Origin of the sequence: Mycoplasma enhydrae (assembly GCF_025779955.1) — a bacterium.
Lineage (GTDB): Bacteria > Bacillota_I > Bacilli_A > Mycoplasmatales > Metamycoplasmataceae > Metamycoplasma > Metamycoplasma enhydrae.
The window spans coordinates 1-57671 of the sequence record NZ_JAOXHI010000003.1 but is presented as its reverse complement, the minus strand read 5'-3'; the positions used below and the strand labels follow the sequence as shown (position 1 = coordinate 57671).

Genomic DNA, 57671 nt, shown 5'->3' with positions numbered 1-57671 from the left:
AAACGAAGAAGTAGTTTTACCTGAAGAATAATAAATATAAATAAAATAGTATAGGGAGTTTAAATGTCAGTAGATTTGAAAAAAATTAAAGAACTAAGAGAAATAACAAATTCTGGTTTCTTAGATGTAAAAAATGCTTTAGAAGCAACAAATAATGATATTGAAAAAGCAATTGAATGATTGCAAGAAAAAGGAATTATCAAAGCTGCTAAAAAAGCTGGAAGAATTGCAGCTGATGGTATTGTTAGAACAATTGTTAAAGATAACAAAACAGCTGTAATATTTGAACTAAATTCAGAAACAGACTTTGTTGCTAAAAATGAAATGTTTGTTGATTTAACTAAAAAAATCGCTAGTGCATTGCTTGAAAATAACTTTAGCAGTGTTGAAGATATTTTAGGTCTAAAAATCGATGGAGTTACAATCGAAGAACACACAAACCAATTAACAGCTAAAATTGGAGAAAAAATTTCATTAAGAAGAGCACAAAAATATGTTGCAAAGGATGGCGAGGTTGTAGCTGGTTATACTCATGCTAACAATAGAGTTGCTACAATAATTATTGCTAAAGGTTCAAATGCTGATGCTTTAAGAAATGTTTCAATGCATGTTGCAGCCTTAAATCCAGCTTATATAACAGAAAAATGTCTATCTAAAGAAGTGTTAGATGAAATCAATGCACAATTAGAATCGAGCCCTGCGCTAAAAAATAAACCTGAAAAAATTCAACAATCAATTAAGAGTGGTTTGTTAAGAAAAGAATTTAATGAAAGAGGAGTTTTATTATATCAACCGTTTGTAATGGAAGATACTAAAACTGTGGCTCAATACTTAAATGAATCTAATCTAGAAATTCTAGAAGTTCAAAGATATGAAGTTGGCGAGGGTATTGAAAAAAAGAATGTGGATTTTGCTTCTGAAGTTGCAGAACAAATGAATGTTAAATAATTTATAATTAAAATAACGAGAGAATCAAGTCTCTCGTTTTTAATATCTTTCTTTAATGCGTTGATAATTCTTTTTATTTTTATATAAATAAGATTCAATTATGTCTTTTTCATTAATATCAACTAACTGTCCTAAACCTAGATATACTTCAAAAGCCTCTTGAACACTTTTTTTATCTTTATTTTCTAATAAATTACAAAATAGTTTATATGTATGAGCCAATTGCAAATTAAAATTATCATATCTAATTTTAGGCTCTACTTTACTTGGAACTTCCATTTGATAAGCTAAACTAGTAATAAAATGAATTCCATCAGCAAATTCTTCAAGCAATTTTTTTCGATCAATATTTTTATCTTTTTTTCAGTATTTAAATGCTTTTACTTCATTAGCAAATTCACCCAATTCAACTAATAAAGCAATCACTTTTTTGGTGTCAAATAATTCCAAATCTTCTTTTTCTATATTATTAATAAAAGTCTTATCTAAAGTCTTTTGAGCCTCAAAAATCAAGTGCAATTCCATAATATCAAAATTATAGCACTTAATATATTTCATACAAATTATTAAAATTCAAAATATTTAGAATTGTTAGTTCAAATCTTCAACAATAGATTTTTCTATTTTTATTAGTTCAAATAAACAAATATTCTAGCATTGTATTATTCATTTCAAAAAGATTAATGTTTACAATCAGTTATAATTAAGATGTGTTAAACTAAAACATTTTATAAAAAAAGCACACACTAAAAACGAATTATCAAATTAATGTTAAAAAATAAAGATTAACTATTTTTTAAAGAATTGTGAGAATATCATGAAAAATTATAATTTTTTATTAAGCAGTTGCATTACTTCTAAAATATTATTAAACATTGATAAAAAAGCTAACAAAATTTCAAAATCAACTGTATTTTTGTTTATGTAAAGAATATTTTTCTTATTGTCAGCAATATCAATCTTAATACTTGGAGCAGTGAGTGCCAACTTTAAGTATTTAAATGTAATGTCAAGTGTTATTTATGTATATCCAATCATTTTGATAGTTTTCTATTCTATATACATATTGTGAGCATTCAGTTTTTTAAAAACTAAAATTGACAATTTTATAGAAAATCACCAGAATTTTGATTCGCCTATTTTGGGTCACTTAAAAAAACACGGTGAATTAAGAAATTATTTTATATTTAATCTAGTTGTAAATATTGTTATTAATGTATTTGTCATAACTTCTTATATATCATTAACTTATTATTATTCAACTAAAAATAATGAAACCCTAAACTATAATTCGTATTTATTTTTATTAGCATTTTTAGTTTTAAAAATCATTTTTTCAAATTCAACACTTCATATAATGTATGCTAAAAATACAAAAGTTGATTTGAGTTTAAAATATCAAAAAAGAAATAATTTAATTAATTTAATTTCAATTTATTTAACTTCATTAATTACATTAGGAATTTTAACATTTATTTCAATTTTATTTCCAATTAATCAATCATGAAATTTTGGATGAGGCTTTTTAGTATTTTTAATTGCTTTAATACCAATATGAATTTTAGGAATATTCGTTTTTAAATTAATATTATTTTTTATATTTTTACTAAAAGCAGATTGCAAAACTAGCTTAAAACTTAAAATGTTGTTTTTATTCTTATTTTTCAAAGAAGCTAATTAAATATCAAATTTACTCGAAGATTTTCTTCGAGTTTTTGATTTATTATTTTATAATTCTATTTGTTATTAATTTAAGTGCTCCAGTGGCGGAATGGTAGACGCAGTTGACTCAAAATCAACCGGTTAAGAACTGTGCTGGTTCAAGTCCAGTCTGGAGCACCATATAATTTATTTAAAATTGCCCAAACCTCTTTTTTATCAATTAGAGGTTTTTAATTTATAATTGTATTTATAAAATAGGTTTAAATTATGAATAATAGAAAAAATGAACTTAAGAAAATTAAAAGACATGATTTGCATTCAAATTGATATTTAATTTTGTCTTTATGTGCAATAACTGTAAGCTGATTTTTTATTATATATGTATCAGCTATATTTAATAATATTTATTCTGCAAATAGCCTTTTTAGAAAAACAAACGATTTTATTGTCAGCTTCATAGCGGGTTTAATTTCAGGAATACTAGCAATTTTGCTAGCTTTTATATTTCTAGATTTAATCAAAGTATCTCGAATTAAGGATTACTTTGCTTATTATTGTTATTTAAATTCTTTAAAAAATAAATCAAAATATACATTTTTTAAAAATTCAAAAATACCTTCAGAGTTATATAAAAGAAATCAAAAAGCTATGACTAAAAGCTATTTTGTTTCTTTGGTAGCTTCAATACTAGAATACACCGAAACTTCACCTCAGTATAAAAATCTAGTTAATGAAATTGATAGTGATTTTGCAATTCATTCATTTTTAGAGCCTAATTTTGAAAAACAAAAGAAACATGCTATCACAAGAATTGTAATTTTAGATATATTAATTCCTTTTATAATTGATACCATATTAATTCTTTTAGCTATAGCAGTCACAATTAAAAAAGGCACCAAACCTTCTGCTATTTTAAGAGTAATAATAGTGTTTATTTCAACTATTTTTTCATTATGTTTATCTATCACTATTTATGAATTTTATATACTTAATTCAGTTAAGAACTATTCAACTTTTAATGACTTTTATTTACTATCATTTAATAACTTTGAATATAAATATTTAAATTCATCTTTAGTTAAGCGATAATATGTCTTAAAATTAGCCTAGTAATACTTATTAATTTATTAATAAGTTTTATATACAAAAAACCGGGTTTTTGTAAAAATTGTAATACAATTAATATGTGAATAATTATACATACAATCAAAACTCAATTTTCACAACTTCACAATGTCAATTGGTCAGCTAATTGATATTGTATTTTTATTATTTTATTGAAGAAATATGGAAAGGTAAAAACATGAAAAAAATTAATAAGATTTTATTATCTTTAACTCCAGTATCTGCTATGGCTATTCCTTTAATGGCAGCAGCATGTGGTCGTAGATTTGATCAAAATTACGACGGCATAATTAAAATTGCTACTGGTTATGGAGAAAATAACCCTCAAGGTAAAGCAATGAAAGGTATTGTTCAAGCTTATAATGATTGACTAGAATCAGGAACTGAAGAAGATAAGAAAAAACGTAAAGAAGATGGATACTTAAAAGTTGAAGTTGAATTTTTACCAAATGGATACAACACAGGTCCATTACAAAGTAAACTAAATGCTAAAGAAAGAAATAAATTCTGAAACATTATAATTAATTATCCAACAGCAGCAGCAATCATTTCTAAAAGAGATATGAACTTATCAATTTCAGATGAAGATTACAATGCTTTAAAAATTTTAGATACTTTTAAAAACGCTAATGATGATATTGCCGGAAATGACAAAAAAGAAAAATGAGTTATTCCATTCTCACGTTCATCAGAAATGTCAGCAATTGACAAAGTTCTTTTAGGAAAATTAATAAAAGAACTTAAAGCAATTGATGGTGTTAACTATACACAAGACGCAGTTAAGACTAAAAAAATTGATGAATATGTTAAATATTATGAAGATCTAAGTAAAGCAGCAACTCCAAATGATGCAAAATATGTTGATACAGAATGAGAAATTTCTAAAACTGTTGAATTAGATAAAGCTAAAGAAGCTATTAAAAAATTGAACATTACTTTAGAAGATGAAATGTTTTCAAAATACGACAGTTTAGTTGATTTTGCAATTGCAGCCAAAAAGTTATATTCAGGTAAAGATAGTAACAATAAATACATTATTGGTTTAGATTCATTACCTTCAGCACTTAATGTTATGAATGCTGCTATTACTAAAGGTGACAAATCGAAACAATATATTCCTCCATCAGAAAAACACAAGAGATTTGGTGGATATGATTATGAATCATTCTTGAAAAAAAATACAGATCAAAATAAACACTTTGAATCAATGTTAGGCAAAGTTTTTGAAGGAATTAAAACAGGAGCTATTTGAATAGGTGGTGGTGGAGCATATGGTTCATCATCATTAACCAGACATAATATGGCTATTAGTATTGGTTCAACAGCTGGTTTTACTCATACTTTTGTTAAAGGTAATGACAAAACAATATACTTTTTAAAAACTAACAAGGCTAAAAGAGAATTAGGAACTCCTAATGAAATTAAAGAACCTACTAAACAACCAAATAAAGATAAGGGAGCTCTTTTTGAATTTGGTAAATACCTAAATCCTATTTTTGCATATGATTCAAACGTAAAAATGGGTCAATATGACAAAAAATTTATTGACAAAAAAGCCCAAGACCAATTTATTAAACACAAAGATAAATTTGGCGATTATCATTTATTAGATGCTGAATTTAATAAAAATGAATCTACACTAAAATATAAAGGTGAAGAGGATAAATTAACAGCAGATGAAATTTCAAAAATTATTGATTTAGGTGCAATATTTGAAAATGATTCAAGAAAATACATACTAATTTCAAAAGATCTATACACTTCTGAAAAAATTTCAAAAGAAAAATTAGTAAATAAAGAAGATGCTGACTGAATTAGTGCACCATTAAGAAAATCAGCTAGTGATAAAAAATCAGTATTCGTACAAGGTCCATCATTAGTTTTAATTCATGCTAACGAAAAAGAAGACAAAGCTACAAAATTATTAGTTAAATGACTATTTGAACATAAACATACAAAAGTTACAATTGACAAAAAAGACTATGCTAATATAAACTCAGTTGATGCATTCAATCAACATGGTAATTATATTTCTCCAACAGAAGCATACTTCAGTGATGCAAATAAAACTGTTATAGATAAACTTTCAGAAGCTGAAAAATTAGCATTCCAAAACTTTAAATTAGTTAAAGAAAGTCCAAGTGAATATCAAACAGCTGATGACGTTTCTTCAAACTTATCAGATCAACTTAGAGATTCAATTAGAGCAGCAGCTGTTAAAATTGTAGGTCAAGTATCTGCAAACAAAAATCCAAGTTTCGAAGATCTAATGGAAGAAATTAGAAAACAATTTAAATAGACACAATAAGCAAAAACGCACATAATGTGTTGTTTTTGTCGTGTTTTAGGAATTATTAATGAAGAAGAATGAAAAAAAATGATTGGGGTTATTTTCAATTGTTCCCATGATTGCAATGCCACTTGTGGCTATATCATGTGTTAATTGAAAAAAAATAGAAAAAGATCTAAAAATAAACGACACATATCCTATTAAAATTCAAGATATTGACAAAGTCGGAACAATGTTTGATCAACAAATTACATATTCTGAATTTGACAAAGTTGCCGGTACTGAAAAAGAAGTAACGAAAACATTGTGAGAATATTTTTCTTTTATTGAAGGTGAAGTTCTAAAGGTTTCAGATGGTGATACACTTTCAATTAAGGTTACAAAAGGTAATCCTAATGGTAAACCTAAAAAAGATGAAGTTATTAAGGTAAGAATACCATTAATAGACACTTTGGAAGAAAACACAAAAGATGTTAAGGAACGTGAAAAAAATCTAGCCCATTTAGATAGTAATTATGCCAGATCGATATTACCTAATGGTACAAAAGTTAGATTAATCTCCGAAGATGGCTGAGTTAATTTATCATATGATCGTCACGTAGGATATCTATTTTTTGGTGAAAATTTCCAAAAAAACTTTAGTATTGATATGCTATCAAATGGTTGAACACTACCCAGATTTAACGATAGTGCTCTAAAAGACTTTATTGGTGATTTTAACAAAAAAGATAAGAAAAACATAATTAGTTACTTATTACCTTTTGCAGCTCATGCTTTTAATAAAGGATATTTGGAAAACAAAGGTTTTTATAATAAAAACGGTGTTGATATTGAATTAGAAGGCAAAAAAGTTAATATTAAAATTAATAACCCTATAGAACTTGCAAAAGAATATGTTTCACATGGTGAAACTTTAATAAATACTGCTTATAAGATTATGTATCCTTCACAAATACCAAAACAATATTTTGATCCCCAAAATAATATTTATGAATTTTTAAGAAATAATCAAAACAAAAAATAAAATAAGGATTTTTTAAAATGAACAAAGCAAAAAATGAATTAACACAAAGTGATATTCATAGCTTTTCAAAAGAACGTTACCAAGCTAAAAAATCAATACCAGCTATTGAAGTTGAAGATTTAGTTATTGACTTTGGTGAATCTTTAGCTGTTGATAATGCTTCTTTTGTCATTAAAAAAGGGGAATTAGTTACCTTGCTTGGACCATCTGGTTCTGGTAAGACTACTACCCTTAATGCAATTTCAGGATTACTAAGACCTACAAGTGGAAAAATATTTTTTTCAGGCGTAGATGTAACAAAATTCTCTCCTCAACAAAGAGAATTGGGTCTAGTTTTCCAAAACTATGCATTATACCCTCATATGACAGTGTATGAAAATATTGCATTTCCTTTAAGAAATGATAGACACTGAAAAGAAGAAACTATTGAAAAAACAAAGTTATCACAACAAAAAATATTTGAAATAATTTTTGAATACTTTGGAATTGAAAAAGCCAAAATTGAAGATACAAGAACAAAGTTGTATCACAATATTGACAATCCAAAGGAAACTAGAAGTTATCTAACTCATTTAACAACAAAATTCAATAATATTATTGAAAAAGAAGTTAATGACTTAAACTTTTTAGTTACAAAAAAAACAGGTTTGCTTTCTTCTTTAACTAAAAAAGTTTTAATTGACATTAAAGAAGCAAAACAAAAGTTTAAAGACCAAAAAAGTAATTTAGATAAAGAATGTGCTATTGAAAAACAAAATGCATATCCTAAGACCAATGCAGCTTTATCAAAAGAAGAATCTGCAATTAGAGCTCAAAAATATGCAGAAATTCAAAAATTGTTTAATGAAAAAAAACTTGCCAAAAAACAAGAATATAAGCAAACAATTAAAAATATTACAAATGACTATGAACTTAAGTACAAAGATACTAAGCTTAGTTATTCAAAGAAAATTTTAGAAGCTAAAAAACTACTAAAGGATAAAAAAGTGATACAAAAACAAGATCCTTTAGTTGCTGAAATGCTTCAAATTAAAAACCGTTTAAAGAAAATATCAGCGGAAACCGCTTTAATTTACAAAACGTCAGTCCGTGAAATTTTAGACCAAATTTTTGAATCACAAGGTATTCAAAAAACTAAAAATATAAGCCACGATATTAATGTTTTATTAGCAAAATTACCTAAAAAATTACAAGATGAAATCAGAGTAATCGGTAAAGACGTCCTTACAATAAACGAAGCTATTGTTCGTGACGTTTTAGATGTTGCTCAAAGAGTTGAAATTACTAAAAATTTAGGTAAAAGACCTACACAATTATCTGGAGGGCAACAACAACGTGTGGCTATAGCCAGAGCAATTGTTAAAAAGCCTAAAATTCTATTGTTAGATGAACCGTTATCTAACTTAGATGCTAAATTACGTATTTCTACAAGAAAATGAATACGTTCAATTCAACAAGAACTTGGAATTACTACAGTTTTTGTTACTCACGACCAAGAAGAGGCTATGTCAATTAGTGACAAAATTATTTGTATGTCTACTGCCCAAGTACAACAAATAGGTGCACCAATGGACTTATATCTAAAACCAAAGAATGAGTTTGTAGCCAAATTCTTAGGTATGCCAGAAATGAGAATATTTGAAACAGATGTTAAAGATGGATATGTTTATTATAATGGAAGCAAATTAACCAAAGCTCCTGAAACATATACAAAACCTAGAGTGGATTTAGGATTTCGTGGTGAATCTTTAGTTGAAGATAAAAACGGAGTTTTTGTTGGAGACATTAGATTAGTTGAATATTTAGGAAAAGAAATTCAAGCACAAATCTATATTAAAGAGATAGATAGAATTGCAAACGTTTTCTTAGGTGAAAAAACTTACTACGAACTAGGTGAAATTGTTAAACTATCAATTAAAAGAGAAGAATTATACCATATGTTTGATGTAGACACTAAGGATAGAATTTAATGAAAACATATTTTTGAAAAAAATATCGTATTAAAAAATCAGGTGAAGCTCTAAGTATTTTAAATACTCGAACACCTGCATGAAAACCATTTTTATTGTTATTGCCATCATTAATAGCACTAATATTTATGGTTGTAATTCCTTTCTTATTTGCAATTATGGGTTCTTTTAGAGCTCAAGGGGATAGCTATCGTGATTATACTTGATCAATTGATAACTATTATCGTCCAGGAGTAACGGGAGTTGGTATTTTTAATGACCCTAAGTTTATCAATTCTGTTGTAAACTCAATTATTTATGCTATTTTAGCGCTACCAGTAGGATTACTTTTTTCAATATTAATTAGTTCTGCTATTGCTACAATAGTTAAAAAATACGCACGTAGTTTTTGACAAACAGTATTCTTCTTACCTTATATGACAGGAGCAGTTGCTGTTTCATTAACATTTAGTGCCATTTTCGGTAAATCAACAGAGGGTGCAATACTTCCATGACTATATGATACAGGTTCAAGATGAAAACCACTTATTGTTATATTTATTAGAGGGGTTTGAGGAGGGTTAGCATTCCAAGTATTAATTTTAACTACAGCAATGCTATCAGTTAATCCAACCTTATATAAATCATCAGCAATTGATGGTGCTTCACCATTAAAACAATTTTTCAAAATTACTTTACCATCTATTCGTAGAACAATTTCATTCCTATTTACTATTGGAATAATCAATGGTATAAAGGTCTTTCCACTGGCATTATATAATAATGATGCTAATACAGCTATAGCTCAAGAAGGTGGATCACTATTAATCTATATTTTTAACAACGTTAAAGCAGGTCAAACCGAAAGATCTATGGCAGCTTCAGTATTCTTATTCATATTAGGAGTATCAATTTCATTTTCACTAAAGAAAGCAGTTTCATTAAGTTACAAAGTATATGGACACATAGGAGAAAAAAATGTTACTAATAAAATTAAAGAACAGGCAATGGCGAGAGAAATTATCTTTAAGATCTAAACAAGAATTAATGTCGAAACCCTATTCGACAACTAATGTATTAGGAAAATTTCTTGAATGAGGTTTTAAGATATCAATACTTACTTTCTTTAGTATTCTTATCATTCTTCCTTTCTATTTTATGATTGAACAATCTTTAGTGGACAGACGATTTTATACAGAAGAAGCTAGCTCTAAAATAGCATGGTGACCTTTCGATTGAAAATCTTATGAAGATAACGGAAAAGAATTTAAATTTGGTCTTAAAACGAGCTTCCATTTTGAAAATATTAAAGATGCTTTCCAAAAAGGATATTGACAAGCTTTAATATTTACTGCATCATATACAACTATTTCAGTAATGGTTCGTTTATTCTTTGCAATAACTTTAGGATATGCGCTGGCAATGAGAAAATGAAGGGGCAAAAATGCATTCTTTGGTTTCTTACTATCATTGATGGTAATTCCTGAAATTACACTTATTACAATGCAATATACATTTGTTTCCAAAGCCAACTGGTTAAATACTAATAGCCCAGTAATTATAGTTGCCCTAATCATTCCATTTGCAACTTCTATATTTAATGCTTATATGTACAAAAATGCATTTGAAGCTATACCAAACTCTGTTAAAGAATCATCGATGCTTGATGGAGCTAGTGGATTTAAGTACTTCTTTAATATAGCATTACCAATGGTTAAAGCAACAACATGAACTGTAGTTATTCTAACTGCTTTATCATCATGAAACTCATATACATGACCTGCAGTATTATGAACCTCTACACCAGGAGAAACTGCTGGTTATTGATCACCAATTAACTTGTGACTATTTACAACAGGTAGAATTCAACAAAAAACTGAAGATAGTAGCGAAGTGCAAAAAATTGTCTTATCAATTAGAATGGCAGCCACTGTATTGGCAATATTGCCAATGATGCTAATATACCTACTATTAAGAAAAAGAATAATGGCAGCAATTTCAAGACAAGGAAATGCTACAAAAGGATAAAAAATGAATAACAAAGATTTTAAATTATTAATAACTAAAAATAAACATAAAAGAATTGCAAAACGAGTTTTGAGTATAATTGGAATTTCTTCAGTAGTTTTAATGGGTTTAATTATGTTAGGGTTCATTATTTATGGATTATTCGTAGGTGTATATTCTGTATTTGCAGAAAACATATTTAACTTTTAAGACAATTAAATTTTGAAATTTATAAGAAAAGACAGGTTTAGGTGACCTGCCTTTTTAATTTAGTCTTTTTTTAAGAGTTTTAATATAAAATATTAAATTATGAAATTTTTTAAATTTAAAACAACTGAAATGAGAATTGCTGAGCACACCTTACGAAAAATAAACCAATTAGAAGACAGCATTAAGGTTCTAAGTGACGAAGAACTACAGGCTAAAACAATAGAATTTAAAGAAAGACTAAAGATGGGCGAAACTAGAGAAGATATTCGCCCTGAGGTTTTTGCTGTATCTCGTGAAGCTACCAAAAGAATTTTAGGTAAAAGACCATATGATGTTCAAATGATCGGTGGAATTATTTTAGATTTAGGTTCAGTAGCAGAAATGAAAACTGGAGAGGGTAAAACAATTACCTCAATTGCTCCTGTTTATTTAAATGCCCTAGATGGTTCAAGCGTTATTGTTTCAACAGTTAATGAATACTTAGCTCAACGTGATGCTGAAGAAATGGGACAAGTATTTAATTTTTTAGGCTTAACTGTAGGTATTAATAAAGCTCAAATGCCAGCAATGTTAAAACGTCAAGCTTATGCTTGTGATGTTGTATATTCAATTCATTCAGAACTTGGATTTGATTACTTGCGTGATAATATGGCAATGTCAAAAGAAGAAAAAGTTCAAAGAGGACTTGATTTTATTCTTTTAGATGAAGTGGATTCTATTTTAATTGATGAAGCTAAAACTCCTTTAATTATCTCAGGTGGTGAGCAAGAAGAAAGTTCAATGTATAACATTGCCGATTTATTTGTTCGTACTTTAAATTTTGAAGATTATTTTATTGATGAAGAAACTAAATCAGTATATTTAACTGATAAAGGAATTGAAAAAGCTAACAAATACTTTAATTTTAATAACTTGTATGATTTAGAAAACTCTGAATTAGTTCATCGTATTCAAAATGCTTTAAGAGCTCATAAAGTTATGAAACTAGATGTTGAATATATTGTTCGTAATGATAAAATTGAACTAGTTGATTCATTTACTGGTCGTATCATGGAAGGAAGAGCATATTCAGAAGGTCTTCAACAAGCTATCCAAGCTAAAGAAAGAGTTGAAATTGAATCTGAAACCAAAACTTTGGCAACAATAACATATCAAAACTTTTTTAGATTATTTAAAAAAATTAGTGGTATGACAGGTACAGCCAAAACCGAGGAAAAAGAATTTATTGATATTTATAATATGCGTGTTAATGTTGTCCCAACTAATAAACCAATAGTTAGAAAAGATGACAAAGATGAAATATATGTAGATATGCACTCAAAATGGCAAGCGGTAGTTAAAGAAGTAAAAAGAGCATATCAAAGAAAACAACCTATTTTAATTGGTACAGCCCAAGTTGAAGATTCTGAAGTTTTACATGAATATTTGTTAGAAGAAGGAATCCCTCATACAGTTTTAAATGCTAAACAAGATGCTTCTGAAGCTGATATTATTTCACATGCTGGAGAATTAGGCGCTGTTACTATAGCTACCAACATGGCTGGACGGGGAACTGATATTAAACCAAGTAAAGAAGCTTTAGAGGTTGGAGGACTTTATGTTCTTGGAACTGAAAAAGCCGAATCACGTCGAATTGATAATCAACTAAAAGGACGTTCAGGACGTCAAGGAGATATAGGTTATACTAAGTTCTTTCTTTCATTAGATGACCAATTAATCCTAAGGTTCTCAGTTCAAGATAAATGAAAAGAAATTTTTAAAGAATATGGTTCACATCCTATTCCCGGAGAATCGATTCGGTCAGCATTTTTAAGAGCTCAAAAGAAAATAGAGGGCTTTAACTATGATAGCCGTAAAAGCGTTTTAAATTTTGATGACGTTATAAGACAACAACGTGATTTAATTTATGAACAAAGAGATCTTATTTTAGAAAGAGATGATTTAGGCTTAATTATCAGAAAAATGTTTCAAGTTGCTGTTAGACAAATTGTTAATAACCCATATTTTGTTCAAAAAAACGATACCATGGATTTTGAAAATTTTACAAGGTATTTAAATGAAAACTTTATGGTTTTAACAAAACACACTTTTAGTGTTGATGAAATTAAAAAAATGGACCGTGAAGAGTTAATAAGCTACATAATTTCAATATGATATAAAGAATATGACATTTTAAGAGAAAACATCATTGAAAAATATGGACTTTCAGCATTAGCTAATTCTGAAAGAAATATTATTCTTAATGTCTTTGATTCAGGTTGACAAGACCATATTAATATTATGGATAAATTGCGTCGTAGTACACACTTGGTCCAATATGCTCAAAAAAACCCATATCAAATTTATACTAAACTTGGTTCTAAGAAATTTAAAGAACTAACAGATAGAATTGCTTTAGAATGTAGTATTAATTTATTAAATAATTATGATGCTCTTCCTTCTTCAAATAGTCAAATTGATTTAGACTGATTAGAAACTTCAAATTCTGAAAATTCAAATGGTCTTGAAAAAGTTAATAGTTTTATAAACTATTTATTAGAATCAGAAGCGAGACATTTATTATCTGAAGGTTTAAGTGAACAAGAAGTGATTGAAAAAATTAATACTAAAAAAGATGAAATTTTTCAAGAATTAAAATTAAAATTAGAACAACTTTCAGCTACATCTAATCCTAAAAAAGAAGAATAAAAATAAACTCACTTAATGTGCTAGATTCTAAAATAAATCTTGTTGCAAAAGTGAGTTTTTATTTTTTGTAATTTCAATAATGATTAATGTAATGATTAATAGCTTTTTCAAGAATTTCACGATTGTTGTCATGAATAATTCGATTAACTAAAGCTTCTTCAACATTAACTCATTCGACAACATCAATTTCTTCGATTTGATTTTTTAAATCAAAGCTTTTTGGTTTAGCTAGGAAAAAAACGACTTTTTTACTTGTTCCCTTAAATGGCGAGTATTGAGAAGTTTCTCTAAAACCATCAAGAATTTCTACATCAATATTAGTTTCTTCTTTTGTTTCTCGAATTGCAGTTTCTATTTCAGTTTCATCTTTTTCAACATGTCCTTTAGGAAAACTTCAATGACCTGCTTTTTGTTGAACTAAAAGTACATATAATTTAGATTCAATATTTTTAAGCACAATTAGACCACACGATTTTTCATATCTCATTTTATGTAACCTCCTTTAAATCAAAAGACTTAGTTTTTCTTTTTTAAAACAATATTAATAGTTAATATTACTAATGAAGCTGCTATAGTAATTGAATTAAAAAAGTAAAATAAGTTTTTTGAAATATCAAAATAATTTCTAACTTGTTGAGCACGTTCGCTATCTTTTTTATCAATAGCACTAATTAAACTTTGCCTAAATGAATTTAAGGTCAACACTAAAGCAATAAAAGTAATAATACATACCAAAATAACTATAATTAAAGCAAAATTAATTCTAAAAAGTTTTGCTTTTTGATAATGTTGTCTATCTTTGAAAACACTAAAAAAACTATAAATATCAAAAGCAAAAATTATGCATGTCAAAACCAAAACAGTTACAATTCCAAAAAATACTGAATTGGTTAAATCAATTTTCATGAAATATATAGCAATAACTAAAAAAACACTAATAATAAAAGCAATAATGCTAAAAGTAAAGTGATTGTAAAAATTTCTACGCTGTTCTTTGCTAAATACCTTGTCTATTTTATTCATACATAAATTATTATAAACTTAATTAGAATTTAGGCACTTTATTTGTATTTTATTTTAATGCTATGCCTAAAAAAATAAGTTTTAATTTTGCCATAGTTTAATTTGGTAAAATATAAATATTATTTAGGAGGTCTAATGTCATTAACTAATAAATATCAGGCTCTATATCGTCAATATCGCCCTAAGAACTTTGATGAAGTCTATGGACAGGAACATATTGTTAATACACTAAAAAATATTCTTAAGGAAAATAAGTTAACGCACGCCTATTTATTCTGCGGTCCGCATGGAAATGGTAAAACATCGACTGCTAAAATTTTTGCTAACGCAATAAATTGTGTTGATCGTGTAAATGAAAATCCTTGTGGAAAATGTATTGAGTTTATTGATAGAAATATGGATATTATTGAAATAGATGCAGCTTCAAACACGGGAATTGAAGATATTAGACAACTTAAAGAAAAAATTAAACATTTACCTACAAATAGTAAATATAAAATTTACATTATCGATGAAATTCATATGTTATCTAAAGGCGCATTTAATGCCTTATTAAAAACTTTAGAAGAGCCTCCTAAACATGTAATATTTATTTTAGCAACTACAGATCCGCAAAAAATACCACTAACTATATTAAGTCGTGTTCAAAGATTTAATTTCAAAAAAATTGATCGTGAAATATTACACAAACAGCTAGAATATATTTTTAATAAGGAAAACATTAAAGCCTCTTCTGGAGCGATTAAATTGTTAGTTGACTTAGGTAATGGAAGTTTTAGAGATACTCTAAGTATTGCTGACCAAGTGGCTATTTATTGCGCTAACGAAGAAATAATTCAGCAAGCAATAGAAAATCTATATGGCATAGTTGATTTTAATAATATATGAACTATGATTAAGTTAATTTATGAAAACGAATATAAATTATTAGTTGAAAAATTTAGTTATTTAATTGAAAACGGAGCAAGTGTTGAAAAGATTGCTTTACAAATATTTAAGACTTTAAAAGATTATGTGGTTTTCAAAAAAACTAATGATGAAAAACTATTAGAATATGCTTCCAAAGAGTCGTTTTTAAGCTTTGATATTAAAGATGATATTTTGTTTAAATATATTGAATATATTACTGAAGCAATTAAAGAAATTAATTATAGTGATTTGCCAAAACAAGTAATGGAAATATACCTTCTAAAAATGGCATCTTATCAATCTAAAACTTCAAGTCATGATTTAAATATTAATTATAAAAATAATTCTTCAAGTTTGGGCAATCAAGGTACTCCTAATGAAAATGATTTTAAAATTGTTAATGAAGCAATTTTAAATGAACAAGAGGAAGAAGAACAAACTAAAGATACTAAAAACAATGCTAAAGACTTTAATTCAGTTTTTAATTTAGCTAGCATATCAAATTCATATAATACTCAAAGTGAAATAACGTTTAATAATAAACCAAAAATGGATGACCTCGGTATTAATGAAGAAAATTTGGACAAAATACTAGAAAAAACTTCTGAAATATTGGTGGCAGATACCACTAAAGAATATGAAAATGACGATATTCTAAATGAAATAATAACAAGTGAATTTTCTAATGATATTTCTGAATCAAAAAATGATGTAGAAATTTTAACACCTGAAATTGCTCAAAATGATGTTGATAATTTAGCTTTTATTTATCAATATGTTAAGAAAAAAATGTACAACTACAACAATGATAAAGTAGCTAAGTTTGATGAAATTAACTACAATATGCTGGAAACAAAAATATCACCAGAATTAAGTCATTTAAAAGAACTTTTATCGGGATTTAAAATTTTTCTTTCTTTAGATCAATTGATTGTACTAAAATCACCTGATATTATTAAAGTTCATCAATTGAATTTAAAAAGAAAAGATTCACAATTAATGGAGGCTTTATATAGTATTTTCAATCGTTATGTAAATGTTATTGCTGTAACATATGAGCAATTGGAAAAAGCTATTGAAAATTGTAAGTTAAATTGAAAAAATAAAATCAATGAACAACAACCACTATTAGATTTACCTAATTTAGACAAATATAAAAATAAATCAACACCTTCTATTGAATATGCTAAAAAATTATTTGGTGATGCTGTAAAAGAACCAAAAGAATAATGGAGAAATAATAATGAATATAAACGAAATGTTAAAAAATGCCAAAAGAATTCAAGGTGAAATGGAAAAAGATGAACAAGAAGTTTCAAAAACAATTTTCACTGTTGAAAAACAAGGTATAACAGTTACTATGAATGGTGAAAGAAAAATCACTAAGATAGAAATTAATGAAGCTTTAATCGATCCTGAAGATCCTGAATTAGTTCAAGACTTAGTTATGATTGCTGTTAATGAAGCGATTGATAAGGTTCAAGAAGCATATGATAAAATTGCTGAAAAATACTCAAATACAGGAATGCCATTTTAATGGATAAAAAAATTGATGAAATTGTAGGTTTATTAAAAAAAATTCCCGGAATTTCAATTCGCCAGGCTAATAAAATCATAAATTTTTTCTTAGATAATGACGTTGATGAATCAAAAGAATTATTTAACAAAATAATTGAATTAGCTTCTCAAACTACTAAATGTATCCAATGCTTAGCTTATACAAATAAGGAATTATGTGATATTTGCTCTGATAAAAGCCGGCAAAAAAAGTTATATGTTGTTTCAACAAATAACGATATTAATAAATTTGAGCAATTAGATATCCCTAAGGGAAAATACTTTATTTTTAATGAATTAGTAGATTTAAAAAATGTTAGTGAAAAATTTGAACTTAAACTTAAAAAATTATTTGAACTATCGAAACAATTTGACGAAATTATTCTAGCTCTTAATTCTGACTTTAATGGTCAAATAACAATGCGTTATATTGAAAAGAAATTAAGAGACGAGCTAAAATATTACAATGTTTATCAACTATCAATTGGAATACCATTCGGAATGTCAATCGATGCAGTTGATTTAATAACACTAAAACAATCAATCTTAAATAAAAAGAAAATAAACTAAATGAATAATAAAAGGAATGAGGAAGATATGAACAAAGCAAAATTTATAGCAATTGAAGGAATGGATGGTTCTGGTAAATCAACTATTATTGACATGTTAAAAAATGAATTAATTAACAAAAACTTAATAGATAATTTCGTTTTTACACGTGAACCAGGCTCTGCTTTTTCAAAAGAAGCTGAAAAAATCAGGCAATTAATCTTAGATAATGAAAACTCTTTTAGTTCAATGGTGGATGCTTTGTTATTTGCTACAAGCAGAAGACTTAATTTAGAAAAAGGAATTTTGCTAGCTTTAAAAGATAATAAACATGTCATATCAGATAGATATACAACTTCCTCATATGTTTATCAAGGAATTTTAGGTGATGTTGGTCTTGAAAATGTAGAAATAATTAATAAAATTGCTACAAGTTCAACTGAACCTGATTTAATTATTTTCTTTGACTTAGAGCCAGCGCTTTCAGTTGAAAGAATTACTAAAATGCGTGAAGGTATGGATAGATTAGAAACATCAGATATATCATATTATGTTTCTTTAAGAAAAGCGTATCAAAAAGTTATTGCTAAAAATCCTGAAAGATACCGTATTGTAGATGCTAATTGTTCAATAATCGAATTATTCCAAAAAATTATTAATATTTTAAAAGAAGAAAAAGTATTGTAATTATGGTTTCAAAAAATTTTGAAAGAATAATTAATAATTCAATTAGTAAAAATAAGCTTAGTCAGGTGTTTTTATTATCATCAAAAGAGATGGATTCTTTTGATGAATATATTCTTTATTTTATTAATAAAATAAATGGTGAAAATATTACTTCTCTAAAAGATATAAAATTTGGTGAACTATATTTTATTATTGGTCAAAACAAAACATCATTAACCAAAGATTCAGTTTTAGGTGCAATAAATGATGTTTCTGAAACTAGTAATTTAAATCCTAATAAAAGAAAATTTTTAATAATTAACAATGTTGAAAATGGTAGTTTGCAATCATTAAACGGCTTACTAAAATTTTTAGAAAACCCTCCTCAAAACACCATTGTTTTAATGACATGTAATTACATATCACAAGTACTTAAAACAATTAAATCGAGAGCTTTAATAATTGAAATTTATAATACAATTTTAAGTGAAATTGATTCACATAAACCCTATAATAGCTTTTTTAGTCAAACAAATAGTGAATACAATGAAGAATCAATTAGTTTATTTGATAAATTAGCTAACTCAATATCTGAATCTTATAAAAATCCTCAAACTTTTTTAAATTTAATTGTTCAAACACTAGACTATAGCAATAAAGAAGTTTTTTTAAACTTTATGAATTTAGTTTTTAATGATATTTATCGTATTAAAAAAGGTCTAAAAAAAATGACAATTTTAAAAAACCACAAAATTTCTCAAACGGATTTTGATTATGTTCCGATATATAAAATAATTAAGCTGATAGAAAATGTGAAAAAAAATTTAAATAAATCAGCTAATTTTAATTTACAAAAAAGCTATTTATTAGTGGAACTGGAGAAATACTATGGCTAATAAACTGTCAATAGTTGGAACTCCTATTGGAAACTTAGAAGATATAAGTTTTCGAGCCATTAGAGTTTTAAAGGAGGCTGATATGATCTTGTGTGAGGACACTAGATTAAGCCAAAGACTATTAAACCATTATGATATTAAAAATAAAAAGCTGATTTCATATCATAAATTTAATGAACGCCAAATTACTTCTAAAATAATTGATTTAGTTAAAGATCGCAATGTAGCTTTAATATCTGATGCTGGAATGCCTTGCATTTCTGACCCAGGATTTAATTTGATATCTGAAGCAAAAAAACATCATATATTTATTGATGTAATTGGCGGTCCGACTGCTATGATTCATGCTTTTATCAAATCAAATTTAGGCTCCAGTTTTAGCTTTTTAGGTTTTTTAAAAGATAAATCTGGAGAGAGACAAAATCAATTGAAAAAATTGTCAGAAGGAGTTTATGTTTCGTACATTTCACCTTACAAATTACTGGCAACATTAGATGATTTTAATGAAGTATTTGGCTCAGAAGCACAGTTATATTTATGCAAAGAATTAACCAAAATTCATGAACAAGATTTTGAAGGTACAGCAGCTGAAATTAAAAATATGCTAAATGACCAAAATCTTAAGGGTGAATTTGTATTGGTATTCTTAATCAAAAAACCAAAAACCAAAAAAGTTAATAAATATGAATCTCTAAAAAATAAACAAAAAACATCAGATTTAGAATAAATTATCTTATTAAAGATAACTATTTGATCTGATGTTTTTTAATTAAAAGATAATTTACTTGATTTTAAAATTCATTATTGAGTAAATTAATTATTTTCTTTAGCAATAAACGCATCTAAACGGCTAGCTTTTCTTGCACCATTATTTTGGTGTAATACACCCTTAGAAACGGCTTTATCAATTTCGTGGTGTGCTTTAGCAACTAATTCAGCAGTCTTTTCATTTTTAGATTGTGCAGCTAATTTAGCTTTTTTGATAGCAGTTCTAACTGTTGATTTAATAGCTGAGTTGCGTTCATTTGCCTTTTTATTAGATAATATTGCTTTTTGTTTTGATTTAATATTTGCCATTTTTTGCCTTTCTTGCTAAAAATAAATTAGCATACATAATTTTACACATTTTTTTTGCTTTTTAAACACTTTTTGCTTATTATTACTATTTTTTTGTAAATAACTTTAATTTATATAAAATTAATAATTATGAAAAGCGTTTCTGAAATCATAAAAAGGACAGTTGATGGAAAAGAGTATGAAATTCAAGTGTTTTATACTAAAGCTAAAAATGTTTATTTAACTTATGACAATGGAATTTTTAGTCTTAGAGGTGCTTTTTATAATTTGTCAGGACCCTTGTTTGAAACTTTTTTAATTAAATCGATGAAAAAGCAGATTAAAAAAGAAGGTTTTAAAAAAACCTATGGTTCAAAGCAAAAATTAGGAATCGATTTTGATAATCAAACATTTTATTATTTCGGTCAAAAAGTCAACTTTAGCATTAATGATTATTCAATATCTATTTTTTCAAGTGAGAACGAACTAATTGATTACATCAAAAAACCCAAAAATAAAAACACCGTTTTAGAAATAACCTCTTTAATTAATAATCATACTGATAAAAAACTAAAAATGATTTTTGAAAAGTACGCTAATGAAGCTAGTTTATTGATTTTGAAAACTTATGAAAAACTGACATTTATCGTAAGAAATAAAAAAAATACTTGAGCAACAATTAATACTTCTAATAATAAAATTAACATTAATTCTGATTTAAAATATTTTTCTGAAGATTTAATTAAATATGTTGCATACCATGAAATTGCACACAAATTAGAGCACAATCATGGTCCAAAATTTTGAAACATTGTAAAAAAATTCATTTCAGATTACAAAATTAAAATTTTTAAGCTAAATAACTATATTATTGATAAGTAAAGGAATTCTAAATTATGGACAAACAACTAATTATTATAATTTGCGTGTGTGTTATTGTAGCTGCTCTTGTAATAACTGTTGCCACTTTACTCATCCTTAAAAAAATTAAACAAAAGAAAAAAGCCAAACTTAACCCCGATTCTTCAGATCAAGTTGATTTAATTTCTGAATTATCCAAAATTTCAAATTTAGTTTCTAATAATAAATATTTATCCAAATCAAATTATTCTAATGCTTCTAAAACATTTGAATCTGGTCTAATTATGGTTAATAGTTTTGGCTTATTTGTAATTAATGAATTTAATTATGAAGGCAAAATGATTGAAGGAAGTTTTGGCAATCGTGAATGATATATCACAAGACCAAGAGCAAAATACTATATTTATAATCCACTGTGAAAACTAAACAAAAACATTAAAGATTTGATACCTATTTTGCCTAATAATTTGCCAATAGTCGGTATTCTTGTTTTTAATCAAATTAATAATTTTGAAATTCACAACTCACCTTCACATTTAACATACACAACACTTGATAATTTCTATGAAACTTTTTATCAAATCAAAAAGAATTTGAAGCCTATATTAAGTACTGAAAACGTTGATAAAATAATTGATTTATTGAAGTATAGAAGTTCATAATTTATTGTTTAATATATTGAAAAAACATTGAAGCGACATTGAAAAACACTGAAAAAATGAATAAAAATTCAAAAAAAAGCCCCAAAAATGCTAAAACGGAAGTTTTTAGCGTTTTTTTTAATAAATTAAGCAATTAATATTCTAAAATTATTGTTATGTATGTATCGCGTTGATAAACATATAGATTAATTATTTAGGAGAATAAAATGGCAAAAAGCACATTAGAAAAATACTATATCTCTGAAAAATTTGATAAAAATAGAAATATTACTTTCAACTTTAAAAAAGCTAATCAAAAAATTTCAGGAAGCTTCCCAGATTTTAAAGATGCAGTTTCTGAATTTATCAGAGTAAGTGAAAAAACCAAAAACGAAACTCGTGTTTGATTCCACAGAGATGGAGCATACCGAGGAAGTGTTAATATTGAAAAAGCTCAAATTATCTTAGCAACACTATCTAAAGAAAAAGTAGCTAATGAAAATGTTATTGAATATCTAGAAAAACAAGAATTGGTTGATAAACCAACTGTTAAAAAAAGAACAGTGACAACAATTGTAGAAGAAACAATTGAACAACCAGTAGTAGCTCAAACAAAAACAACTCCAGTTCCAGTGGCAGTTTCAGAAACTAAACCAGCATCTTGCGACCAAGCACATGCTAAAAGAAGACAACAAAAAACATTTTGAACAATGTTTACAATTTTGGCAGTATTAATTGTAATTAACATTATTTTAATTGCTCTACGTATTGCTAAAGTTTACTAAAAATATATTTTGATCTCTAGTTCTTTAATAGAAAGGAGATCTTTTTTAATTGAATCAAAAATCAGATGTAGATAGTTACACCTGATTTTTTCTATTTAAGATTACATTTTAAATCATAGATTTTTTTCAAAAATTCATCTTTTGTATAAGTTGTTGTTTTTTCACTGCCGTATTCTCTGACTGCAAATGAATTATTATCTATTTCTTGTTGACCAATTACAATAATAAATTTTGTTTTTTGAATTTGTGCTTCTCTTATTTTTTTATTAATTCTTTCATGTCTTAAATCAACATTTACATTTATATCTAAATCAATAAACTCTTCATATAATTTCTGACAATACTCATTTTGATTATCGCTTATTGGTAATATTGTAACTTGTCTAGGACTTAGTCAGTATGGTAATACACCTTTAGTTTGCTCTAGCAAAGTGGCTATAAATCTTTCATAAGTACCAATTAGACCTCTATGAATTAATACAGGTCTTTGTAATTGTTCTTTATCATCAACGTATTTCATATCAAACTTTTGTGGCAATAAAAAGTCTAATTGTAATGTTGACATTGTGATTATTCTATTAAGCACTGTTTTAACTTGGAAATCCACCTTAGGACCATAGAAAGCTGCTTCTCCGATAAATTCCTTGTATTCAATTTTAAGCTCTTTTAAAACCTCACGTAAGTCATTTTCAGCCTTATTTCACATCTTATCATCTTTAAAAAACTTAGTTTCATCTTTAGGGTCTCTTAAAGATAAAGAAACGTGGTCGATTTCAATTGAAAAATCTTTTAAAGCTTGAAGTATCATTTTGTATAAATGCTTAAATTCATCTTTAATTTGGTCAGTTCTAACAAATACGTGTCCTTCAGTTAAATCCATTGATCTAACACGTTCTAGTCCGCTTAAAGCACCTGATTTTTCATAACGATATAATCTTGATTGTTCTGAATATCTAATTGGTAAATCACGATATGATCTTCTTGTAGAATTAAATAAAATTATATGATGTGGACAAGTCATAGGTCTTGCCACTAACATCTCATTATCCATTTTAATCGGCTTGAACATTGTATCTTGATAATGGTCTCAGTGACCACTCATTTCATATAATTTCTTTTCACCAAAATGCGGAGTTAAAACTTCATTGAAACCAAACTTTTTATCAAGCTTAAGTACATAATTTCTAATAGAATTATGTATTTTCATACCATCTTCTAATCAAATTGGCAAACCTTGTCCACTTAAATTATTAAAAGTGAATATATTTAATTCTTTACCAATTTTTCGATGATCTCTTTCTTTTCTTTCTTGCAAAATCTCCAAGTATTTTTCTAAGTCTTCTTTTGATTCTCAAGAAGTACCATAGATACGAGTTAACATTTTGTTATTTGAATCGCCTCTTCAATAAGCGCCAGCTGTTGATAATAATTTGAAGTGTTTAATTTCTTTTGTGTTTTCGACATGTCCACCAGCACACAGGTCAGTAAATAAAATTTCATTTGTTTTAGGATGAATAAACTGAAAAAAAGTTATTTGTTTTTTTTCTTTACTAAATTCATCGAATAATTCTTTTTTATAAGGTTGGTTATCAAAATTAAAATGTTCGATTCCTACTTGTTTAGTATCATATCCTTGCTCTGCCATTTTTTTCATTAATTTTTCAATTCTTGGCAAGTCTGATTCTAAAATAGGTTGTTCAAATTCAAAATCATAATAAAAACCTTCTTCAATAGAGGGGCCTATTGCTAGTTTAGTATTTGGATATAATTTTAAAATAGCAGCAGCCAGTAAATGGCTGGTTGAATGATTTAATTTACTATTTGCTTTCATTATTTAAACCTAAACCTTTCATTAATTTAATTAGATTTTTATTTGCTATTTTAGAAGCATTTTTAGCACCCTTTATAGCTTCTTCATTTACTTTTAGTATAGTTTGTTTATATTTTTCTTGAATATTTTCTAAAAAGGATTTAACTTCTAAACCTACAGCTTGTTTGAATTCTCCATAGTTATTATTTTCAAACAATTTAACTGATTCTTCTAAAGATATATCTTTTAGAGCTGAATATATTGTTAACAAGTTCTTAATACCCGGTTTATCATCTGATAAATAAATTTTGCCTTCAGAATCAGTCACAGCTTTTAATATTTTTTTGTAAGCTTTATTTGGATCATCCAATAAATAAATTGAAGCTTTTTCATTAATATCTGATTTTGACATTTTTTTAGTAGGTTCAATCAAAGACATTATTTTTGCCCCTACTTCAGGAATAAAAGGTTCAGGAACTTTAAAATCTAATTTAAATTTATTATTTAATCTTTGAGCGAGATTTCTTGTTAATTCAACATGTTGTTTTTGGTCAATTCCCACAGGAACTAAATCAGCATCATATAGCAATATATCACCTACCATTAATGTAGGATACATTAATAAACCTGTAGGGATTGTTTCCATACCATTAGATGATTTTACCTTAGAAGATTTATCTTTAAATTGGGTCATTCTTGAAAGTTCACCTATTGTGGTTTGGCTTAAAATTAATCAGTTCATTAATCCATGTTCAAGTACATCAGATTGGAAAAATAGGGTTGTTTTAGATGTATCTATACCACATGCCATAAATAAAGCATAAATATTCTTGCGATTTTCAGCTAAAACATTCGGGTCTATTGGCAATGTTAGAGCATGTAAGTCGGCAATAAAAATATAACTGTCATATTGTTCTTGTAGTTTAACCATGTTTTTAATTGCACCAATGTAATTAGCCAATGTAAGTTTTCCTGTTGCTGTAATTCCGCTCAATAGTCTTTTTTTATTGTTCATCTATTCTCCTTGCTTGTGTTTTAAGATACACTAAAAATAAAGTCACTATTAATTTTATTACTTTTTGGTCTAAAAATTAATATTAATAAATATTAATATCATTTTTTACCAGTATTATCGTATCAGTTTTAAAAAATTAAAATTACTCTAATTTTTTGATAAAAACAACAAAATAAAACCTTGATTTTTAAATAAAGTTGTTTTTGTGCCTTTAATTATAAATTAAAATATAATTTTATAAAGACTTAAAGTGAATTGGGGGTTTAATAGTGAATGGAAAAAATAAATTTTTATACTATTTTTTAATAATAATTACTTTTGGTTTCATACTAATTTATTGAAAGAAAAAATATAGACAAAACAAGCAAAAAGACTACTTATCAAAGAGCACAAAAATAAGTTTTGATTTAGAAGATATGATTAGAAGTTTAGGAGGAAAAGAAAATATAAAATCCACTTCTTCTACTCAAAAAATTCTTAAAATCTTTTTTGATGATAAACAGAAAGTAAATGCTTTAGAACTGAAAAAATTAGATGGTGTAAGTGGCATTGCGCTACAAAGCCAAAGCATATCTTTAGTATTGGGTAACACTGCCAAATATGTAGAAGAGCTTATTAATAATGAGGTAAAATAATGGATTCAAACAACACAAAATATCAAAGTTTAATGGCTAACCTATTAAACATTGATACATATGACTCTTCACTTTTTAGCACAATTGACAATGAAAGATATTTCGATATTTATAAAAATTTTGGTGAAAGTACTTTTGAAGAAATATACAACAAATTTAATTTTAACTGCGTTTTAGCTGAAGCTGCTAATCGTGCCATTGCTGAAAAAGTTAATGAAGCTAAAAACAAAACTGAAATTATTAATATTTTTAAAGATTACAATAAAAGACTTGATGACCATATTTTTAAAATGTTAACCTCTAATTTAGAAAAGGCTAGAAGTTTAATTATTGCTCAACAAGAAACAGAGTTTCAAAAATCAATTGTAAAATGAAAGAAAATTTTAAATAAGGCTCAAAACATAAATATTGAAACTAATATCTGACCATTGCATATTGGCTTTTTTTACATATCAATTAAAACTGAAAATAAAACTATTTATGCTCCTTTATTTTTTAAAGAAATAATGGTTGAAATTAAAAACTCTTTAGTTTATATAAGCTCGAATTCAGATATAAGAGTTAATAGTAAATTAGTAACATTTTTAAACCAAGAAGGTTTTTCACTTGATGTTGATTCTTTTGATTTTTCAGGATTATCTATAAGAGAAGTTTTTGAAAAATTGAAAGAAATATGGTCTCCTTTATTTTCATTACCAGATAACCTAAGACAAGGAATTAAAAATTTAAATGTTGAAAGTATTAAAAACACTTCAATTATGTTCCATTCAGGAATTGTTTTAGGATTCTTTAATGTATCATCTGGTTATTTATGAAACCAAATGAAAAAAATTATTGAAAATGACGAGTTTGACAAAATACTACAGCCAAATGTAAATAAAAATGTCTATCGTCAAAAAGTGCAAAAAGTAATTTTTGATGATAATTTTAAGTTATTTAAAATTCAAGAAACCAATTATTCACAAGATGTTGCTACAGTTTCTTCATTATATCAAGACACTATTATTTGAGGTCCTCCTGGAACGGGTAAATCTCAAACAATTTCCAATTTAATAACCAATATTATAGCTAGAGGCTATACAGCTCTAGTAGTAAGTCAAAAGAAAGCAGCTCTTGATGTTTTGAAAAACAGAATGAAGAAATTATCAATATTTTGTTTGTTTGCTTTAAATGATAAACACCTAAGACTAGAAACATTTTATGAACCTTTAAAAGAATTTATATATTTAATTGAAAATTATCAAAAAACTGAACGAGAAGAAGGATTTTCAGTTTTTTCAGATGAAGATAAAAATTATGTAGATAATGTTAATTTAATAAAACGAACTCCTAATTTAAATAATATTATTAATTTTTATGCCTCAATAATGAATGGTAACTTTAGTGAAAAAACTTATGATAGTTTAAAACAACTAGATACAAGTTTAAAATACAATTTTTCAAATGTTATAGGTGACCGTAAAGAAATTATTAAACAGTTATATGAACTAAATTTAAAAAAGAAACATTGAATTTTTAGCATTGTGCCTGGAAATATTAAAAGAATGGCTGATGTTTTGTTACAAGATGAATCTTTATTTACTATTGATATCAACCAAGCCTTAAAATATGTAAATTTAGTTACATATGAAGAAATAATGAATTTCTCAGAACAATACAAAAAAATATTGATTTCTAAAACAGTTAAATTAAATGATGATAAAAGATTAACAAAAATTCTTTTGGAAAAAACCTTTGAAAAAATTAACAATTTTAGTGAAGAACAAAAAAGACAGTACACAGCTTTTGCAATGGCAATTAGAATAGGTAGCCTAAAACCTTACAAATTCTTCCATAAACATAAAGAAATGATTAAGTTATTGTTTCCAATTATAGTAACAACCCCTGAACTTGATTTATCAATGTGACAAAAAGAAGAATTTGACTATGCTATATTAGATGAATCATCTCAAGTTTTCTTAGAAAAAGGAATTCCAATTTTATATTTAGCTAAAAGAAAAATTTTGGCAGGAGATAATCAGCAAATGCAACCTACCAGATGGTTTTCAGCATCATATAGCTTTGATGAAGAAGATGATTTTGGTAACATAAAATCATTATTAGATTATGCAATGGTTCTAGGTGTTTATTCTGTTTTATTAGACAAAAATTACCGTTCTAAAAAAGCCACATTAATGACTTTCTCTTCTAAGCATTTCTATGAATCTAAGTTAGATGTTATTGACAATTATGAATTATCTTTAGAAAATGATAAAGCAATAGAAGTTATTCAAGTTGATGGTAAATGAGATAATAGTATGAACGAGCAAGAAGGAAAAACTGTTATCGAATTAGTAAGACAAAATCTATCGAAATACAAGAAAATCATTATTCTGTTATTCAACTCTAAACAACAAGATTATTTAATGAATAATATATTCGGAATAGAACCTGTTTTAGAAGAAGCTTTAATGAATGAACAAATAATAATCAAAAACATTGAAAATGTTCAAGGAGATGAAGCAGATTTAGTTATTATGTCAGTGGTTTATGACAAAAATACTTCATTGCAAAATACATACGTTGCTAGAAATGGTGGTAAAAACGCTTTAAACGTCGCCATTTCAAGAGCGCGTGAAAAAGTAATGGTAGTTAAATCTATATATGCAGAAGATATTGAGATTTCTGAAAAATCTACAGCTGATATGATTATGTTTAGAGACTGGCTAAAATTCTTAGACTTATCTTTAGAACAACAAAAAAATTATCTTGATGAAACTAATGATTTTTTGGCTACAAGAATTCAAGCAATACCTGAAGATTTAAAATTCAAAGTAGACGTAATAGATGATTTAAAGAAATTAATTGTTAATAAACCGGATTTCAGGTTTGAACTAAATTATTCTGTTGGTACTAAAACAATTGACATTGTGTTAATTAATAAAATCAACAAAAAAATGGTTCAGGGCTTTATTTTGGATAATTTTGCTTACAAAAATGATTATCAAAAATATTTAGTATTTATGGATAGTATAAAATTCTTAGAATCAAAAGAATATCCAATTATTTATGTGTCTGAAATTGAATGACCTATTAATAAAGATAAAATCTTTAATTATCTAAGAATGATTATTGAAGAAGAAACTCGTTCGAATGAACAAATTAAAAATCCAATTGACCCACCTTTGTTTGTAACAAAAACGTTAACTATTAATGATGTTGCTTATAAATCAGATGAACCGGTTTCTGATATTAAAATAGAAGATGTAATTTCTGAAAAAGAATCAAATATAGATTCTAGTTCTGAAAGCGATGAAAATAATGATGATTCTGAAGAAATTGATGACTATGCAGTTGATTATTCTCAAGATAAAGCTGAGCTAAGTAAAGAAATAGATTCGTTTGAGGATGAAAATTTAGGTGAAAACCCTGCTGGTGAAGTGGATGAAATGGATGTATTATCAGATGAATTTAAAACAGAAGAGATATCATTTAATAATAATTTTGAAGAACTAAACTCAAATATCTCTGATTCAAATTCAGTGGAATTAGAAGATGATGAAAACGATGATAGTCATAGTAATTTATCTAAAGATATTTTAGAAGAAGAACAGTTAGAATCTAATGAAGAAACTAGTGAATATGAGTATTTTAATTTAGATGGATTGAATAATACTAATGAGAGTACAAAAGAAATTGTCCCTTCAAATTTAGACATGGAAAAAACTACTGAATTAGATTTTAATGAAATTCTTAAAGAAAATAATCTTGAAGAATTACCAACAACTTCTGTATCAGGAGATACTAAAAATATTAAAATTGAAGTTCTTTCAGATATTGATGAAGAAGACACACAAAACATTGATATTTCAGATATTAGTAATGACACAAAAACCACTGAATTTGAGGTGAAAGTAGAGAAATAATGTCTAAAAAAAATAATGAAGATTTCGATTGAGAAGATTCAATAGATAAAGAAATAAGTGACGAAGATAAACTAAAACATAAAGAAGTTGCTAAAAAAGTAGTTAAAGCAGCAAAGATTAAGAAGATTGCTTTTTGAAGCGCAACCGCTGTAGCACTGTCGGCAGTATTAATTACTACTATAGTTGTTATTACAATGAAACCACGTTTCTTACTAACATATTGATATAACAGTGTTCCTCAAGTTATTTATGAAGAATATGACGATTCAAAATATGGAATTATCATTAAAAAAGAAAATATTCAGCTAGATGGAAATCCAGAACAAATAATGACACAACTAACAAATGAAAATGATGATTTAAAAAAATCTAAGGTTTTAAAAGATTACATAAAATTCAGTGATGACAAGCACAATTATTCAGTTCAAGCAAACAATTTTATAATTGATTCAATAACTAAAAAAAGATTATATGTTGATTTGGCATTTAGAAAAAATAGAAGTCAAAAAGTAGAATTTGTTATTAAAAACTTTCCAATCAACACTAAATATGAAACGGTTAAATTTAATGAATCAGCCTTAAAATCTAAAAAACAAGAATTTAGTAAAAAATTTTTAGAAGATATTAAAAGTAAAATTGTATTTAATTTATTTTTACCTATTGATATAACCAAAAATCCGCCAAAAGATAAAGTTATTGAATACAAAAGTCAACTTAAAAATTTTATTGATGAATTTAATCAAAAACAAAAAACTGGTAACTATGATCCAATTAGTTTATCGTGAACCTTAACTAAAGATATACCAATTAATAAGGGAACAAAAAGTATAAAATTACTACCTAATATTGATACTAATAGTAATTTCTTTTTTCCATTAATGCTCATGTCCGAAATAATTTTAGAAAACTTTGATACTGAAAAATGAATTGACAATTCAAAGTTAAAATTCAAAGCTAGATTATTAACTCTTTCTTTAAACACTGAAAGACTAGGTAAATATCGAGCTGAGTATGGAATTTATATAGAGCCATCAGACCAAGAATTTGAATTCTCAGTACCTCTAAAATTTAAAGTATCCAAAAATTAATAACTAATTTAAATAATATAAAAGCCCGAAATTGTCTAATTTCAAGGCTTTTTTTATAATAAAACTAGGTTTTTATCTTTCTTTCAAGGCTCTTTTTTATTTATTCTATCAATAAATAGTGTTCCACCTAAATGGTCATATTCATGTTGAAAAACAATTGCGGGATATCCAGAAAGTTCATATCTTTTTATTTTCTTTTCAAAATAGGAATAAGCTTCAGCAATAACTCTTGAATATCTTGGAACATAACCTTCTTGGTTGGGGTGTTTTTCATTAACACTTAAACAACCCTCACCTTCTGATAAAGCAATTTTATGATTGGAATGACCTAACATTTTAGCATTGATTAAAACATCACTAAATATTACATTGTTTTCATTATCTGTAATTAAAATATAAAATATTTTTTTTAATATTCCATATTGCACAGCAGCTACACCTACAGCAGGTCTAAATTTGGTATTATCTTTTTGACTATCAGAAACATGATAAATCATTTTTTCAATCAAATCAATGTTTTCTTGTGATAATGGTATTTCAATATCAAGTGATTTTTCACGCAAGACTTTCTCAGGTAATTCTACTAATTTCACATCTTCAAATTTAAACATAATAAAATTATAGTTCTAAACTTAAAATATTGACAATTTTAGATTTTTCTATAATTTAAAACTAATTACTATTGTCAATTTAATTATCAATAATAAATTTATAGTTTATAATAATTAAATAATTTAAGTATGCATTAACATACAAATGGAGAGAATTTTTAAAAATGGACGAATCGCTCAGTATACATGACCCAAAAGTTTGACAAAGTATAATTTATTCTATATTGTTATTATTTTTGCTTGTTTGCTCAGGTATATTTTCTGCTTGTGAAACAGCATATACTACTTTATCTAAGGCAAAAATTGAAACCTTAGTTGATAAAAAAGTACGTGGTGCAAAAGCAATACTAAAACAACATCAATTTTTTAACCGTACGCTAGGCACAATTTTAATTGCAAATAATTTAGTTAATATTGCCGCTTCCACCTTGTTGGTTTATTTATTAACTACTGCTTTAGGCGCTGAAAAAGCAGGAATTTCATCAATTATTTCTACACTAGTGATGACACCTATTATCGTTTTCTTTGCCGAAATAATACCAAAAATAGCTGCTAAAGCCAGACCTGAAAAAACCGTTAGAAGTTTTTATTGATTTATTGAAATGTTATATTGAATTTTCATCCCAATTACATATCCAATTTCTAAAATTGGTAAAAAAATATATATAACCAACACCGAAGAAGACGTTAAAAGTTTACTAAACATAGCTCAAGATGAAGGTGTTTTGGAAACTAATGAATCAATAATGGCTCAAAATGTTTTGGATCTAGATTCAACTAAAGTTTCACAACACTTTATTAAGCTTAAAAATGTAGATTATATAAATTATAAGTCAACAATGCAAGATGCACTTGACATGTTTAAAGCAACTAATTATTCAAGAATACCTGTTGAAAAAGATGGCGATTTAGTGGGTATATTATTACTGAAAGATATATTCTTTTTAAAACGTGGCAATATTATGAATTACATTAAAACTGTTCCCAATATTTCAGCTAACTCATTATTATCTGTCGCTCTTGAAAAAATGCGTCAGGCTCGAGCTCAAATGGCGTTTGTTACAGAAAATAATAATGATGATAAAGCCATAGGAATTATCACAATCGAAGACATTTTAGAAGAAGTTGTTGGTGAAATATATGATGAATATGATGATGATGAACAAATTTATGAAATCAGTTTAGAAAGATCTGAAGCTAAAGGTACAGTTCTAATGAAAGCACTGTGAAAACAATTAGAACTAGAAGATCATTTAGAAAACTTTAGCTTATCTGATAAAGAAAAGAATTTAAGTTTATCTGAATGACTAGAACAAAAACTAGAACACCCCTTACGTAAAAATTCAAAATATGTTTTAAATGATGTTATTACTTTTAAAGTATTATCTAAAAAATCCAAAGAAAAAAAATATGATTACATTGAAATAAACTGAAGCAATTAAACCGAAATATAACTCTTTAAACCTAAAGGGTTATTTTTTAAAATAAAAATAGAACTTAACTAAAAGTTCTATAAATTAATTAATATCCCATTGCTTCTTCATATTCTTCTAGAGTACCATAGAATAAATAACTTTCTTTTGGTTTGATTTCTAATAATACATTAGCACATTCTTTAATCATAGCACGGTTGTAAGTTGTAAATATACATGAGCTCTTATATGACTTAACACCTTCAATTAAACTATCAATTGATTCTGAATCTAAATGGTCTAAAGGCTGATCAAAAATTAAAAAGTTACTTTCTTCTAGCATTAATTTAGACATCATTAATCTAACTTTTTCTCCACCACTAGTTACTTTAACATTTTTAAATACACTGTCATTAGAAAATAACATTCTACCTAAAAATGCTCTCATTCTTGCATCACTATTATCTTTAGTTTCTTGTGTTGTATTATTTAGTGGTCATTTGCTTAATCAATCAATAATCGATTCTGATTCTTCAAAATACTCCGAATTATTTGATGGAAAATAATTAGGTTTAATTGTTGAGCCTCATTCAATAGTTCCTGAAGTAGGTTTTCTTTTTAGCATTAAAATTTCCAAAAGTCTTGTTTTGGCAATGTCATCATTTCCAACAACAACCATTTTATCTCCGGCTTTTAAACTAAAACTTACATTTTCAAATAATGTATCTCCAGCATCATTAACATAAGTTAAATTCTTAACATTTAATATTTGTTTTCCTGGTGCACGGTTTAGATCAAATTTAATATATGGATATTTTCTTGAAGATGGTTTGATTTCATCAATAACAATCTTTTCAAGTAATTTTTTTCTACTTGTAGCCTGTCTTGACTTAGATGCATTGGCAGAAAATCGAGCTATAAATTCTTTTAATTTTTGTGCTTGTTCTTCTTTTTTTAGATTTGATTTTTGTTGCATCTCAATTAGCAATTGACTTGTTTGTTTTCAAAAAGAATAATTACCTACAAATAGTTTTGCTTCAGAAAAATCAATATCAACAATATGAGTGCAAATGGCATCTAAAAAATCACTATCATGACTTACTACAATAACTATATTAGAATAATCCATTAAGAAATTTTCTAGCCATTTAATAGTTTTTAAATCAAGTCTGTTTGTTGGTTCATCCATTATTAAAATATCAGGGTTGCCAAACAAAGCCTTAGCTAACAAAACTTTAACTTTTTCATTAGCTTTAAGTTCTGACATTTTTAGATTTCATTTACTTGATTCAATGCCTAAATTTGATAAAAGAGTTTGGGCATCGTTTTCGGCATTTCATCCACCCATTTCACCATATTGTTGTTCTAAAACACTAGCTTTTTCGTAATCTTCCATTGTAGCTTCAGGATTTTCATAAATCTTATTTTTTTCTAAATTAATTTTATATAGTTCTTTGTTACCCATAATAACAACATCAGTAACATTAAAATCATTGTATTCATCATGATTTTGGCTTAAAACACTCATTCTGGCATTTTTTTCTTTAACTATTTGTCCTTCTGAAGCTTCAATCTCTCCACTTAGAATTTTTAAAAAAGTTGATTTACCAACACCATTAGCCCCTATAATACCATAAACATTACCTGGTAAAAATTTCAAGTTTACATTACTAAAAAGTTTTTTATCGGGAAAAATTTTGCTTATTCCACATACATCTAACATCTAAAAACCTCCATATTATTAACATAGTTATTAATTATACTAGAACAATTTATATTTAATCTAATACACCGCAATTAAATTCTAAAAATAAAATAATAGCCTAAAAAATTGGTTTATAATTATATGTGCTTAAAATGAGCATCCTTAGCTCAGCAGGTAGAGCAAGGGACTCTTAATCCCTGGGTCGTGGGTTCGAGCCCCACAGGATGTACCATATAAAAAAGACAAGCTTGTGCAACTTGTCTTTTTTCTTTAATTATTTAAGTTCAATACTTAGTTCATCCTTTTCGACATTTACATGTATTGAAGAATAATTTTTAGTTTCATTTTTAATAATTAAATCAGCAATTCTATTTTCAATATTATTTTGAATAAATCTTTTTATAACTCTAGCTCCAAAGCTTTCATCATATGATTTTCGAGCTATATATTTATATACACCTAGGTTTGTAATTAATTCTAGATTGTGATTTAAAATCAATCTTTGATTTAGTTTTTCAATTTCAATAGCGGCAATTTGTTCAATTGTTAACATATCCAAGGGACTAAAAGGTATGATTTCATCTATTCGGTTTACAAATTCTGGTTTAAGACGCTTTAGAAGAATTGTTTTAATTTCTTCATTTGATAATTCTTTTTTCATCATTTCCTCTGAACCTATATTTGAAGTCATTATTATGATTGTGTTTTTAAAATTAATTTTTCTTCCTTTGCTATCACTTAGAGTTCCATTGTCCATAATTTGTAATAAAACATTTAAAATATCTATATGAGCTTTTTCGATTTCATCAAATAAAACAATAGAATAAGGCTTTTGTCTAACTTTTTCAGTTAATTGCCCACCATTATCATCATAACCAATATATCCTGGAGGCGAACCAATTAATTTTGAAACACTATGTTTTTCCATATACTCAGACATATCGAGTCTAATTATATGATTTTCATCATCAAAAAGATTGGCAGCTAGCGCTCTAGCTAGTTCAGTTTTACCAACTCCTGTAGGTCCTAAAAACAGAAACGAACCAATTGGTCTATTAGGATCATTAATGTTTGCTTTTGCTCTTTTTATTGCTTCAGAAATTAAAGAAATCGCATGATTTTGTCCTCTAACACGCTTTTGTAAATTCTTGCTTAAATTTAGCAGTTTATTTCTTTGATTTTCTAAAAGTTTTGTCACAGGAATTCCTGTTCATTTACTTACTATTTGAGCCACTTCTTCACTATCAATAGTTTCTTTAATTAAACGGTTATCTAATTTCTTTAATTTATCTTCAAGTTCTTTTTTAGTTTGCTCTAGTTCAGGAATTAATCCATACATAATTTTCGAAGCTAAAACATAATTTCCTTCAGATTGTAAGACCGATAATTGCCGTTTGTTTTCTTCAATACTATCTTTTAATGATGACAATTTTGCAATTAATTCTTTTTCATCATTTCATTGTTTTTGAAGTGTTTGTTGCTTAGTTTTTAGTTCACTAAGTCTTTCGTTAATTTCTTTAATTCGATTCGCATTTTTTGTTGTATTTTTTTGATTAATATCTTCTAAGGCAACTTTTTCAATTTCTAAATTTGCAATTTCATAATTTAGTTTTTCAATAGGTGCTGGAATGTAATTCATTTCAGTTTTAATATTAGAAGCTGCTTCATCAATTAAATCAATTGCCTTATCAGGTAAAAATCGATCAGGAATATATCTAGCTGAAAGATTAGCAGCAGCCACAATAGCTTCATCTTCAATTTTAACTTCATGGAAAGTTTCGAATCTGTCTTTAATTCCTCTTAGAATGGTTATTGTGTCATTTATTGAAGGTTCTGCAATATAGATTTTTTGCATTCTTCTTTCTAAAGCAGAATCTTTTTCAATATATTTCCGATATTCATTTAATGTTGTAGCACCGATTAAATGTAGCTGACCTCTAGCCATCATAGGCTTTAGCATATTAGCAGCATCCATATTGCTGTCACCAGAAACTCCTGCTCCTATTAGCATATGAATTTCATCTATAAATAAGATAATTTCTCCATCAGAGTCTTGAATTCTTTTAAGAATAGATTTCATTCTTTCTTCAAATTGCCCACGATAGCTACTTCCTGCCACAATTGCGGATAAATCTAGTTCATAAATTTTTTTAGATTTTAAATTTTCAGGAACTTGATTTTCAATTATTTTTCTTGCTAATCCTTCAACAATAGCTGTTTTACCTACACCTGGTTCTCCTACTAAGACAGGATTATTCTTAGTTTTTCGCGATAAAATTCGCACTAAAGAACGAATTTCTTCATCTCGATTAATTACCGGTTCCAATTTTCCTTTGCTAGCTAATTCTGTCAAATCTCTACCATATTTTAGTAATGGATCTTTTTGATCATCTTCAGCTGGTGTTCATGATGCATGCATAATTATCCTCCTTGAATAAACTAATTATATCACTTTATTAGCACTTAGACTAAAAGAGTGCTAATTTTTTTTGAAAATAGAGTAATTTAGAATCTTGGACAGCAACATATTTATGAATTTCTAAAATAGTATCTTTATTAAAAGATATATAATATTAAATAGGTTATTTTATTTAGTAACCATTTGAGCATGAAAAATATAAATGAAAAAAAATTTTGAATAACTTATGCCACTTTAAATGTAGCAATATTTCTGATATTTATTGCTTTAACTCCTTTTAATTATTCTTTGTTATTCGGATTTATGGTTGGCATAGTTAGTTTTTTATTATTCTTAGGGTCATTGAAATTAATTGAAAAGTTAATTGCTGATATTGCTAAGGAAAAAAATAAAACAAAATCTAAAAAAGTAATTGGAATATTAATATTTTTTGTTTTATTTATTCTTAATATTTCGCTTTTTGCATTATTCATTTGACTAAATGTTTATTTCCATGATTCATTAGGTTGAAAACAATCAAAAGCTTTTTTTCCATTTAATGTTATTACAATGACAACACCATATGTATTACTTTCTGTTTATGTAATTATATGAGCAATTGCGAATTGGATAAATTCAAAAATAAGACAAAGAAAGGAGAATAATGGACAAATTACTGAGACTTAATTGATTTGGTGATTCTGAAATTAATTCAAACCAAATTTTTTCAATGATTGTGTTAGTTTTTATTACACTTGCATTATCAATTTTGATTTACATTGGTGTAAAAAGACAAAAAGCGAATGTGGCTCCAAATACTGCTATTGTTTTAGTTGAAGTTGTAGTTGCAGGTAGTGATGAATTTTTTAGCGAGAAACATGAATCAAAATTTGATAAAGCAAATCCATATTTAATATCATTATTTGTTTTTATTTTCTTTGGCAATATTTTATCTTTAATAGGGCTTGCTCCTATTGGAACAAGTTTATCGGCAATTTTAGCTGCAACAGTAGTTACATGATTAGGTACAGCCGGAGTTGGAATAGCATATAACAAAATTAAATATATACTTAAATTAATAAATCCATTAGAATTTGCTTCCAATTATTCACCCCTTATATCAATGACATTTCGTTTATATGGAAATATTATGGGAGGAGTAGTTTTAGTTTCATTAACAACATTATTTTTAAATAATATTTGATCTAAAATTATTGGAATTGATCCTAGTTCAGCAGCATCAACATTTAATCCACTTGGAGTGTTATTGTTGCCAGCATTTAACTTATATTTTGACATATTTGGTGTCGCAATTCAGGCATTTGTATTTGTGTTATTAACGGTATCATACTGGTCCCAGGCAGCAGAGGTTGATATTAAAGAAAAACACAAGAAAAAAATTCGAGCTTGAAAGAAAAAAGTTGTTGAAAACAAACAACTCAATCTTGAAAGCAATACTGTTTAAAATAAAATAAATTACTATATATAAAAAATTTTTGTAGGAGAAAATTATGATTGATAAATTAGATAAATTGAACGAAATTGTTCAAAAATTTAACCCTAATAATGCAGGTAGTTCTTCAAGTGTAAATTACCCATTTGCTTATGGTTTAACAATGCTAGGAGCTGGTCTAGCTATTTGTGGTTCTGGTGTAGTTTCTTTAGGACAAGGTATAGCTGTGGCTAAGGCTTGTGAAGCTGTAGGAAGAAATCCTGAAGCTTTATCTAAAGTTCGTACATTATTAATATTTGGTTTAGCAATAGTTGAATCGGCTTCAATTTATTGTTTAATTATTGCACTACTATTAATTTTTGTTTAGTAAATTATGTACCAAAATACTTTTATTAAATTAAAAAGCGGTAGTGTATCTGATGAAATTCAAAAAACTTTCTCAGGCTTGTCATTTAATTGACCATTATTTGTATTTTCATTAATTGTTTTAATGTTGGTTACTGTTATTATTACTTTTTTAGTTTACAAACCCATTAAAAAGATGATTAAAAAGCGTCAACAATTAATTCAAGAAAATATTGATGCTTCAATTAAAGCAAAAGACGATGCTTTAAGAGTTCAAGAAGAACATGATAAAAAAATTATTGAAGCCACAAACCAGGCAACTATGATTATAAATAACGCTAAAGTTGAAAGTGAAAGAATTATTAATAGTGGTTCGGCATTAGCAAAGAAAAAAACAGAAATAATGCTAGATCAAGCAGAAGTTTTAATTAACAAAAAGCATGAAGAATTTAGCAAACAACAGAAAAAAATTATTATGGATAATGCAGTTGAATTAGCTAAAAAAATCATTGGTCGTGAAATTAAGGATGCTGACAACATTAAAATGATTAAAGAAGTATTGGATAAATAGTCATGTTTGATTTAAAACAAACAATTAACAATTGATCTTTTGCTCTATTTGATTTAGTTAGAAATTCTAAAGATCTAGAAAAAATTACTGATGACTGCGAAAAAATAATTCAGGTTTTAAAACAAAACAAAGAGTATTTAATGATTTTAAATTCTTATGATATGTCAGATGAAAAAAAATACTCGATGATTGATGAGGCTTTTGGATTATTTCATCCTTATATTTTAAATACAATAAAATTAGCAACTAAAAAACACGTTGTTAAATATTTAGGTTCAATTTTTCATAGATTTATAGAGTTATCTAATGAAAAATTAAAAATAAGATATGGAAAAGTTTTTAGTTCAAAAAAGATTTCGACTGAAGAAATGAAGAAATTGGAACTAAAAATTTCTAAGGACTTAAATTCTAAAATAATTTTAGTCAATGAAATTGACCCTTCTTTAATAGGAGGTATCAAAATAAAAGTTGATGAATATTTAATTGATAATACCGTTTTAGGTAGATTAGAAAAAATCAAAAGAACAATATAGAAAGGAGCTCTAATGGCAATTAAACCTAGTGATCTATCAGCTATTATTAAAAACCAAATTAAAGATTTTAATGAAGCTATTAGTTATGAAGAAGTTGGGCGAGTTATTACTGTTGGTGATGGTATTGCAATGGTTAGTGGGCTTAACAGCGTTGAATATGGCGAATTAGTTTTATTTGACTGTGGCATTGTTGGTATGGCACTAAATTTAGAAGAAGAACTAGTCGGAATTGTTGTTATGGGTGATGATAGAAATATTGTCGAAAATTCCCATGTTAAAAGAACACACAAGGTAATATCAGTAAAAGCTGGGGACAGCCTTTTAGGCCGTGTAGTTAATGCTTTAGCTCAACCAATTGATGGCAAGGGTAAAATAGAGGGAGAAATTGATAGCCCAATTTTCAAAATAGCTCCTGGAGTTATGACAAGAAAACAAGTATCAGAGCCCTTACATACTGGAATTTTAGCAATTGATGCCTTAATTCCAATTGGTCGTGGTCAACGTGAATTGATTATTGGTGATAGACAAACTGGAAAAACGGCAATAGCAATAGATGCGATTTTGAATCAAAAAAACAAAAATGTGTATTGTATATATGTTGCTATTGGTCAAAAAAATTCAACAATCAGTCAAATTGTTGACCAATTACAAAAACATAATGCTTTAAAATATACAACTATAGTTTCAGCCTCAGCTTCTGAAAGTGCTCCATTACAATATATTGCTCCGTATACAGGCATTACGATAGCAGAAGAATGAATGTCTAAAGGAAAAGATGTTTTAATAGTCTATGATGACTTATCTAAACATGCTGTGGCTTATCGTACTCTTTCTTTATTATTAAGAAGACCTCCAGGTCGTGAAGCATATCCAGGAGATGTATTTTACTTACATTCACAATTACTAGAAAGATCAGCAAGATTAGACCAAAATCATGGTGGTGGTTCAATTACAGCCTTACCTATTATTGAAACTCAAGCAGAAGATATTTCAGCTTATATTCCTACAAATGTTATTTCAATTACTGATGGTCAAATATTTACCAAAGAATCGTTATTTAATTCAGGCCAAAGACCTGCAATCGATGTTGGTTATTCAGTTAGTCGTGTTGGTTCAGCTGCGCAAACAAAATTAACTAAAAAAGTTGTATCAAGTTTAAAACTTGAACTAGCACAATACAACGAAATGCAAGCTTTTGCCCAATTTGGTTCAGATTTAGACCAAAATACAAGAACAATTTTAGAACACGGTTCAAAAGTATATGAGCTTTTAAAACAATCACAATATTCACCATATTCTCCTTCAGAACAAATTATTTTACTGTTCTGTGCTAAATATCGTTTAATTAATGTAATTCCTAAAGATAAAATAATTAAATATCGTCAAGAATTATTAACTTATTTTTCAGTTAATGTTTCAGCATCTAAAGTGCTAAGAAAATTAAATGAAGCTTCTGATTGAACTGATAAATTAATTGAAGATATTTACAACAAAATTTTGCAATTTAATGAATTATTTATTAAAACAATTCCTTTATATAATAAAGACCTATATCAACCTGTTCCGGAATTAGCATGGAAAACCTCCAAAAAATAAAACAAAGAATTAATTCAGTTAATTCTACAAAAAAAATCACTAAGGCAATGGAATTGGTTGCAACAGCAAAATTTTCTAAAATAAGAAACAAAACAAATAAAGTTAAGTCATATTATGAAAATATCGAAAAAATTTTTATTAATTTAATAAAAAATACTGATCAAGATATAGATAAATTATTAAATAAGCACGCCTGAACTTTTGCTGCTAAAAGAAACTTATATATTGTTTTTGGTAGCGATTTAGGTCTTTGCGGTTCTTTTAATTCTGAAATGTATAAAAAAATATGTGAAGTAGTTAGTGGTGATGACATTTTAATTGTCATTGGTTCAAAATTGCTGAGCTTAATTGAAAAAAACAAAAAATATCATATTATTCAAACATTAACACAAATTGGAGATAATCCAACTATTGATGTTGCTCAAGTGGTTTCAAATAAGATTTATGATGTTTTAGAAATATCACTTTTAAAGTCTGTAAAACTAATTTATACATATTATGAAAATCCCTTAAAAGCAGATCCTATAGTCAAAGAAATTTTTCCAATTTCTTCAGAAACTATCCAAAAATTCGATAATAAAGAAAATGAATATATTAAAAAAGAAACAATATTTGAACCTAACCCAGAAATAATCCTACAAAACTCATTTAAGATATTTTTTGAAGCTTCTATCTTTAATGCTTTAACTAATGCTAAACTAGCAGAAACTAGTCAAAGAAGAACAGCAATGGAACAAGCTTCAAACAATGCTGAAGATTTAATTAATGATCTAAAAATAAGCTATAACAGTTCAAGACAATCAAAAATAACCCAAGAACTTACAGAAATTGTAAATGGTTCAGATTCTTAGGAAAGGATATATATGCCAAAAACTAAAAAAAATGAAGAACAAAAAAACTATGGTGTAATAACTCAGATTTTAGGTGCAGTTATCGACGTTAGATTTGAAGAAGGTAAAGCGCCTAAAATGCTTAATGCCTTGTTTGTTATTGATGAACAAAATCCTAAGAATCAGCAATACTTGGAAGTAGCACAACATATTGGAAATGACACTGTTAGAACTATAGCTATGAGTTTAACTATTGGTCTAAAAAGAGGTATGAAAGTTTTAGACCTTCAAAAACCAATTACAGCACCAGTTGGTAAAGAAATTTTATCTAGAATGTTTAATGTTTTAGGTGAACCAATTGATTTAATGGGTGGAGAATTTAATAATCGTTTACCAATTCACCGTCCTGCCCCTAGTTTTGAAGAACAAAAATCAACTTTAGAAATATTTGAAACTGGAATTAAGGTTATTGACTTGTTAATACCTTATATAAAAGGTGGAAAAATTGGATTATTTGGTGGTGCTGGAGTTGGTAAAACTGTTTTAATTCAAGAATTAATTAATAATATTGCAAAACAACATGGCGGTTTATCTGTGTTTGCTGGAGTGGGTGAAAGAACTCGTGAAGGTAATGATTTGTATCATGAAATGAAAGCTAGTGGTGTTTTAGATAAAACTGCCTTGGTGTTCGGACAAATGAATGAACCGCCCGGTGCTAGAATGAGAGCACCATTTACTGCTCTAACAATGGCTGAGTATTTTAGAGATTCATTAGGGCAAGATGTTTTATTATTTATCGACAATATTTTTAGGTTTACTCAAGCGGGTTCAGAAGTTTCTGCCTTATTGGGACGTATGCCATCAGCTGTTGGTTATCAACCAACATTAGCAGTTGAAATGGGGCAATTGCAAGAAAGAATTACTTCAACCAATAAAGGATCTATTACATCAGTGCAAGCAGTTTATGTTCCCGCTGATGACTTAACTGACCCTGCGCCTGCAACTACATTTACTCACTTAGATGCTAAAACCGTTTTAGATCGTGATATAGCTGCCTTGGGTATATATCCTGCTATTGACCCACTTGGTTCAAATTCGAGAATGATGGACCCTAACATAATAGGTTTAGAACATTACAACACTGCCCGCGAAGTTCAAAATATTTTACAAAGATTTAAAGAACTTCAAGATATTATTGCAATTCTAGGAATGCATGAATTATCTGAAGAAGATAAAAGAGTTGTTGCTAGAGCCAGAAGAATTAGAAGTTTTTTATCTCAACCATTTTTTGTTGCTGAAAAATTTAGTGGAATTCAAGGTAAATATATAAATTTAAAGGACACAATAAGATCATTTAAAGAAATTTTAAGTGGAAAATATGATGATTTACCAGAAGAAGCCTTTTTATATGTTGGCACTATTGAAGAAGTTATTCAAAAAGCCAAAACTTTAGGCTACAAATTTGATAAATAAATATGGCAAATAAAGTTATCGATGTTGTTATAACAACACCCAAAGGGATTTATTTTGAATCTAAAGCTTCAATCGCTACATTTTCTACAACTGAAGGACAAATAGGACTAATGAACGGCGCTTTACCATTTATAGCAGCTTTAGTACCTTCTCAAATAATTATTAAAACTGAACAAGAAAAGGATAGTAAAATCTTTTATATTGACCAAGGAATAGTGGAATTTAAAGATAATTTATTATCACTTATTGTTAGTCATATTGACACTAAGCCAATTAATTTAGAAATTAATTTTAAACAAGACATTCAAAAAAAACATGATGTCATTGAAGAATTAATTCTTAAGAAAAAAATTGCTGAACAAAAAAAATAAATTGATTTATTACAAAACTCACTTTTTAACCAATTGGTGAGTTTTTTGAGCTTTCTTAGATTATATCTAAGGTTTATATTAACTCTTAAAATATTTAGTTACGTTTTTTGTTAAAATATAGATTAGATATGATAAAAAAAATGGAGAAAATAAATGAAAAAATCTTTAAAAATTTTAACAACATTGGGAGCAATTTCTGCAATGGTTCCTGTATCATTAGCAGCAATTTCTTGTTCGAATACAGAAAAAAATGAATTAGAAAAAACTATAAGTGAATTAGAACAAAAATTAAGTGCATCTGACCTTAGACAAGATCAAAAAGATGCACTAAAAACAGAAATCCAAAAAGCTAAAGAAATTTTGAATAACAAATCTGCTTCAAAAGAAGATTTAGTTAAGGCTAAAACAAATTTAAAATCAAAATTTGAAGAAATAAAAAAACAACCTGCACCAAAAACAGAGGCTGAATTATTACAAGAAGCTAAAAACGCTTTAAGTGCTTATATTAAAGAAATTGAAGCTAAAAAAGATACCTTAAGAGCTGATCAAAAAGCAGACTTAGAAAAAGCAATTGAAAAAGCAAAGACTATAGAAAATAAAGCAGACGCTACTAAAGAAGAATTAATATCAGCTAAGAATGAGCTAAAATCTTCTTATGAAACAATTTTAGCTAAACCTAAACCAAATAATCCAAGAGATATTGCTATTGAATCATTTAATGCTTCAAAGCAAGCTATTGAAGAATATATTAAAAGTGATTTAAAATATACTTACTTAGAAGCTTTAAAAACTGAATTATCTCAAGAAATTCAAACCCAAACAAATATAGTACAAAACAATGCATCTACCAAAGAACAAATTGATGAAGCTAAACAAAATTTAACCAAAAAATTTGATGAAATAAAATCCAAGATACCAAATTTAAAATTACAAGAAGCTCAAAAAGTAGTTAATAAGCTAGCATTTAATACAAATAAATTTGCTTCTGAAATTACAAATGACAATCTAAACGAGCAATTGCTTTATGTAATGGCAGAAGGCTCAACTGGTTCTTGAAAAGACTTTAAAGATAATGATAAAACAACTGAATTTAGCGAAAAAATATTAGAAGACCTTGGGCTATCATTAAATAAAGTTAATGACAAATTATATTCAGTTGAATGAAAAAAAGACACCAAAACATTAGAGGCTGAAATAACTATTGAAAATAAGAAATTTAAAGTTTCAGGCACTCTAGCATTTGATGCTCCAAATGTAGAAGAATATTTCACAGTTTTAAATCCTACAATAAAAGCTGATATTGACAAAACAACATTAACAGCAAAAAAACTAAATTATAAAAGTTTTGATTTTGCTAAAAAAGGATTTATATATGAAGGTGATGCAACTAAACCTCAATTCATTAAATTTTATACAATAAAAAATATTACAACAGATGAAAATGCAGCTGAAGGTAAAGCAGTAATTGAATTTGTTTTTTCAAACTATGACAATAGTATTAAATATTCAAAAACAGTTGAATATGACGGTTTTAAAAAAGGCTCAACAAAAGTAACAAATGATTCAATTCTTGAAAAAATTAAAAACAAAACAATTTTTAGTGGAAAATTAGAACAATCAGTCATAGATGATATTAAAAAATTATCAGAAGATAAAAAGAAACATAAAGATTATGAATATGAATATTTCGGTTACATTAAGTCATATAGCACCAGCATTACTTACGGTTTAAAAAGCAAAGATGCAAAATCAAAATTCACAGGAATAAAATGAGATGAAGAATTTATAGAAGCACTTTATACTAAAAAAATAATTTACGCTTCTAAATCATCAAATAAAAGAAAAGCACTTGAATTTGCTCTAAAAGATAACAAAATATACATTGTATTCATTTTTGCAGATGATGATACAAAAACTCCTCATTTTATAGCTCTTGAAGATTAATAAACTAATAATTATAGTTGGCTTTTGCCAACTATTTTATTTGTCTTAATAAAATTCTAAGTTTTTTAAAAAACTAACTATTTATGCTAAAATAATAAGGCTAATAAATGGCGTTCGTGGCGAAGTGGTTAACGCTCCGGGTTGTGGCTCCGGCATACGAGGGTTCGATCCCCTTCGAACGCCCCATTTTTTTATCTTTTTTACTAAATGAAAAAAGTTGCTAATTATTAGACAAATTCAAGAGTCTAATAAAATATTGCAACTTTATTTTTTTATATTTTTTCCTAAATTATAACATCTACGACATCTAGGTTCATACTCATTATAATCACCTAATAGTCTTTGTTCTTCGCTATCAATTTTTCGATAAGACATTGAAGCCAAATTTTTACATATAACACATATAGCATTTAGTTTGGTTACTCTTTCAGCTATTGCCATTAATTGTGGCATTGGACCAAAAGGTTTGTGCAAATAATCCTGGTCTAAACCTGCAATAACAACTAAATATCCCTTATTAGCTAAATCATCTGCAATTTTGATAATATCTTCACTAAAAAAATGAGCTTCATCAATCAAAATAGAATCATAATGCTCTTTTTTTAGTAAAGAATATATTTCATTAATATCTTCTAGTGTGTAAGTATCACATTTTGTTCCTGCTCGACTTACTATTTCAGTTTCTGAAAACCTATTATCAAATTTTGGTTTAATAATTAAGCTGTTAAAACCTACATATCATAGAGTTTTAAATTTTCTTAATAATTCTTCACTCTTACCACTATACATAGGTCCTGTTATGATTTCTATTGACCCTTTGTTATATTTTTCATTCATAGCTTAAAAATTTTCTCCTTATCATATGTGCTGTTGATATGTAATAATAATACATTTTAATAGTATAATTTTTCTAATTTAAACTAATATTTTTTAAGTTATAAAAAGGAGAATAATTATGTCATTAAAAGCAGGTATTGTAGGTTTACCAAATGTAGGAAAAAGTACCTTATTTTCAGCCTTAACGCTTAATGAAGCTGAATCAGCAAATTATGCTTTTACTACAATTGAGCCTAATGTTGCGATTGTAAACTTGGAAGACACTAGATTATATCAATTAGCCAAAATGGTAAATGCCAAAAAAGTAGTTCCAGCAACATTTCAATTTGTAGATATCGCCGGTCTAGTTGAAGGAGCTTCTAAAGGCGAAGGCTTGGGCAATAAATTTCTAGCTAACATTCGAGAAGTAGATGCCATAGTTCATGTTATTAGATGTTTTGAAGATGAAGATATAGTTCATGTCAAAAATAAAATAAATCCTTTAGATGATTTAAAAATAATAAATTTAGAATTAATATTAGCTGATTTACAAACTACTGAAAATATTATTAATAGAATAGCCAAAAGAGCTCAAAACACCAATGATAAAGAACTTAAAAAAGAATATGAATTGCTTTTGAAAATTAAAAACAGTTTACAACAAGAAATAATGCTAAAAAATATAGTTTTTGATGAAGAAGAGCTTAAATTAATTAAAAATTATCAATACTTAACTATGAAGCCTACAATTTATGTAGCTAATTTAGATTCTAAATCATATGCTAATTTAAACAATGCTATTCATTTTCAAACACTAAGAAAACATCTTGAAACTCAAAATGAAATATTAATTCCAATATGCATTAAATTAGAATATGAAGTTTGCCAATTTAGCGCTGAAGAAAAACAAATGTTTTTAAATGAATATAATATTGAAAAATCTGGTTTAGATGAAATTATTTCTAAAAGTTTCTATTTACTTAATCAATCGACATACTTTACAGCAGGTGAAATCGAAGCTAGAGCATGAGTTTTTAAAAACGGAATGAATGCTGCTGAATGCGCTGGCATAATTCATACTGATTTTGAAAAAAAATTTGTTAAAGCTGAAGTTATCAAATATGAAGACTATCTAAATTTAGGTGGAGAAAAACAAGCCAAAGAAGCCGGAAAAATGTCATTAGAAGGCCGTAATTATATAATGCAAGACGGTGACATATGCTACTTCAAGATAGCAAAATAGTTTATAATTAAAACATTATAAACATGGGGGTTTTGTATAATGGTAGTACTATAGTCTCCAAAACTATTTGTAAGGGTTCGATTCCTTTAACCCCTGCCATATTATTTTAAATAACCAAAAAATAGAGCACAAAACTGCTCTATTTTCTTTTTTGATTTCTTCAAATAATAAATTGAATCATATTTTGACTTAGTTTTGATTGGGGAATTTTTTCCAAGCATTTTTCTCAATCTTCAAGTTCAAAATTCTTATCTAAAATTTGAATGTCGCCAGATTTAGAATATGTAAATTCATTTCTATCAAAACATTTATGAATATCAATTGGTAAATTTAGTAAATTTTCCTTGCTTGCAACATATCCAAGAATTTCTTGAAATTTAGGAGAATCCGCTATTATATCATTATCAATATTTTTGATATTGTTGTGTAAAATGAAAGCATAATTCTCTAAATCTTTTTTAATATATTTAACATCATATATATGAGCATTCTCAATTTCCATTTTTCTCTTTCTTTTGGCTTTTATATCCTCTAAATCAAATACGTTTATTTCAAAAGAACTGGCTTTGTTTCTAAAACTTTCTATTTTAGGATCAATAATATTTTCCCTAATTCTCTTTGTGCCATCAATTTCTTTAATTATTCTTTTTTGATATAAGGTTCATTCAAATTTTTCTTTTGAATTTTTATTGTTTTTGTTTGCTAATTTTAATAGCTCACCAAATTTTTCAGATGCTTTATTAAACGAATCATTTTTTTCATCAAAAAACTTATCCATAAAGGAATCATAATTCTTGTAGTTATTAGAAAATTTAGCCATCTCTTCAATTTCTTTAGAATTTTTGTTATTTTTTTGATTTTTTAAAATTAAATCTAAAACCATAAATAAATTATAAATATAACTATCATATGCTTTTGTTTTCATCGTGTATTTTTCTAAATCAATTATCATTTCAGCATTTTTTGGATTAGCAAAAGAACCTCCTGCATTGTTTCCTTTTAGAATAGAAATGATATTTTTTATAGTTTTATTTTGTAAAAAATAATAATTGTTAAAAAAGTCATTAACAATTTTAATTTGTTTCTCATCTAAAACAATAGTTTTATTTGCATTTATATTTGGTCTTTGTTCTTGCTTTAAACCAATTAGTTTAAATAAATGATTTCTAGTTTTAAAATTAGCATTTTGCTTTATGAATCAACTTGGAGTAGTATATTCATCAATTTCTAAATATTCGAAATTGATATAAATGCCCTCAATTAGTCAATCGTCCTCTTGCATGAAAATATCTATGTAGCCTTTTGCTTTAGCGGAATTAGAACGCTTGTTTTTAGCAGATTTAGTAATGAAATAAAGTCATATTTATCTAAATAAGCTTGCATTCGATGATTTCCTTAAAAACATGTTCTAAAACTTCAACACTAATAGAATTGCCACATAAATAAATCATTTTTGTTTCTGACATTAAATCAGCATTTTTTAAAGCTAAATAATCTTTATTATCAAAACCCATATATAAAAAGGATTGCTGTGCATTAATATAATTAATGCTATTAGTTTCTTTGAAATAAAATTTTAATCTGCTATTTGCACCACTTGCTGTTAAGGTCGGTCCAAAGCCTTTATTTAAATAAATATAGGCTTCAGAATTAAAATTAGTATAATCAATTAATTTAGATTTTCAAATTCCGTTTTTAGTTTTTTTAAACTCATTAAAAGCATATTTATTGGAATATTTAAATTCTTCCATATTATCATTACAAATTATTTTGTCTAGTGTATTTTCATGAGTAATATGTTTTGGAAAATCAAAATTTTTAGTTTTGTCTAATCAAGAAATACAGAAAACTCGCTCTCTATTTTGAGCGCTTCCGTAATCAATAGAATTAATTATTTTATATTTTGATTTGTATCCTAATTTTTCTAAGCTTTTGGTTCAATCCTTAAATTGCTCAATAAATTTTTTAGACATCAATGCTTTTACATTTTCTAAAACCAAAACCTTTGGTAAAGAATTTTTATTATTCTTTAGAATACGTTCTATTTCATAAAGCAAACCACTTCGAGTGTTATCTAATCCCTTTTGTTTGCCTTGTTGCGAAATATCTTGGCAAGGAAAAGAATAAGTTAGAATGTCAATATCTTTAGGTAGTTTCTCGAAATGAGTAATGTCAGTTTGACTCTCTCTCTCTCTCTCTCTCGTTTACATTAAATTTCTTAAAAAAATAATCATTATTTACATATCCATATAAATAGGGAAAAATTCTTCTCAATTTTTGTTCATTCATTTTCTGAAAATAATTGTCACTAACAACATTTTTACTGTTGGCACTTCATATGTATTCTTTAAGTTTTGTTATCATTTCAGTTTTTGAATATTTTTCTTCAAAAGAAACGGCGCCATAATGAATTATCATATATGCAATAATTGCATCAATATAAAAATCACAAGATCCAAGTGATTTAACATTGATTTTTAAAGATTTTTCAATATTTTTAAGAGCTTTATATTGGCTACCAATTCCAGCAAACATTTCATATAGTTTTACATTTTTCATGATATTAATTTTAGCGTATTAAAAGGCTAAAAAAAAATAAAATTAAAACCAAAACCGTAACTGATTTTGGTATCCATAATATTTGCTTATTTAAGGTTTAATTCTGATTTAATAACTTGAATTTTATCCAATGCCTCTCAACTTAAATTTAAATCGTTGCGTCCAAAATGACCAAATGTTGCAGTTTGTAAATAAATTGGCTTAAGTAGATTTAGCGTTTTAATTATTCCTCTAACACTTAAGTCAAATAATTTATTTATTAAATTAATTATTTCATTTTCAGAAAATCTAGAAGTTCCAAATGTATTAACATAAATACTTTGAGGTCTTGGTAAACCAATAGCATAAGATAATTGAATTTCACACATTTTAGCTACGCCTGCAGCTACTAGATTTTTAGCTATATATCTTGCCATATAAGCTGCACTTCTATCAATTTTAGTAGCATCTTTTCCACTAAAAGCTCCTCCACCATGGTGAGCAAAGCCACCATAAGTATCAACAATTATTTTTCTTCCAGTTAAACCAGTGTCTCCTACGGGCCCCCCAATTACAAATCTTCCGGTTGGATTAATTAATATTTCATAATCTAGATTGAAATTATGTTTCACCATTACATAATCAATAATATTTTCTTTAATAAATTTTTTAAATTTTTCTTCGTTGAAATTGGATAAATGTTGAACTGACATTAAAACTTTTGCAACTCTAATGCTATTGTTTTCATCGTCATACTCAACTGTAACTTGGCTCTTCATGTCACTTTTAGCATAAGGAAATTTTTTGGCACGTCTTAGTTTTTCAGCTCTCTTAACCAATTCATGACTTAAAACAATTGGTCAAGGCATGTAATATTCATTTTCATCTGTTGCATATCCAAATAAAATTCCTTGGTCTCCAGCTCCTAAATCATCACTACCTTTTTTAGCAATTCCAATGGCTATGTCTGGACTTTGGTGATAAATTCCATTAATTATATTAAAATCATTTTCATTATATCCTAATGGTTTTAGCACTTTTCAGGCTTCTTTTATTGTATCAATATATCCAGAAGTAGTAATTTGCCCTCCAATGTAAATGATATTGTTATTTGCTAAAACATCACATGCTACTCTGGCGTACGGATCTTTTTTTAATAAACCATCTAATATAGCATCACTAATTTGATCACAAATTTTATCTGGATGACCAGCACCCACGCTTTCTGAAGTTAAAACTCTTTTCATAGTTTAAATAATCCTTTCTTATATTTTTAATATTAAAAAAACATAAAAAAACAGCCAATAATTAGAAAAGCTGTTTTTTAAAAGCATTAGTGTAATGATACATGTTAGACATTTAATGTCCCTGACTATCCACCTTGATTATTAATTTTATAAACAGGTTGGCATGTTTCAAACGCTTGTCAAGCTAAACAACTCTCTATGTACTTTTTAATATTAATTAATTATAGCAAAATAATATCTGATTTTTTTGCACTTTCGATCGTTTTATCATCTCAAACACTAACTTGAACTTCACCTATATGTTTTTTTTCTAATAAAAACATAGCGATTCTCGATTGTCCAATTCCTCCACCAATAGTTAAAGGAAATTTATTTTCAATAATAGCTTGATGATATGAACTAATTCTAGCTATTTCTTCTAATGGTAAATTATATTGCTTTTGTAATGAATTAGCATCAACTCTAATCCCCATGCTGCTTAATTCTAGTGCAATATCATTTAGTTCATCATATACTATTAAATCTCCATTCAAGTTTCAGTCATCATAATCTTTGGCTCGATTTGAATGAGGTATGTTATCTGGAAGATTGTAGCCTATTTTATAAATAAATATTGCTCCATATTTTTTAACTAGTTCATATTCTCTTTCCTTAGAACTTAAATTAGGAAATTTATTATAAAGTTTTAATGAATCAATAAAAAAGATCTTTTTAGGCAATTTAGATTTTAAAGTAACATAAGTGCTATTAATTTTTTTCTCAGTAAATTTCAAAGCTTGATATATTTTGTTAACTATTTTCTTTAAAAATGATAAATCGCGATCTTCTTTAGCAATTATCATTTCTCAATCTCATTGGTCGACATAAAATGAATGAGTATTATCAATTATTTCTTCTTGTCTAATGGCATTCATATCCGTATATATTCCATGATACAAATCAAAATTATATCTATATAGCGCATCTCTTTTTCATTTAGCTAACGAATGAACTATTTCAAGTTTTTCATTAATTGATTTAGGTCGAAATGATACGGGTTTTTCGCCAGATAAACCATCATTTAAACCACTTGAACTTCTAACAAATAAAGGAGCAGAAACTCTAGTTAAATTCAAAGATTTTTTTAATTTATGTGAAAAAACGTCTTTTAAAATTTCAATTGCTAATTGTGTTTCTTTTAAACTTAGTTTGGAATTTTTCATAATTTAAAATTTTAGCAAAAAATGTATAAACAACATTGCTTTAAAAACCATTATAAACTTAGTTTCTTGATTTTATAATTTAGAGCATTAAAAAATATCGAGCGCTTAAGTTTAAACTCGATATTTTTGCATCAATATTATTTATCTTGAATTGCTTCAAATCCTGGCATTTTATTTCCTTGAATAAATTCAATAGAAGCACCACCACCAGTTGAAATAAAACTAAATTTTGATTGATAGCCTAATTTGTTAATTGCAGTAACCGAATCTCCGCCACCAACAACTGAATAAGCTTTTTGGTTATTAGCTATAGCTATAGCAATACCTTTTGTTCCATTTTCAAAATTCTTAAATTCGCTAACTCCTGCTGGACCATTTCAAAAAATAGTTTTTGCTGAAGCTATAACTTCATTAAATAATTCAACAGATTGTGGACCAACATCTAGACCCATATATCCATCAGGTATATCAATATTATCTTTATTTGTAAATTTAGGTGTTTTATCTGCAAATTCATCTGTATAAGCATTATCAATTGGTAAAACAATTTTGTCTTTATATTGTTTTAGATATTGAGTTGCTAATTCTAATTTGTCATCTTCACATATTGAAGTACCAATTTTGTGACCCAATGCTTTTTGAAAAGTATAAGCCATACCTCCAACTACTAGTACTTTATCAGCAACATTAAATAGTTTTTCTAAAACTTTGATTTTATCGCTAACTTTAGCTCCACCCACAATAGCAACAAAAGGTCTTTCGAAACCATCTAGAATTTTTTCTAAATGTTTAACTTCATCATTCATTAAAAAACCTAAAGCTGATTCTTTAACAAATTTAGCAATTCCTGCTGTTGAAGCATGCGAACGATGTGAAGCTCCAAAAGCATCATTAACATAAACATCACCTAAACTTGCTCAGAATTTAGATAGCTCTTCACTATTGCCAGATTCTGCTTTGTCATTTAAATCCTCGTGACGAGTGTTTTCTAAAAAAATGATTTCACCAGGTTTTAGATTTTGAGCAGCCTCCTGTACTTCTTTTCCCTTTGTAAAAGGAATAAATTTAACTTCTTTGCCCAAAATTTCTGAGAATTTAGCAACAACAGGTTTTAAAGTTTTATTAGCTTTATCTTCTGGAGTTTTAATTCTTCCAAGGTGTGAAAGCATAATTAAAGAAGCACCATTTTCCAAAATATATTTTATTGTTGGTATTGCTGCATCTATTCTTTTAGTATCCATTACTTTTCCATCTAATAAAGGTACATTAAAATCAACTCTCAAAATTACTTTCTTACCTTTAAGTTCAATATCTTTAATTGTTTTTTTCATTTTATCTCCCAATTTAATATAAAATTTTAACGATATAAATAATTATAATAAGATTATTTTATATAAAAATATTGAATTTCGTTGAAAGAATGGAGAAAAAATGGCAAAACTTTTAGGTGCTCAAAAACAAAAAGATACCCGTAGTTTGAAATATGATCCTGAGAATGATAGTATTTCAAAAATAATTGCAGAATTTCAGAACTATAAGAAAAAAGCTTATTTTTACAAACCATACTCTGAAATGGAGATTTTTTCATTTTTTCAAAAAATAAGATTCATGAAAATAATGGATGAAAAGAACTCAACTAAAATTGAAGAAACTCAAAAACGCCAAAATAAAATTAAACTTAAATATGCTAATTACATTGAATATGAAAAATGGTCAGATTCACCTTTAGCAACTAAAACTAAGCCAATGCCACTATGACTAAAAATAACAATCATTTCAGCCTTTATTGCTTTAATTATTATTATGCTTGTGATTATTCTTGGCTTAAATAAATGATGATAGGAAAATAAGATTATGGAAAAAAACATATTATATGCAATATTATCATTAGTTATTTTAGTAACAATTGTAATAGTTACCAACTATGCAATAGCACTTTTCAATGCTATTAAAAGAAACAAATCAAATAAAAAAGCCTTAGGTGATTCAACACGAATAAGAATAATATTCCAACTAAAAGAAGCTATTGAGTATTTATCTAAAACTAAAACAGGTGCTTTAATTACTATCGAGAACAATGATAATTTAGATAGTTTAAGAACTGACGGTGTCATTTTAGATGCTAATATTTCAGCAGCACTTCTAATTTCTATTTTTAATAAAAACAGTCCGCTACATGATGGAGCAGTTGTGATTAGAAATAATAAAATTCATTATGCTGCAACATATTACAAAATTACTAAAAAATCTATTAATAATAAATATGGAGCAAGACATAGAGCGGGAATGGGTATATCTGAAACTTCAGATGCAATAACAATTATTGTTAGTGAAGAAAATGGTGGAGTAACTGTTGCTAAAACAGGTGAATTTAAACAAGTTCCTATTGATGCTTTACAAGATACTTTAGGAAGAATTATTAAAGATGACAAGAAATTTTAATCTTGCTAATTTTTAAGCGAAAAATACTATGATTTAAGTCGTTAAGAATATTAATGTAAATATTTATATTTTTTTGTTAAAATTTATTCTATTGACTTTAAAACTAAACGCAATCGGACAGGACATAGATGAAAGACTATGCTTAGGTGGTTAAACGCGTTTAACTAAGATTTTTAATCTTAAATAAAAATAAAAATTAAATATTAATCAAAAATTTTTGAAAGGAAATTAAATATGGCAAAAATGGATTTTGACCGTTCGAAACCACACGTAAATATTGGTACAATCGGACACGTTGACCATGGTAAAACTACTTTAACAGCAGCTATTGCTACAGTTTTATCTAAAAAAGGTTTATCAGAAGCTAGAGACTATGCTTCTATAGATAATGCTCCTGAAGAAGAAGCACGTGGTATTACTATTAATACTTCACACATCGAATATCAAACAGAAAAACGTCACTATGCACACGTTGACTGTCCAGGCCACGCTGACTATGTTAAAAACATGATTACTGGTGCTGCACAAATGGATGGTGCTATCTTAGTTGTTGCTGCAACAGATGGACCTATGCCTCAAACTCGTGAACACATTCTTTTAGCGAAACAAGTTGGTGTTCCTAAGATCGTTATCTTCTTAAACAAAATTGATATGTTTAAAGCTGATGAAAGAGAAGAAATGGTTGGATTAGTAGAAATGGACGTTCGTGGTCTATTATCAGAATATGGTTTTGATGGTGACAATGCTCCTATTATTCCTGGTTCAGCTTTAAAAGCTCTACAAGGTGAAGCAGAATATGAAGAAAAAATTATGCAACTTATGGATGCAGTTGATTCATATATTGAAGAACCGAAACGTGAAGTTGATAAACCATTCTTAATGGCTATCGAAGACGTATTTACAATTACCGGTCGTGGAACTGTTGCAACAGGTAGAGTAGAACGTGGAGTTCTATCAATCAACGAAGAAGTTGAAATTGTTGGTCTAAAACCAACCAAAAAAACAGTTGTTACTGGAATTGAAATGTTCAGAAAGAACTTAAAAGAAGCTCAAGCTGGAGATAACGCTGGTTTATTACTACGTGGTGTTGATAGATCAGAAATCGAACGTGGTCAAGTTTTAGCTAAACCTAAAACAATTATTCCTCACACAGAATTTGAAGCAACAGTTTATGTTCTTAAAAAAGAAGAAGGTGGACGTCACACACCATTCTTCCAAAACTATAAACCTCAATTCTACTTCCGTACAACAGATGTAACAGGTGGAATCGCATTTATTGGAGACCGTGAAATGGTTATGCCTGGAGATCAAGTAGATCTAAAAGTTACTTTAATCTCACCAATCGCTGTTGAAGAAGGAACAAAATTCTCAATCCGTGAAGGTGGTAGAACAGTTGGTGCAGGATCAGTTACAAAGATCTTGAAATAATTTAATTCGAACATCAAATGCAAAATTTGATGTTTTTTCTTTCAAAATTTTATTTTTAAAAAACATACCAGTGTCTAATTTCTTGGTATAAACATATCCCCTATTAGTGGACTACCACAAATGGAGGATATGTTTTTTATTATGAAAAAATATAAGACAAGAATATTTTTATACAAGTTGTGTATGAGAGTGCTTACTGGAGAAAAAATTCCAG

Annotated in this window: 54 protein-coding genes and 4 tRNA genes (1 of these 58 running past the window's edge); 42 read left to right on the top strand and 16 right to left on the bottom strand. The window is 27.1% G+C overall.

Translation table 4 applies throughout. The annotated features are described in order from the left end of the window. Both rpsB and tsf read left to right on the top strand, forming a co-directional pair. Positions 1 to 31: the final stretch of a 30S ribosomal protein S2 gene (gene rpsB / locus OF364_RS01410; RefSeq protein ID WP_263752406.1), read on the top strand. It extends 785 nt beyond the left edge of the window; only the last 31 of its 816 coding nucleotides appear in the window; the start codon falls outside the window, past its left edge; the stop codon is at positions 29 to 31. A gap of 32 nt (positions 32 to 63) precedes the next feature. Then, positions 64 to 948, top strand: a complete 885-nt coding sequence (tsf, locus tag OF364_RS01405; protein ID WP_263774002.1) for a translation elongation factor Ts — start codon at positions 64 to 66, stop codon at positions 946 to 948. Between the two features lie 39 nt (positions 949 to 987). On the opposite strand, the gene OF364_RS01400 is transcribed toward tsf, so the two are convergent. After that, positions 988 to 1506 (bottom strand): dUTP diphosphatase, encoded by a 519-nt coding sequence (locus OF364_RS01400; protein WP_263752411.1) that lies wholly within the window; start codon positions 1504 to 1506, stop codon positions 988 to 990. Positions 1507 to 1924: 418 nt separating this feature from the next. Here OF364_RS01400 and OF364_RS01395 point away from each other — a divergent pair, with 418 nt between their 5' ends. From OF364_RS01395 to secA, 10 genes are all read left to right on the top strand, one after another. Further along, positions 1925 to 2629 carry a hypothetical protein gene (locus OF364_RS01395; RefSeq protein WP_263774001.1) on the top strand — a complete coding sequence of 235 codons (705 nt, stop codon included), beginning with the start codon at positions 1925 to 1927 and terminating at the stop codon, positions 2627 to 2629. A 76-nt stretch (positions 2630 to 2705) separates the two neighbouring features. Beyond that, a tRNA-Leu gene (locus OF364_RS01390) sits at positions 2706 to 2790 on the top strand. Between the two features lie 87 nt (positions 2791 to 2877). Continuing rightward, on the top strand, positions 2878 to 3699 hold the full coding sequence (locus OF364_RS01385; protein WP_263774000.1) for a hypothetical protein: 822 nt from the start codon (positions 2878 to 2880) through the stop codon (positions 3697 to 3699). A 214-nt stretch (positions 3700 to 3913) separates the two neighbouring features. Then, positions 3914 to 6034, top strand: a complete 2121-nt coding sequence (locus OF364_RS01380; RefSeq protein WP_263773999.1) for a P68 family surface lipoprotein — start codon at positions 3914 to 3916, stop codon at positions 6032 to 6034. A 58-nt stretch (positions 6035 to 6092) separates the two neighbouring features. Continuing rightward, positions 6093 to 7049, top strand: coding sequence for a hypothetical protein (locus OF364_RS01375; protein ID WP_263773998.1), 957 nt, complete (start codon positions 6093 to 6095; stop codon positions 7047 to 7049). A 17-nt stretch (positions 7050 to 7066) separates the two neighbouring features. Next, the gene (locus tag OF364_RS01370; RefSeq protein WP_263773997.1) at positions 7067 to 9019 is read left to right on the top strand and encodes an ATP-binding cassette domain-containing protein; all 1953 of its coding nucleotides are present in this window, start codon (positions 7067 to 7069) and stop codon (positions 9017 to 9019) included. Then, entirely contained in the window at positions 9019 to 10035 is a 1017-nt protein-coding gene (locus OF364_RS01365; RefSeq protein ID WP_205851068.1) for a carbohydrate ABC transporter permease, read from the top strand. The genes OF364_RS01370 and OF364_RS01365 overlap by 1 nt, the downstream gene beginning before the upstream one ends. Beyond that, positions 9977 to 11026 (top strand): carbohydrate ABC transporter permease, encoded by a 1050-nt coding sequence (locus tag OF364_RS01360; protein WP_205851067.1) that lies wholly within the window; start codon positions 9977 to 9979, stop codon positions 11024 to 11026. Before OF364_RS01365 ends, OF364_RS01360 begins: the two co-directional genes overlap by 59 nt. 3 nt (positions 11027 to 11029) lie before the next feature. Then, entirely contained in the window at positions 11030 to 11215 is a 186-nt protein-coding gene (locus OF364_RS01355; protein WP_205851066.1) for a hypothetical protein, read from the top strand. A gap of 99 nt (positions 11216 to 11314) precedes the next feature. After that, the gene (secA, locus tag OF364_RS01350) at positions 11315 to 13903 is read left to right on the top strand and encodes a preprotein translocase subunit SecA (protein ID WP_263773996.1); all 2589 of its coding nucleotides are present in this window, start codon (positions 11315 to 11317) and stop codon (positions 13901 to 13903) included. Between the two features lie 58 nt (positions 13904 to 13961). On the opposite strand, the gene OF364_RS01345 is transcribed toward secA, so the two are convergent. Next, positions 13962 to 14390, bottom strand: coding sequence for a bis(5'-nucleosyl)-tetraphosphatase (locus OF364_RS01345; protein ID WP_205851064.1), 429 nt, complete (start codon positions 14388 to 14390; stop codon positions 13962 to 13964). 29 nt (positions 14391 to 14419) lie between these two features. Next, positions 14420 to 14926, bottom strand: a complete 507-nt coding sequence (locus OF364_RS01340) for a hypothetical protein (RefSeq protein ID WP_263773995.1) — start codon at positions 14924 to 14926, stop codon at positions 14420 to 14422. Between the two features lie 135 nt (positions 14927 to 15061). Here OF364_RS01340 and dnaX point away from each other — a divergent pair, with 135 nt between their 5' ends. From dnaX to rsmI, 6 genes are read left to right on the top strand one after another with little or no spacing between them, the layout of a single operon-like run. Continuing rightward, the gene (gene dnaX / locus OF364_RS01335) at positions 15062 to 17065 is read left to right on the top strand and encodes a DNA polymerase III subunit gamma/tau (protein WP_263773994.1); all 2004 of its coding nucleotides are present in this window, start codon (positions 15062 to 15064) and stop codon (positions 17063 to 17065) included. Between the two features lie 13 nt (positions 17066 to 17078). Continuing rightward, positions 17079 to 17372, top strand: a complete 294-nt coding sequence (locus OF364_RS01330) for a YbaB/EbfC family nucleoid-associated protein (protein ID WP_205851061.1) — start codon at positions 17079 to 17081, stop codon at positions 17370 to 17372. Then, positions 17372 to 17962 carry a toprim domain-containing protein gene (locus OF364_RS01325; RefSeq protein WP_263752425.1) on the top strand — a complete coding sequence of 197 codons (591 nt, stop codon included), beginning with the start codon at positions 17372 to 17374 and terminating at the stop codon, positions 17960 to 17962. The genes OF364_RS01330 and OF364_RS01325 overlap by 1 nt, the downstream gene beginning before the upstream one ends. Next, positions 17963 to 18628 (top strand): dTMP kinase, encoded by a 666-nt coding sequence (tmk, locus tag OF364_RS01320; RefSeq protein ID WP_263773993.1) that lies wholly within the window; start codon positions 17963 to 17965, stop codon positions 18626 to 18628. It begins immediately after the preceding gene. 2 nt (positions 18629 to 18630) lie between these two features. Next, positions 18631 to 19503 (top strand): DNA polymerase III, encoded by an 873-nt coding sequence (locus OF364_RS01315; protein ID WP_205851059.1) that lies wholly within the window; start codon positions 18631 to 18633, stop codon positions 19501 to 19503. After that, on the top strand, positions 19496 to 20230 hold the full coding sequence (gene rsmI, locus OF364_RS01310; RefSeq protein WP_205851058.1) for a 16S rRNA (cytidine(1402)-2'-O)-methyltransferase: 735 nt from the start codon (positions 19496 to 19498) through the stop codon (positions 20228 to 20230). The genes OF364_RS01315 and rsmI overlap by 8 nt, the downstream gene beginning before the upstream one ends. 86 nt (positions 20231 to 20316) lie before the next feature. Here rsmI and rpsT read toward each other — a convergent pair whose 3' ends face one another. Next, positions 20317 to 20580, bottom strand: coding sequence for a 30S ribosomal protein S20 (gene rpsT / locus OF364_RS01305; RefSeq protein WP_205851057.1), 264 nt, complete (start codon positions 20578 to 20580; stop codon positions 20317 to 20319). 129 nt (positions 20581 to 20709) lie between these two features. Here rpsT and OF364_RS01300 point away from each other — a divergent pair, with 129 nt between their 5' ends. The 3 genes from OF364_RS01300 (at position 20710) to OF364_RS01290 (ending at position 22846) form a co-directional block, all read left to right on the top strand. Next, positions 20710 to 21441, top strand: coding sequence for a M48 metallopeptidase family protein (locus OF364_RS01300; protein ID WP_263773991.1), 732 nt, complete (start codon positions 20710 to 20712; stop codon positions 21439 to 21441). Positions 21442 to 21455: 14 nt separating this feature from the next. Then, positions 21456 to 22082 carry an NERD domain-containing protein gene (locus OF364_RS01295; protein WP_205851055.1) on the top strand — a complete coding sequence of 209 codons (627 nt, stop codon included), beginning with the start codon at positions 21456 to 21458 and terminating at the stop codon, positions 22080 to 22082. A 206-nt stretch (positions 22083 to 22288) separates the two neighbouring features. After that, positions 22289 to 22846, top strand: a complete 558-nt coding sequence (locus OF364_RS01290) for a hypothetical protein (RefSeq protein WP_263773990.1) — start codon at positions 22289 to 22291, stop codon at positions 22844 to 22846. A 91-nt stretch (positions 22847 to 22937) separates the two neighbouring features. Here the strand turns inward: OF364_RS01290 and thrS are convergent, their stop codons facing one another. Both thrS and trpS read right to left on the bottom strand, forming a co-directional pair. Further along, the gene (thrS, locus tag OF364_RS01285) at positions 22938 to 24677 is read right to left on the bottom strand and encodes a threonine--tRNA ligase (RefSeq protein WP_205851053.1); all 1740 of its coding nucleotides are present in this window, start codon (positions 24675 to 24677) and stop codon (positions 22938 to 22940) included. After that, positions 24664 to 25671 (bottom strand): tryptophan--tRNA ligase, encoded by a 1008-nt coding sequence (trpS, locus tag OF364_RS01280; RefSeq protein WP_263773989.1) that lies wholly within the window; start codon positions 25669 to 25671, stop codon positions 24664 to 24666. The genes thrS and trpS overlap by 14 nt, the downstream gene beginning before the upstream one ends. A 269-nt stretch (positions 25672 to 25940) precedes the next feature. On the opposite strand from trpS, the gene OF364_RS01275 reads away from it, so the two are divergent. Genes OF364_RS01275 through OF364_RS01265 form a run of 3 tightly spaced genes read left to right on the top strand, consistent with a single transcriptional unit; the run spans position 25941 to position 31299 of the window. Next, positions 25941 to 26306, top strand: coding sequence for a PTS glucose transporter subunit IIB (locus tag OF364_RS01275; RefSeq protein WP_205851051.1), 366 nt, complete (start codon positions 25941 to 25943; stop codon positions 26304 to 26306). Continuing rightward, on the top strand, positions 26306 to 30211 hold the full coding sequence (locus OF364_RS01270; RefSeq protein WP_263773988.1) for a DEAD/DEAH box helicase: 3906 nt from the start codon (positions 26306 to 26308) through the stop codon (positions 30209 to 30211). Before OF364_RS01275 ends, OF364_RS01270 begins: the two co-directional genes overlap by 1 nt. Next, a complete protein-coding gene (locus OF364_RS01265; RefSeq protein WP_263752434.1) occupies positions 30211 to 31299 on the top strand; it encodes a hypothetical protein in 1089 nt (362 codons plus the stop codon). The genes OF364_RS01270 and OF364_RS01265 overlap by 1 nt, the downstream gene beginning before the upstream one ends. Before the next feature lie 53 nt (positions 31300 to 31352). Here the strand turns inward: OF364_RS01265 and def are convergent, their stop codons facing one another. Further along, entirely contained in the window at positions 31353 to 31910 is a 558-nt protein-coding gene (gene def / locus OF364_RS01260) for a peptide deformylase (RefSeq protein ID WP_205851048.1), read from the bottom strand. Positions 31911 to 32074: 164 nt separating this feature from the next. On the opposite strand from def, the gene OF364_RS01255 reads away from it, so the two are divergent. Beyond that, entirely contained in the window at positions 32075 to 33352 is a 1278-nt protein-coding gene (locus tag OF364_RS01255) for a hemolysin family protein (RefSeq protein ID WP_263752438.1), read from the top strand. Positions 33353 to 33431: 79 nt separating this feature from the next. On the opposite strand, the gene OF364_RS01250 is transcribed toward OF364_RS01255, so the two are convergent. Continuing rightward, positions 33432 to 35045 (bottom strand): ABC-F family ATP-binding cassette domain-containing protein, encoded by a 1614-nt coding sequence (locus tag OF364_RS01250; protein ID WP_205851046.1) that lies wholly within the window; start codon positions 35043 to 35045, stop codon positions 33432 to 33434. Between the two features lie 138 nt (positions 35046 to 35183). Between OF364_RS01250 and OF364_RS01245 the strand changes: the two genes are divergently transcribed. Continuing rightward, positions 35184 to 35259 (top strand) — tRNA-Lys (locus OF364_RS01245). 42 nt (positions 35260 to 35301) lie between these two features. Here the strand turns inward: OF364_RS01245 and OF364_RS01240 are convergent. Beyond that, the gene (locus OF364_RS01240) at positions 35302 to 37446 is read right to left on the bottom strand and encodes an ATP-dependent Clp protease ATP-binding subunit (protein ID WP_263773987.1); all 2145 of its coding nucleotides are present in this window, start codon (positions 37444 to 37446) and stop codon (positions 35302 to 35304) included. 189 nt (positions 37447 to 37635) lie between these two features. Here OF364_RS01240 and OF364_RS01235 point away from each other — a divergent pair, with 189 nt between their 5' ends. From OF364_RS01235 to OF364_RS01185, 11 genes are all read left to right on the top strand, one after another. Then, on the top strand, positions 37636 to 38112 hold the full coding sequence (locus tag OF364_RS01235; protein ID WP_263752443.1) for a hypothetical protein: 477 nt from the start codon (positions 37636 to 37638) through the stop codon (positions 38110 to 38112). Next, positions 38090 to 38890, top strand: a complete 801-nt coding sequence (locus OF364_RS01230) for a F0F1 ATP synthase subunit A (protein WP_263773986.1) — start codon at positions 38090 to 38092, stop codon at positions 38888 to 38890. Before OF364_RS01235 ends, OF364_RS01230 begins: the two co-directional genes overlap by 23 nt. Positions 38891 to 38936: 46 nt before the next feature. Beyond that, positions 38937 to 39245: an ATP synthase F0 subunit C gene (gene atpE, locus OF364_RS01225; RefSeq protein WP_205851042.1), complete on the top strand. Its 309-nt coding sequence runs from the start codon at positions 38937 to 38939 to the stop codon at positions 39243 to 39245. A 6-nt stretch (positions 39246 to 39251) separates the two neighbouring features. Then, complete coding sequence (locus OF364_RS01220) at positions 39252 to 39794, top strand: F0F1 ATP synthase subunit B family protein (protein WP_205851041.1); 543 nt, start codon at positions 39252 to 39254, stop codon at positions 39792 to 39794. Between the two features lie 2 nt (positions 39795 to 39796). Continuing rightward, positions 39797 to 40327, top strand: a complete 531-nt coding sequence (locus tag OF364_RS01215; RefSeq protein WP_263773985.1) for a F0F1 ATP synthase subunit delta — start codon at positions 39797 to 39799, stop codon at positions 40325 to 40327. 12 nt (positions 40328 to 40339) lie between these two features. Next, positions 40340 to 41923 (top strand): F0F1 ATP synthase subunit alpha, encoded by a 1584-nt coding sequence (gene atpA / locus OF364_RS01210; protein ID WP_263773984.1) that lies wholly within the window; start codon positions 40340 to 40342, stop codon positions 41921 to 41923. Further along, on the top strand, positions 41902 to 42774 hold the full coding sequence (atpG, locus tag OF364_RS01205; RefSeq protein WP_205851038.1) for an ATP synthase F1 subunit gamma: 873 nt from the start codon (positions 41902 to 41904) through the stop codon (positions 42772 to 42774). Before atpA ends, atpG begins: the two co-directional genes overlap by 22 nt. 12 nt (positions 42775 to 42786) lie before the next feature. Next, positions 42787 to 44226: a F0F1 ATP synthase subunit beta gene (gene atpD, locus OF364_RS01200; protein ID WP_263752451.1), complete on the top strand. Its 1440-nt coding sequence runs from the start codon at positions 42787 to 42789 to the stop codon at positions 44224 to 44226. Positions 44227 to 44228: 2 nt separating this feature from the next. After that, the gene (locus OF364_RS01195) at positions 44229 to 44597 is read left to right on the top strand and encodes a F0F1 ATP synthase subunit epsilon (protein WP_263752452.1); all 369 of its coding nucleotides are present in this window, start codon (positions 44229 to 44231) and stop codon (positions 44595 to 44597) included. A gap of 153 nt (positions 44598 to 44750) precedes the next feature. Beyond that, a complete protein-coding gene (locus OF364_RS01190) occupies positions 44751 to 46541 on the top strand; it encodes a hypothetical protein (protein WP_263752454.1) in 1791 nt (596 codons plus the stop codon). Positions 46542 to 46651: 110 nt separating this feature from the next. Further along, positions 46652 to 46727 (top strand) — tRNA-His (locus tag OF364_RS01185). A 78-nt stretch (positions 46728 to 46805) separates the two neighbouring features. Here OF364_RS01185 and OF364_RS01180 read toward each other — a convergent pair. Continuing rightward, positions 46806 to 47378, bottom strand: a complete 573-nt coding sequence (locus OF364_RS01180) for a thymidine kinase (RefSeq protein ID WP_205851034.1) — start codon at positions 47376 to 47378, stop codon at positions 46806 to 46808. Positions 47379 to 47496: 118 nt separating this feature from the next. Here OF364_RS01180 and ychF point away from each other — a divergent pair, with 118 nt between their 5' ends. Together ychF and OF364_RS01170 are read left to right on the top strand one after the other, a co-directional pair. Further along, on the top strand, positions 47497 to 48600 hold the full coding sequence (ychF, locus tag OF364_RS01175; protein ID WP_263773983.1) for a redox-regulated ATPase YchF: 1104 nt from the start codon (positions 47497 to 47499) through the stop codon (positions 48598 to 48600). Between the two features lie 25 nt (positions 48601 to 48625). After that, a tRNA-Trp gene (locus OF364_RS01170) sits at positions 48626 to 48699 on the top strand. Between the two features lie 40 nt (positions 48700 to 48739). On the opposite strand, the gene OF364_RS01165 is transcribed toward OF364_RS01170, so the two are convergent. The 6 genes from OF364_RS01165 to OF364_RS01140 all read right to left on the bottom strand — a co-directional run bounded on the left by OF364_RS01165 (position 48740) and on the right by OF364_RS01140 (position 54918). Beyond that, positions 48740 to 49948, bottom strand: coding sequence for an MAG4270 family putative restriction endonuclease (locus OF364_RS01165; RefSeq protein WP_404824618.1), 1209 nt, complete (start codon positions 49946 to 49948; stop codon positions 48740 to 48742). 19 nt (positions 49949 to 49967) lie between these two features. After that, the gene (locus OF364_RS01160; RefSeq protein ID WP_263774018.1) at positions 49968 to 50735 is read right to left on the bottom strand and encodes a DNA cytosine methyltransferase; all 768 of its coding nucleotides are present in this window, start codon (positions 50733 to 50735) and stop codon (positions 49968 to 49970) included. Between the two features lie 10 nt (positions 50736 to 50745). Then, the gene (gene dcm_N / locus OF364_RS01155) at positions 50746 to 51159 is read right to left on the bottom strand and encodes a DNA (cytosine-5-)-methyltransferase N-terminal subunit (RefSeq protein WP_263773981.1); all 414 of its coding nucleotides are present in this window, start codon (positions 51157 to 51159) and stop codon (positions 50746 to 50748) included. 86 nt (positions 51160 to 51245) lie between these two features. Beyond that, positions 51246 to 52385, bottom strand: a complete 1140-nt coding sequence (metK, locus tag OF364_RS01150; RefSeq protein ID WP_263773980.1) for a methionine adenosyltransferase — start codon at positions 52383 to 52385, stop codon at positions 51246 to 51248. Between the two features lie 221 nt (positions 52386 to 52606). Continuing rightward, positions 52607 to 53587 carry an aspartate--ammonia ligase gene (asnA, locus tag OF364_RS01145; RefSeq protein WP_205851030.1) on the bottom strand — a complete coding sequence of 327 codons (981 nt, stop codon included), beginning with the start codon at positions 53585 to 53587 and terminating at the stop codon, positions 52607 to 52609. A gap of 137 nt (positions 53588 to 53724) precedes the next feature. Next, entirely contained in the window at positions 53725 to 54918 is a 1194-nt protein-coding gene (locus tag OF364_RS01140; RefSeq protein ID WP_205851029.1) for a phosphoglycerate kinase, read from the bottom strand. 100 nt (positions 54919 to 55018) lie between these two features. Here OF364_RS01140 and OF364_RS01135 point away from each other — a divergent pair, with 100 nt between their 5' ends. The 3 genes from OF364_RS01135 (at position 55019) to tuf (ending at position 57457) form a co-directional block, all read left to right on the top strand. Further along, complete coding sequence (locus tag OF364_RS01135; RefSeq protein WP_205851028.1) at positions 55019 to 55429, top strand: hypothetical protein; 411 nt, start codon at positions 55019 to 55021, stop codon at positions 55427 to 55429. A gap of 12 nt (positions 55430 to 55441) precedes the next feature. Next, on the top strand, positions 55442 to 56029 hold the full coding sequence (locus OF364_RS01130) for a diadenylate cyclase (RefSeq protein ID WP_205851027.1): 588 nt from the start codon (positions 55442 to 55444) through the stop codon (positions 56027 to 56029). A 234-nt stretch (positions 56030 to 56263) separates the two neighbouring features. After that, complete coding sequence (gene tuf / locus OF364_RS01125) at positions 56264 to 57457, top strand: elongation factor Tu (RefSeq protein ID WP_205851026.1); 1194 nt, start codon at positions 56264 to 56266, stop codon at positions 57455 to 57457. The last annotated feature ends 214 nt before the right edge of the window (positions 57458 to 57671 follow it).